Raw genomic sequence first — 57,671 nt, forward strand, 5'->3', positions numbered from 1 at the left:
CAAAGGCCTCAGCTGTATGGTTTAGTTTTTGTTGTTTCATCTTTCTTTTATTTAATTTAACCATTTAGTTAGTCTTGCTAATTAAATGGTTAGCTTTGCTAACTACTGGTGACAGTCATGCAAAACTCAATTTATAGACAGTTTTGGAAATATACGATTCCAACCGTCGCAGCAATGCTCGTAAACGGTTTGTATCAAATAGTTGATGGCATTTTTATTGGCCGTTATGTTGGCGCTGACGGATTAGCTGGGATCAATGTTGCGTGGCCTATTATCGGTTCGATCCTCGGTATAGGAATGATGATTGGGGTGGGGACTGGCGCGCTGACTTCGATCAAGCAAGGAGAGAACGATCATGAAGGCGCTAAGCGTATCCTAACGACCGGATTGACGTTGTTAGCGGCATTGATGCCGATCGTTGCTACAATATTGTTCTTGTTTTCGGATGAATTTATTCGCTGGCAAGGTGCGGAAGGGCGAGTGTTTGAACTTGCGCTGCAATATTTACATATTCTGATTGTCGCGTGCGTATTCACGTTGGGTTCTATCGCAGTTCCGTTTTTATTACGCAATGACGACAGCCCGAACTTAGCAACGATTTTGATGGTTATCGGTGCCGTTATTAACATTGTATTAGACTACGTATTTATTGCTTGGTTGGAGTGGGAGTTAACCGGAGCCGCTATTGCCACTGCACTTGCACAATTAGTGGTCACTGTGCTCGGTATTGGTTACTTCTTTACTTCAAAAGCAACATTACGCCTTCGTATCCGCGACTTCAAAGTTCAGGTTGATGCTGCACCAAAGATTATCATGATAGGTACATCAAGTTTCTTTATGTACGCCTACGGCTCTGTGATGGTGGCACTGCACAACGCGTTATTTGCTCAATACGGAAGTGCAATGTTGATCGGAGCGTACGCCATTTTGGGGTACATCGTGACGGTTTACTATCTGATAGCAGAAGGAATTGCGAATGGTATGCAGCCTTTAGTGAGCTTCAACCACGGTGCACGTAATCAGGAGAACATCAGAAAGTTATTAAAGGTCGCGATGGGGACATCTGTGCTTGGTGGGGTGGCGTTCGTTGTTTTGATGAACCTTTTCCCGTACGAACTGGTTGCGGTGTTTAATAATGCTGACCAACAGTTGATTGATAGCACCGTGATCGGGATTCGTTTACACATGTTTGCGTTGTTCTTAGATGGTTTTTTAGTTGTGGCGGCCGCGTACTATCAATCAGTAAACAAAGGCAGCAAAGCTATGTTTGTAACACTAGGCAACATGCTGGTCCAGTTGCCATTCTTATTCATTATGCCGAAACTTTTCGGCGTGACAGGTATTTGGTTAGCTTTCCCATTGTCTAACATTGCATTGAGTTTGGTCGTGATCAGTATGTTGTGGCGAGATGTGAAAAAGCTGCTTAATGAGGGTTCTGTCGAACCAAGGGTGCAAGCCTGCTAACAAAAGCTAACAGATAAAAGCGAGGCTAGGCCTCGCTTTTATCTTTAAGGATTAAATGGTTTTTACTTCTAAGCCCGCTAGTTGATGCCAATAGCCATTGCATTGGCGGCTTTCGAGCTTTTCAGGATTATCGCCGTATTCGTTTGAGCGAAAACGCTCTAACTCTGAAAAAGTGTCGATACCAAGAGGGCTTAACCGGACCACATCAACCAGCCCTTTCATACTTGGTAAGTCATTGATGAGGTTGTAGCAATCCCCTGACTGTGTTTGAATGCCGTTAAGGTTAAAGACTTCTTGCCCTTCTTGGCTGCTGACCTGGATACCCGTAGGGTATTTGATACAGCAGGTTTCGCAATCGTCTTTCGCTCGGTTTTCAGCTCGGGCTGTGAAACAGCGAGCGGAATACGCTAAAGGCAAATAACCGTGGCTAAATACCTCAACTTCAAACTTGTTACGAATACCAAGCTCGTCACACTGAACTAAAGTATCGTTTAACCATTCGCGAGATAGTTCGACAGGCATGCACCAACGCATCATACCTTGCTTCAAAAATAAGTTGAGCGTGTGTGCGTTATAAGTATTGATTGCAGGGCCAACGACGAAAGGCACTTTATGCTCTGATGCCAATTGAACAGCAGATACGTCATTTGCTTCAATCGCGAAGTCACCGTTGTCGATGTACTTCTTCATTATGTTTACTTCACTCGGAGCTTCTAGCAGTGCCATTGTTGATAGCACCACTTGCTTGCCAGATGCAGACAGCTCTTTTGCGATTTCAAGCCAATGCGAAGGCTTCATTTCTCGACGTTTTGAACATACGGTTTCCCCAAGATAGATGATGTCCGCGGAGCTTGATTTCGCTTGTTCATAAAACGCTTCGATGTCTTGTTTTGGCCAGAAGTACAACAGCGGGCCAAGCGCGTATTTCATTGAATTATCCATCTTAACCTCTACTGCCATTTGCGGTGATAAGCACCAAGTGTGGTCTGCGTACCTTCAGACACGTTTGCCAATGCGGCATCCCAAGCTGCTTCGACTTGATAAGCTTCTGGGTTTGCTTGGTAACGGTCAATCGCGGCTCGCCATGTTCGAGTGACTTGTTCTACGTAAGCTGGGCTACGTTGGCGACCTTCAATTTTTACAGACGCCACATTTGCAGCAAATAGTTCTGGCAGCATAGAGAGGGTGTTCAAACTGGTTGGTTCTTCCAGTGCGTGGTAGCGTTTTTTCTCGCCTTCGATTTCTGCTTCGAAACGACCTTTACACAAGGTAGGGTAGCCCGCATTTTCACCGGCGTTGTAGCGATCGATCAAAATGTCGTTAAGGCGGGATTCCAGACCATTTTCTGTTTCTTGCCAGCGAACGTACTTAGCTGGAGAGCATGCTCCCACAGTGTTTGGAGACTCACCTGTCATGTAAGACGATAGGTAGCAGCGACCTTCAGACATGATGCAAAGGCTACCAAAAGCAAAGACTTCTAACTCGACATCGTTAGTGATGTTGCGCGAAAGCTGTTTGACCTGATGAATCGATAAAACGCGAGGTAGTACTACCCGTTTTACGTTGAAGTTTTGTTTGTAAAAATCAATGGCTGCGACGTTGGTCGCTGATGCTTGCACTGAAAGGTGTAGTTCCAGATCGGGATATTTGCGAGCCGCGTACTCCAGCACTGCAATGTCTGCAACAATCAGCGCGTCTACACCCAGTGCCGCTGCATTGTCTACTGCGTTCGTCCAGCGCTCGAAGCCATTGGGATGAGCGAAGGTATTCAACGCGACATGAATTTTTTTATTGCGGTCATGAACGTATTGCACCGCTTTTTCTAACTTTTTGCCGTTAAAGTTGAGGCCAGCAAAGTGACGGGCGTTGGTATCATCTTTGAAACCAATGTAAACGGCATCGGCACCGCAATCAATCGCAGTTTTTAACGCAGGCAGGTTACCCGCGGGACACAAGAGTTCCATATGCTCACAATCATTGAGAATAAAAAGGTGTCCGCATTTTATGAAGAATTATGAATAGCGAAATTGACCTAAGTTAGGTTTAGCTCAATAAAGTCGATATTTACCCCTTGCGAGTAAGGGGATCGGGTCGGGGTTAGTTCTTGTGACGACGATTCTGTACAAACAGCTCTTCAATTTCATGTTTTGGCTGCGGGCGATAAAAATGGAATCCTTGAATCGCATTACATTGAAGGTTAGAGAGCAAAGTAGCTTGCTGGTGGGTTTCCACCCCCTCGGCAACGACAGTTAAGTCGAGCGACTTACCCAGATTAATGATGTTTTCAATCACAGTGACTTGTTTCGGTAGTGTGTCGATATCATTAATAAAAGCGCGGTCGATTTTTAGCTCGTCAATAGGGAAACGCGCTAAGTAGGAAAGAGAAGAGTAGCCGGTACCAAAGTCATCGATAGAGAGAGCGAAGCCAAGCTTTTTAATCGCATTCAACATTTGCAGTGTATGTTCGCTATCACTCATCACGGCACTTTCGGTTAGCTCGAAGGTAATGCAGCTTGGATCAAGCTCGGTAGTGCGAAGCAGCTTTTCCATAAAGTCGATCAGCTGTGGGTTGCCAAATTGCTCGGGAGAGAGGTTGATGGCGACACGGCCTGGCAGTATGCCTTGTTGCTTCCAACGTTTTACCGTATTGAAAACATCACGCATCACGACACGTCCAAGGTGTTCGATTAACCCAGCGCGCTCGGCGACAGGAATGAATGAGCCAGGACTAATGTACCCTTCGACTGGATGCTTCCAACGAACGAGCGCTTCTGCGCCGTTGATACTGAAGTCTCGCGCGTTAACCTTAGGTTGATACCACACTTCCAAACCGTTCTGCTGCAGTGCTTTTTGCAGTTCGATTTCGAGCCACAAACGCATACGCGCTTCTTTGTTCATTTGATCGTTAAATTTGATCAGACGATTTCTACCACGATCTTTGGCTTCATACATCGCAGTATCGGCATTTTGGAGTAGGATTCGCGCATCTTGTCCGTCTTCAGGGTATCGAACGCTACCAATTGAACAGGCAAGGCGTTTACTGAAGTGGTGCAAGTCGAAAGGTTGGTTGATCAACGAGATAATGCGATCGGACAAAATTTCAGCCATGCGGGTATTTTCTGGCTCCGGCAGAATGACGCCAAACTCATCGCCACCCAAATGACCAATAATCGCTTGGTTTGGTAGTAACCGTTTAAGACGGGCCGATACCTCTTGAATCACTTTATCGCCAATATGGTGACCAAGTGAGTCATTAATGTTTTTGAAGTTATCGATATCCAAATAGAACACCAGAAGCGGTGTTTGCTTTTTGATCAGCTGTTCCAAACGTTTGGTGAAGCCAAAGCGGTTGTAGAGTTTGGTGAGCGAGTCAATGTGTATGTCTTCATTCGATGCAGAAGACAGGTTTTTGGGCGCATCATCAGCATCTTGGATTAGGATAATTTGAGATTCGCTACCTAATATCGCCGTGGAATCCGCGTGTAGCTGAACTTTCCGTTCAAAGCCGCATCTTGCGCTGGTTAAGCAGACAAAAGGTTTGTCAGAAATTAATGTACTCAATCGATGACTAAATACCTTTTTACTGTTTTCATCGATGAATAAACGACTTAGCTCTTCGCCCAACAATTCATGAGGAGAGTTAAGTCCGAGAAGGCGCGCTGATGCGGGGTTCGCAGAGATGACAATATCATCTTCGATAAGCAGTAAGCCGTCTGGTAGCAGTTGTGTTAACTTCGCAAACTTACTTTCGGACTCTTCTAAGGAGCGAACGAGTATCTGCTTTTCTGAAGTATCGACAGCGTGAAAAACAACAAAGCGAATGTCGTTACCTTCAAAAACTGGCGAAAGACTAAAGTGAAGACTGGTTTCAAGGTCGGTTTCATCGAGCGTGATTTCGGCTTCGACATGTGCCCCTTTGAACGCGCGCTGATAGTATGGTGCAAGCTTCTTATAAAACTGTTCACCCAGCACTTGGCAATCGTTTAAGCCGACGATTTCCTCATGACTTAAACCTGCGATATCGCAGTAACGGTCACTTACCATTCGATAATTGTGTTTTTTATCAAGAATGGCAAAGAAGAAAGGGCTATTTGAGGTTAGCGTGGCAAACCAATGTTTTAATTGCTGGGAAGGCATTAGGGTATTACCGATCTCCAATGAGCCAGATTATTCGTCCGTGTATAAAAAGCGACACCCTGATAAGCCTGCGGCGATCTACCACCAAGCCAAAGTGTTACTTGCCATTAAAGGGCTCGCGGTTTTAGCTGTGCAGTCGACAATCACATGGATACGCTCAGATAACTATAACTTTGAAAATACGGTTGTAAAAGTGTTTATCCACCTGTTCGCATCAATAATACACGTAAGTTCAAAAAAAGAAGCGTTAGTGAGCAATAAACCACCAATCTAAAATAAGCACTTTATTGATACATAACAGTAATCTCATCGCCACGATTGCTTAATATAAGCAACCTAATGACAAAGTAACGGATAATGAACGTGTTAAACAAGATTCGCAGTCAACTAGTAAAGAACGCAGCTAATATTTTGCGTTCTCCAGTCCAGTTATTACCACAGCCAATTCAGCAAAAAGCGTTGCTGGAAGGGCTAAAAATGGTGTTTAAAGAAGCCTTGGAAGATGGTGACTTTGAGTTCCTTGAAGACAAGTGGTTAAAAGTTGCGATTAAAGACTTGAACTTAGCATGGTACATCAGCTATCAAGACGAAAAATTGGTGGTAGCTGAAAAACCAGTTCAGGAAGATGTGAGTTTTAGTGGTAATCTAAACGACCTAGTACTGATTGCTGGTCGTAAAGAAGACCCTGACACACTGTTCTTCCAACGTCGCCTTTCAATTGAAGGTGATACTGAGCTTGGCTTAGAAGTGAAAAACTTAATGGACAGTGTCGACTTAGAGCAGTTACCGAAAGCAATGCAAGTCGCTTTGAATCAATTGGCTGATTTTGTTCAGAAAGGAGTTCAAGCGCCTGCACAACCAACCGGAGTAGCGAATGCTTATTCGAACTGAAGCCCCAGCGGACATTCTTACCATTGACCGCTTATTGAAACACGCCTTCCCGACGGAAGCTGAAGCTGAGCTTGTGATGCGTTTGCGCGAAAACAGCAAATTCACGCTTTCCTTAGTCGCGTGTACAGATGAGGGAGAGGTGATAGGCCATGCTTTATTTAGCCCTGTGACCTTAAATGGCGAAGATTTGTCATGGCAAGGGCTAGCGCCATTAGCTGTTCATGAAGATTACCGTCGCCAAGGCATCGCTGCAGAGTTGATCAAAGAAGGTTTTGATTCACTGCGTGATTTTGGCTACCCAGTGTGTGTGGTGTTGGGCGATCCTGATTATTACGCGCGCCAGGGTTTTCAATCATGCGACGAGATGGGCTTTGAATGTGCTTGGGATGTCCCTAAAGGTGCATTTCGAGTCGCAGAGTTGGTCGAAGGTCAATGTGCTGGACGCTCCGGACGCATAGACTATGCGCCAGAGTTCTCTGAACTGTAAATGAAAGAAGCCCACGACTAAGTGGGCTTCTTTCTTATTCACTGAAAACTGAGATAGGGAGGTTAGGATGACTGGTTACTTTTCTTTTTGCCCCAGACCTCTATTTTCGCTTTTTTACTTACCCCTAGCAGGCTGAGTTTTGTGCTTCCCCAGCTACTGTAAGTCATTTCAATCTGTTTTAGCTTGGCTTCTTTTGTACCTGGAAGGCTCCAGGCACGAGTCGACAATCCGCTTGTTAGTACGCCCATAGAGGAAAGTTTTTTCTCACTACCATCTGTCATGACGACTTTTAAACCATTAATGTCTACCGTTCCTTGCACACATTTTAGTTTTATTTTACTGAAGCTTCGGTTTCGGAATAGGCTATTTGGTGTCACGGTATCTGTTTCTGTATGAAAGTTAACGGTTTTCGTTGCAATCAGCTCCCACTCATCGCTGTTATTAGCAAAAACACTCATGCTGGTGGCGGCTACCAGTGTGCAAAGTAGTAGCGTATTTAAGAATTTCATAATGTACCTCATATGTCATACCCAATGTGTGGCTGTTGGCAAAACGCTATGTTCAGGAATATCCAAATCATCTCATTGTGTTCAGGTGTTCCTTGAAGTCCTTTAGGTATAATCGCGATAATTTGATAGGATTGCCCTCGTTCAAATAGGTGACGGAAAATGTCAATTAACGAGAAACAGTATTTACGTGAAATGGGGATCAGCACATGGGAGCTGGTGCACCCTGAAAGACTGGAAGGCTATCAATCGCCATTATTGGATTTGCAAAGTTCATGTAAACTCCTATTGGTATCGCCAATATGTCCAGAAAACGAGACGGCATTGATGTTTGAGCGCGTATTAAAAAGCATTAAGCTCACGCTTGATGATGCGCTACACCTAGAGCCTGAGCGCTTATCCATGCTGGGTGAACATCAGCTAGAGTGGGTGTGGTTTGCAGGCTGTGAGGCTGATCAAAGCATCAAGGCAAAGCACCTGACCTCGCCACTATTACAAGATATTGATGGTAATAACGAACAGCGCCGCGCATTGTGGCAACAAATCTGTTCGTACTCTTCTTAACGGAGCTAATGCGTGACAATTGAAATTACGCCGATGCGTGCAGAGCACCTCGACCAAGTTTGGCAAATCGAGCAGCAAGCACATTCTCACCCTTGGGCCGAATCTTTGGTTCGTGACTTATCCAGTCGCGGTGCTTGCCATCATGTGATGCTGGAAGGCTCTCAAGTGGTTGGTTACTTCTATGGACAGAATATTGTTGGAGAAGTGACACTATTAAATATTGCAGTAGCGCCTTCTCAACAGGGCAGAGGGCTAGGGCAAAAATTGCTGGACGCGTTTATTGAATACTGTGAACAAGCCAAAGCAGAGAGTGCTTGGTTAGAAGTGCGTGAAAGTAATCACCCAGCTATCCATATTTATGAGCAAGCAGGTTTTAATGAAGTGGACCGTCGTTACAACTATTACCCAGCTAAATCGGGAAATGGTAAGGAAGACGCCATTATCATGAGTTACTTATTTTTGAGTTAGTTTTAGGCCGTTACTAATTACCTCATCAACACTTATGCTTTAAATGCGTATCCGGATTCGAGGCTTTTGAATATGTAATAATAATTTTTTGAATTTTTACATCTCTTTGTGTGGAGCTGGCTTTCCCTTGTTAGTTGCAGGTAAAGGCTGGTGAGCCGAGTAAATTCAGTTCATGTCTTTCCAGTTTGCTAGCACAGCGATAATAAGCGAGAATACCGCACAATATCGAATAGTAGATATGCTTGCCTATTTTGTGAGCATGAAAGTAATTTAGAAGATTAACTAATGTCAAATCCCCTTTTTTTAGGCGAAGTGTCTAAGCGCAGAACGTTCGCTATTATTTCTCACCCGGATGCGGGTAAAACCACCATTACTGAAAAAGTACTGTTATTCGGAAACGCGATCCAAAAAGCAGGTACGGTTAAAGGTCGTGGTAACGCACAGCACGCAAAATCAGACTGGATGGAAATGGAAAAGGAACGTGGTATCTCGGTTACTACTTCTGTAATGCAGTTCCCTTACAACGATTGTCTGGTAAACCTACTTGATACGCCTGGACACGAAGACTTCTCGGAAGATACTTACCGTACTCTAACGGCAGTTGACTCATGTCTGATGGTTATCGATGCAGCGAAAGGTGTTGAGGACCGTACTCGTAAACTAATGGAAGTTACACGTCTACGTGACACGCCAATCGTAACCTTCATGAACAAACTTGACCGTGACGTTCGTGATCCAATGGAAGTATTGGATGAAGTAGAAAACGAATTGGGCATGATGTGTGCGCCAATCACATGGCCAATCGGCTGTGGTAAAGAGTTTAAAGGTGTTTACCACATTCACCGTGATGAAACGATTTTATACGAATCAGGTCACGGTCATGAGATTCAAGAAGTTCGAATCATCAAAGGTCTCGATAACCCAGAGCTTGATGAAAAAGTTGGTGCAGGCCTTGCGGAAAGTGTTCGAGAAGAGCTTGAGCTTGTCATGGGTGCTTGCCCTGAGTTTGATTTGGAAATGTTCTTAACCGGTGATCTTACGCCAGTTTACTTCGGTACTGCATTAGGTAACTTTGGTGTGGATCATATGCTAGACGGTCTAACTGAATGGGCTCCAGCGCCGAAAACTCGTCAAGCGGTTGAACGTGAAGTTGAAGCGACTGAAGAGAAGTTCTCTGGTTTCGTATTTAAGATCCAAGCGAACATGGACCCAAAACACCGCGACCGTATCGCATTCATGCGTATTGTATCGGGCACTTACACGCAAGGTATGAAGATGAACCACGTTCGTCTTGGCAAGCAAGTGAGTATCTCTGATGCAGTAACCTTTATGGCTGGTGACCGTGCACGTGCAGAACACGCTTACGCCGGTGACATCATTGGTCTACACAACCACGGTACTATTCAGATTGGTGATACCTTTACGCAAGGTGAATCATTGAAGTTCTCTGGTATTCCGAACTTCGCTCCGGAACTATTCCGTCGTATTCGCCTGAAAGATCCACTAAAGCAGAAGCAGCTTCTCAAAGGCTTGGTTCAGCTATCAGAAGAAGGTGCGGTACAGGTATTCCGTCCTCTACAGAACAACGATCTGATCGTTGGTGCCGTTGGTGTACTTCAGTTCGATGTTGTTGTGGCTCGTTTGAAATCTGAGTATAACGTTGAAGCGATTTATGAAGGCATTAACGTTGCAACTGCTCGTTGGGTTGAGTGTGGTGATGCGAAGAAACTGGATGAGTTCCAACGCAAGAATCAAGCGAACTTAGCATTGGATGGTGGTGATAACCTAACGTATATCGCCCCAACAATGGTTAACTTAAACTTGGCGAAAGAGCGTTTCCCTGACGTTGATTTCCGTGCGACGCGTGAGCACTAATTTGCGCGGTTAGGGTAAGCCTTAACGCAAACTAGATTTTAAAACGCCCTTGGCTATAAACTTAGCCAAGGGCGTTTTTATATAAGGATAAGATATGAATTGGTTTAAACGTGGGCTAAAGCGTTACGACAACTGGTGTAAAGAGATGGGGTTAACTCCCGATCAGAAACGTAGTTGTGTCCCATATCGAAAAGACCCAGCCCATCAAACTGAAGAGAAGAGTGAAGCCCAACCATCCTCTGATTTTCTGCCCGCAGATACAGATAAAAAGCGTCAAGATGAAGCTCTTTGATACGCACTGCCACTTTGATTTTGATGTGTTTCAAGATGACTTTGCACATCAACTTGAGCTTGCTCAAACGCAAGGCGTCGCAAGAATTTTGATTCCTTCCGTCGGTCCGCAAAACTGGGCTCGTATTCAAACTTTGGCAGAGCAACATGCCAATTTGTATTATGCGCTCGGCTTTCATCCGTATTTTCTTGAAGATAACGTTGAGCAGCACCTTACAGAGCTAGAAGGCTATCTAAATCAAAAAGGGCAGCAGTGCGTGGCAATAGGAGAGTGTGGTTTAGATTTTGCCATTGATGTTGATCCACAGTTGCAAGAAAAGATACTTGAAGTTCAATTTGAGCTGGCTAGACGCTTCGAACTCCCAGTTATTTTACATAGCCGAAAAGCGCACAATCGCCTCATTCAAATGGTGAAAGCGGCGAATCTCCCTAGAGGTGGTGTGCTACACGCTTTTTCTGGGAGTTATCAGCAAGCCATGGAGTGGGTCAAATTAGGTTTTTTTATCGGTGTAGGAGGAACGATTACCTACCCAAGAGCCAAGAAAACACGCGACGCAATTCAAAAATTACCACTCGAAAACCTAGTAATCGAAACAGACGCACCAGATATGCCTATACTTGGATATCAAGGGGAGTCAAATCACCCAGCCAAACTCATTCACGTCTTTAATGAGCTCGTAGAGTTGCATAACGGCCGAAAGCAATCGATTGCCTCTCAACTGTGGAAAAATAGCAATTTTGCTTTCTCGATATGTGAATAAAATCTAAAAATGTGGTTTGAAATCGAAAACGTTTTCCTGCTTATTGTGAATTAACTCACAAAGCTGGTTGAATCAATCATGAATCTTATAGGAAAGTGTGAGGCTGGCATTACTTTAATTGATTCTGCATGAGTATAATTGCCCCCGCTTTATAGCTCCATTTTGTAACACGCCAATAAATAACTTATAAGGAAGTCATAAACTATGAGCCTGTTTATGAGCCTAATCGGTATGGTAGTGCTTCTTGCGATTGCAGTGGCATTTTCTAACAACCGAAAAGCTATCAACTTTAGAACTGTGGGTGGCGCATTCGCTATCCAATTCGCATTAGGTGCATTTGTTCTGTATGTACCTTGGGGCCGTGATCTACTAAACGGTTTCTCTTCAGGTGTTTCTAACGTTATCAACTACGGTAACGATGGTTCATCATTCCTGTTCGGTGGTCTTGTTTCTGACAAGATGTTCGAAGTATTCGGCGGCGGCGGTTTCATCTTCGCATTCCGTGTTCTTCCTACACTGATCTTCTTCTCTGCACTGATTTCAGTTCTTTACTACATTGGCGTTATGCAATGGGTTATCAAGATTCTTGGTGGCGCACTACAAAAAGCGCTAGGCACTTCGCGTGCGGAATCAATGTCAGCAGCAGCTAACATTTTCGTAGGTCAAACTGAGGCACCTCTAGTTGTTCGTCCATTCGTTCCAAAAATGACTCAATCAGAGCTATTCGCGGTAATGTGTGGTGGTCTAGCTTCTGTTGCTGGTGGTGTACTAGCTGGTTACGCATCTATGGGTGTTCCACTAGAGTACCTAGTTGCGGCATCATTCATGGCAGCACCAGGTGGTCTACTGTTCGCTAAAATCCTTCACCCTGAGACTGACCAGCCTCACGAAAGTATCGAAGAAGCGATGGACGGCGGTGACGACAAACCAGTTAACGTAATCGACGCAGCTGCGGGCGGTGCGGCTTCTGGTCTACAACTTGCACTTAACGTAGGTGCAATGCTAATCGCATTCGTTGGTCTAATCGCGCTAATCAACGGTATGCTAGGTGGCATCGGTGGTTGGTTCGGCATGCCAGAACTAACACTAGAGCTAATCCTAGGTTACGCGTTCTCTCCACTAGCATTCCTAATCGGTGTTCCATGGGCAGAAGCTGTAACAGCTGGTTCATTCATCGGTCAGAAAATCGTAGTGAACGAATTCGTTGCTTACTTGAACTTCACACCATATCTAGGTGAAAACGCTCAAGTAATCGCGGCAACTGGTGAAGTAATGTCTGAGAAGACAACAGCTATCATCTCATTCGCACTATGTGGTTTCGCGAACCTTTCTTCTATCGCGATTCTACTTGGTGGTCTAGGTAGCCTTGCACCAAACCGTCGTAGTGACATCGCTCGCATGGGTGTTAAAGCAGTTCTTGCAGGTACGTTGTCTAACCTTATGGCAGCGACAATTGCAGGCTTCTGCTTAAGCCTTGCAGCACTATAATTAGAATCGGTTCTTAATATATAGACGCCGTTTTACATCATGCCCTGTAGCAATCATGCCCTGTAGCAAGAGATTGCTGCGGGGCATTTTTCGTTTTTCGGGCTCCAAAATTTCATCGGGTGTTTGCCTTAGTCGAGGTATTACGCAGTCAATGGAATAGGGGCTAGGAAATTTTGAGATACAAACCGTTTGCGCTCTATTTGGTGCTACAGTTTTGCGGTGAAACTCTATAATGTATTAATCACAGGATAGTGGTTAAGCTTGATTCTTAATCACGTAATGAATATTACATAATCGATGGGCAAATGAATTGCCCTGCAATATTAGATCTAATAGGCGTTTTGCTTTGTGATGTGATATTAAAGACACCGCAATCATAGATTGTTGTGCCATAGGCCAAACTGGTACTGTGCGGTGACAAGGATAGCAATTGGCATATGATAAATTTTCGCTGTATATGCCGAGTCTTCAGGGAACCAAGTCCGTTCATTAATAGACTGTTTAGCCATTTACTCACATTGTCTCGACTTGTTGATTATAGTTAAAGACGTGATGTAAGGCTGAGTAGTGAATTTTTTGAATATTGATCGGAGATAGAAATGAGCGATTTAAAAGCAGCAGCGCTACGTGCACTTAAACTTATGGACCTAACTACGTTGAATGACGATGACACTGATGCAAAAGTGATCTCACTATGTCATGACGCGAAAACAGCAGTAGGCAACACAGCTGCAATTTGTATTTACCCTCGCTTTATTCCTATTGCTAAGAAGACACTTCGTGAGCAAGGTACGCCAGAGGTTCGTATTGCAACAGTAACGAACTTCCCACATGGTAACGACGACATTGAAATCGCAGTTGCTGAAACAAAAGCGGCGGTTGCTTACGGTGCAGACGAAGTTGACGTAGTTTTTCCTTACCGCGCGCTAATGGCGGGTGATGAGAAAGTAGGCTTCGAACTAGTTAAGCAATGTAAAGAAGCTTGTGGTGACATTCTTCTTAAAGTGATCATCGAAACAGGTGAACTAAAAGAAGAAGCACTAATCAAGAAAGCATCTCAAATCTGTATTGAAGCAGGTGCTGACTTCATTAAAACTTCAACTGGTAAAGTGCCAGTAAACGCAACACCAGAATACGCTCGCATGATGCTTGAAGTTATTCGCGACATGGGTGTTGCAGAAACTGTTGGTTTCAAACCAGCAGGTGGTGTGCGCACTGCTGAAGACGCAGCTGCATACCTAGCAATGGCTGACGAAATCCTAGGTGACAACTGGGTTGATGCTCGTCACTACCGTTTTGGTGCGTCTAGCCTGCTAACCAACCTACTAAATACATTAGAAGTATCGGACGACGTCGCTGATCCAACAGCGTACTAATTCCAATAATACGTCTGAACGGTAGCACCTAAACGGGTGCTACCAAACCTCTTCTATCCTACTACAACCATGGCTCAAAAGAGCTTGGGAGGCACTAATGTATTTACCACAAGAAATCATTCGTAAAAAACGTGACGGCGAAGTCCTAACCGCCGATGAAATCAACTTCTTTATTCAAGGCGTAGCGAACAACACGGTATCTGAAGGTCAGATTGCGGCGTTTGCTATGACGATTTTCTTTAATGAAATGACCATGGATGAGCGCATCGCCTTAACGTGTGCAATGCGTGATTCGGGCATGGTTATCGACTGGAGCCACATGAACTTCGGTGGTCCAATTGTCGACAAACACTCAACCGGTGGTGTGGGTGACGTAACTTCTTTAATGCTTGGCCCAATGGTGGCAGCGTGTGGCGGTTTCGTACCTATGATCTCTGGCCGCGGTCTTGGTCATACAGGCGGTACGCTGGATAAACTTGAATCTATCCCTGGTTACAACATTACGCCGAGCAACGATGTTTTTGGTCAAGTAACCAAAGACGCTGGTGTGGCGATCATCGGTCAAACTGGTGACCTTGCTCCTGCGGATAAGCGTGTTTACGCGACTCGTGATATTACCGCAACGGTAGACAATATCTCCCTGATTACGGCGTCGATCCTTTCTAAGAAACTGGCGGCGGGTCTGGAATCGCTAGTGATGGACGTAAAAGTGGGTTCAGGTGCATTTATGCCAACTTACGAAGCGTCTGAAGAGCTAGCAAAATCAATCGTTGCGGTAGCAAACGGTGCTGGCACTAAGACTACGGCAATTCTTACGGACATGAACCAAGTATTGGCGTCTTCAGCGGGTAACGCAGTGGAAGTTCGTGAAGCGGTTCGTTTCTTAACGGGTGAATACCGTAACCCTCGTCTACTTGAAGTGACCATGGCTTCATGTGCTGAAATGTTAGTACTTGGCAAGCTTGCTGAGAACACAGAAGACGCACGCGCAAAACTGATGGAAGTGCTGGATAACGGCAAAGCGGCTGAGTGCTTCGGCAAGATGGTTGCCGGCTTAGGCGGCCCAGCAGACTTCGTAGAAAACTACGACAACTACTTAGAAAAAGCAGAAATCATCAAGCCAGTTTACGCAACAGAAACGGGCATTGTCTCTGCAATGGATACACGTGCTATCGGCATGGCTGTGGTTGCTATGGGTGGTGGTCGTCGAGTTGCTACTGATGAAATCGACTACGCAGTTGGTTTCGACGAGTTCATCCGCCTAGGTGAGGTCGCAGACAGTGATAAACCTCTTGCGGTCATCCACGCTCGCACTGAAGAGCAATGGGAAGAAGCGGCAAAAGCACTGCGCAGTGCAATCAAAGTAGGTGGTGAATACACACCAACTCCAGAGGTTTACCGCCAAATTCGTGCAGAAGATATCTAATAGAACAAGTAATTACACAAGGCCTACTCAACCATAATAAAAAGCCGAGTGGGCCTAAGGAACGAGCAATGAAAAGAGCATTTATTTTAGTACTAGACTCATTCGGTATCGGTGCAACTGCCGATGCTAAAGAATTTGGTGATGTAGGTTCAGACACACTAGGTCACATCGCTGACCAATGTGAAAAAGGCTTAGCAGATAACGACAATCGCCAAGGTGCACTTCGCCTTCCAAATCTATCGAAACTTGGTTTGGCAATGGCGCATAAAGAATCGACAGGTCGCTTCGCACCTGGACTAGACGCAGACGCTGAAATTATTGGTGCATACGGTCATGCAGCAGAGCTTTCTTCAGGTAAAGACACGCCGTCTGGTCACTGGGAAATCGCAGGTGTTCCTGTTCTGTTTGACTGGGGTTACTTCACTGACAAAGCAAACAGCTTCCCGAAAGAATTGACTGACCGCATTCTTGAGCGTGCAGGTCTTGACGGTTTCCTGGGTAACTGCCACGCATCTGGTACTCAAGTTCTTGACGATCTTGGTGAAGAGCACATGAAGACTGGCAAACCAATCTTCTACACTTCTGCTGACTCTGTATTCCAAATCGCATGTCACGAAGAGACTTTCGGTCTAGACCGTCTACTAGAGCTTTGCCAAATCGCACGTGAAGAGCTAGAAGATTACAACATTGGTCGTGTTATCGCGCGTCCATTTGTTGGTGCTGGTAAAGGTCAATTTGAGCGTACCGGTAACCGTCGTGACCTTTCTGTTGAGCCACCATCAGCAACGGTTCTACAGAAACTTGTTGAAGAGAAGCAAGGCAACGTGGTTTCTATTGGTAAGATTGCTGATATCTACGCAAACTGCGGTATCACTAAGAAAGTGAAAGCGACAGGTATCCCTGCATTGTTCGAAGCAACGCTAGAGCAAATCAAAGAAGCGGGCGACAACACGATCGTATTCACTAACTTTGTAGACTTCGACTCAGCTTACGGTCACCGTCGTGACGTAGCGGGTTACGCAGCGGCACTTGAGTACTTCGATGGTCGTATCAACGAAGTGCTAGAGATTATGGAAGAAGACGATGTGCTTATCCTAACAGCAGACCACGGCTGTGACCCAACATGGCCAGGCACTGACCATACTCGTGAGCACATCCCAGTATTGGTTTATGGTCAAAAAGTACCAGCTGGTTCTCTTGGCCGCCGCGAAACATTCGCAGATATCGGTCAAACATTGGCAAGTTACTTCGGTACTTCTCCAATGGATTACGGTAAGAACTTCCTATAATTAGTTAGGTTTTTGAAAACTAGGAGCTTGATTGCTCCTAGTTTTATGTTTGCAGTATGTAAATGCTGCTTGTCGGAAATGATAATACTCTGGCTTATATCGCCTTAAGCGCGGAGCGCTAGAGAAAGGTTAAGGAAAAGAAAATGGCAACTCCACATATCAATGCTGAAATGGGTGCATTTGCAGACGTCGTACTGATGCCTGGCGATCCACTACGTGCCAAATACATCGCAGAGACTTTCCTTGAAGATGTCGTTCAAGTGTGTGACGTTCGTAATATGTTTGGTTACACAGGCACATACAAAGGCCGTAAGATCTCGGTAATGGGCCACGGTATGGGTATCCCATCATGCTCGATTTACGCAACTGAACTAATCAAAGACTTCGGCGTGAAGAAAATCATCCGTGTTGGCAGCTGTGGCGCAGTGAATGAAGACATCAAAGTGCGTGATGTTGTGATCGGCATGGGTGCATGTACTGACTCTAAAGTGAACCGTATCCGCTTTAAAGGTCATGACTTCGCGGCAATCGCAGACTACAACATGGTTCGTGCGGCAGAAGACGCTGCAAAAGCTCGCGGTATTGACGTTAAAGTTGGTAACCTATTCTCAGCAGAGCTTTTCTACACGCCAGATCCAGAAATGTTCGATGTAATGGACAAGTACGGCATTGTTGGTGTTGAAATGGAAGCGGCTGGTATTTACGGTGTTGCGGCAGAATACGGTGCAAAAGCTCTGACAATCTGTACGGTTTCTGATCATATCAAGACTGGCGAACAGACTACATCTGACGAGCGTCAAACGACATTCAACGACATGATGCTAATCGCACTAGATTCAGTATTGCTTGGTGACGAAGAGTAAGCGACGAAGAGTCATTCTATTTTTCTCTCTCAAGAGCTAAAAAAACAGCCCGCACATTGCGGGCTGTTTTTATATGAGTTGTTAGCGCTACCTAGTTACTTGGTTAGCAGCAGGTTTGGCGCTTTTTTACGACGTATCGGTTGTCGACGTAAAATCAAGATGAACAACATGCCACAGACAAAGCTCATTAAGACCATCATGTACATATAACGATCGCTCTTGCGATAGTGGTGGTCAGAAATAGCCGTCACCCGGCCCGTCTCAAAAGTCACGCGAACAAAACCGATAAGCGCACCATCTGCAAAAACTGGTTCAACCAACTGCTGGCGACCAATGGAAGCTGTTGCCAAAGGCGTATCCAGGCCAAGAACTTCGCGTACCGATAATGCCTCTTCACTAGACGCTAAACGTACACCCTGTGCATCGTAGATTGTTGCATCAAACACTAAACGGTCTTGTGCTAGTTGGTTTGTTAGCTGAAGTAATCGTTCTTGATCTTTAGTTAAAATCATCTCACTGGCAGAAAGAGACGCCTGTGAAATCAAAACTTTGGTGAGTGTTTCAAGCTGTTGTGCTTGAATTTTCTCATTACCCTTACTGATCACAACACTGTTTTTTATTGTGATAAACAACATCACACACAGTAGGATTAGTGCCAGAATTCTTAGGGCATTCCTTACTGAGAACAAAGATTCACTCATGCTCTTTACTCATCCATTTAAAATAAAACAAAGACTTGCCTTTTTAGTTTGTTGAGGTAACGTTTTAGCAAAGTCATAAGGGATTATATACATGGACGCGTCAAAAAGCTTGCCTATCAGAAAACATACGACACTTTTAAAACGATTACCCGAGACTCGATTTGCCTCCCAATTAGATAAAGCAAAAGCAAACTGGATCGTATTTGCTGAGTACCTTTCGCCAAGTCACTTCGAAGACATTGATTTCTTCACCGGCTTTTACAACCCGATACTAGAAACTTGGAAAGTTGGCCAATATGAAGTAGCCCTGATGGCCGGAGAGTTGACTCCTCAACATGAAACGATCTTACAAAGTCTCAACCTAGATTACGCCTCGCTTAATGAAGTGCCCGATCTATCAACCCAAGGGTTGATTGTATTTGATATGGATTCAACGGCGATCCAGATAGAGTGTATTGATGAAATCGCGAAACTGGCAGGAGTAGGGGATGAGGTCGCTGAAGTCACTGAACGTGCCATGCAAGGTGAGCTGGATTTTGAGCAAAGTTTACGTCAGCGAGTTGGTAAGCTCAAAGGTGCCGATGAATCAATTCTTGAACAAGTTCGTTCCCAGTTACCATTCATGCCGGACTTTGAAGCGCTAATTGCGACGTTGAAAGCCTTGGGCTGGAAAACAGCGATTGCCTCCGGTGGTTTTACTTACTTCTCTGATTACATCAAAGATAAAGTCGACTTAGACTTTGCTCGCTCCAATCAATTAGAAATTATTGACGGCAAACTCACGGGTAACGTACTTGGCGATGTGGTAACGGCGCAGATGAAGTCTGACATTCTAGTGGAACTGGCGGATGAATATGAAATTGAGCAGCACAACACGGTTGCTGTCGGTGATGGCGCTAATGATCTTGTGATGATGTCGGTGGCAGGATTAGGGATTGCGTATCACGCAAAACCAAAAGTGGAAGCTCAAGCGCAATCAGCGATTCGCTTTGCAGGGTTGGGCGGTGTGCTCTGTATTTTATCTGGCGCATTGGTGAAGCAGCAAAAGGTCAGCTGGAAAGCTAAACCTTAACCATCCATTCAAAAACACCGCTAGAAAGGCGGTGTTTTTTTTCAATTTGGTATGACTTTGAATTTACTCGGTTAACTCCAATCTAATTACAACCTCTTCAGTAATGTCTTCAAATTCACTGTAACCAACGAGCGCTGTTAACTCTTTTTCTAACTTGCTCGCTTGATGTACGCCAAATTGGGTTAAGTCACTTAAATCTTGTTGCAGTAATGATGTCATCGGATCGAAAATTGGCGCAGTAGAAAGGCGAATCACGTAAAAGTCACCCATCATTCGCGCTTTCTTTATAAATTGAATCCGCTCTTTTACGCTGTTGAACTCTTGATGAAGCTTTGACTCAATACCTGTAATTTTATTGCCTACTTTTGCGGCGCTTATGTAGATATCCTGATGTCTGGCTTGAGCACCTTCTACACGTTTTATTGGCTCTGCGATTAATGTGCTTGTCCGGCCTTTAAAGATAGGTTCAAGTGACAACAGTTGGTCATGCCCAAGACGGGCAAAAAGCTCAATGTGTTTAGGTAGCGGCAAGTTCACCCCGATAACGGGGGTTTTGATTGAAGATGACGTACTCTTACTGATAAAAATGGGCGTGCTCAGCGTACGCGAGAGCAACATGCAGTGCAGCCTTTCAAGTAGAGCATTACTTGGTAGCGTCTCTTTTTGCGGGATTAGCTTGTCTTGATTGTGCTCGATAATGCTGTTGAAAAAAGCGATTACCTTCATGGTTTGGCTGCTTTCATCAATAACTAGCTGCACGCTACAACCATCTGGGCTTACACGAATTACTCGATATGGCACCGACATTAACGGCAATTTTTTATCGTAGAGTTGTAATTCTCGAAAGTTGATTCTTACCTCTTGCCCAGAACGTAACATCGTGGGCTCACTTAGCCTAATTCCGAGTCCTCGTTTGGAAAGGTCAACAGTACAGCCGCCTGTTTTAGTTTGTCCTGAGTACAACTCTAAAGGTGTTTTAAAACGATAACGAGGCTCTTTACGACGAGACTTTGCATCAAAATAAATGCCCTTTGGATTGCCGATAACTCTTCTCGGATGACGAAACGCGTTTAACGTATTAGCGGGTAAGCGCGGCTTTTCAGTTAGCAGGTAATCCTGCCCTGATTTTTCGTCAGCAATTTCTTGCAAAATACCAATATGAGTCAGTGATTGAGACGTTTCTGCCAACTCTGGAGAGAAAGCTGCTAGGTCTTCCTGCTCTTGCTCTGATAGTTCAAAGATTGAAATTCTAAAGGCGCGCCAACTCTCTCGTTTGCCACCTAAATGCCAAAATAGCTGGCGCTGTTCGCGAGTTGCTTCTGGGCGAAACATCGAATAGAAATAGGTTCGATTCTCGTGCTCGTGAGTAAATGAATAAAGGACATTGGTTGTTCCTTTAACACCAGGCTTAATGAGTGACGCGATGCGTTGCTCGTTGAATAAGGAACCAAACATTTGCTGGTTTCTCTCATCGTGCCAGTATTGCCAAAGCTTTTGATTGTTTGGCGTTAACATTGCTAATTTTAGGTCACTACCATCAAAGAATAGAGGCAAGCTGCTGGTGTGCTTTAGTGCGATGTGCTCATAACCGCGAGTTCGAGCTCGAATAATCTTGTCTTGATTGTCGTGACGAGCCCTTTTAACAGCACTGTTGAGCGCTTCATCTATCACTCTGGTGACGACATTGGTATCAGTTAAGCGTATGGTTCTGAGGTATCGAACTGAGTCATTTTCGTAACAGTCATCAACCGCGAGTATGCGGTATGCAAGCGGTTTCTCTATACCTGCAACGTTAGATTTGCTGGCAAATTCAGTAAACGTGACCTGAATAATTTCCCCAAGGTTATATTTAAATGCGCTAGGGACTTTAAACTTTGCGCCAGAGCTAGATAAATCAATGCTTAATCCATGAAGAAGCTGTCCTTTAGAACGGCAAATTTCAACTTGAGATTGGACTTTCAAGCGTTTTTCTTGGCGCTTTAAATCGTAGCCTAGGTGAACGGGTTCTGCTAAGAACGGGCTTTTAGGATCCGTTAACGATTGCGTTTTTTGCTGAGTAAGGCGCTTGCTCATTACGCGAAAGTTATTTCGCGTGTTGACCAATGCTTCCCACATTCCTTCCGTGTAGCAGCCAAACTTTTTGATGTTTTTATGGTAAGCGTTGAAAGCAACATCATCCAACCAATGTGGAATGCCATCCAAAATATACTCGCGACATTCGCCTTGAACGCGACCTCGCAAATCAATGCTTTTTTTGCATGGAGCCATTAAGCGGTTAAGTTCCATTTTAACCAAAATTTTGGCCGAAGGCGGCTCTTCCTCGGTCAGTTGGCCAAGGACAAAGTCAAAGTCATTCGTACCGTAAACGGGAATGAGTCGTTCTGCGAGCGAGAGAATTTCAGATTGCTGCATTATTTCTGTTAGAGTATGTCGTTACTTTAAATTGTATCGGCTAAGCGAAGTAATACTTAAGTATATCAATAGTTCATTTCAGTTCAGGTCTGACTTGGCTGTGCTTAGTCACATTTGTAGAAAAAATTGAGGCATCATGGCGAAAGCAAAACGAGCGTATGTTTGTAATGATTGTGGCGCGGACTTTCCCCGTTGGCAGGGGCAGTGTAACGCATGTGGTGCATGGAATACGATAACAGAAGTACGTATCGCAGCATCGCCAACCGTTGCTCGCAATGAACGCTTAAGCGGCTACGCTGGTTCCGCAACAGAAGCTACGGTTCAAACGCTATCCGAAATTGATCTGCAAGAAGTACCTCGCTTCACCAGTGGGTTTAAAGAGCTTGACCGCGTGTTGGGTGGTGGTGTTGTACCAGGTGCCGCAATTTTGATTGGTGGTAACCCTGGCGCTGGTAAATCAACCCTTCTGTTGCAAACCATGTGTAGTTTATCTGCGCAAATGCCAACGCTTTACGTAACCGGTGAAGAGTCATTACAGCAGGTGGCAATGCGTGCTTCCCGATTGGGCTTGCCGAAAGATCATTTAAAAATGCTATCGGAAACGAACGTCGACAAAATTTGCCAAATCGCCGAAAAAGAGCAGCCTCGTATAATGGTAATAGACTCGATTCAGGTGATGCACGTTTCTGATGTTCAATCGTCGCCTGGCAGTGTTGCTCAGGTACGTGAATCTGCGACGGCTCTGACACGATACGCAAAACAGAATAATGTTGCGGTATTTATTGTTGGTCACGTAACAAAAGATGGTACCCTTGCGGGCCCCAAAGTTCTTGAACACATTATCGACTGTTCGGTACTACTCGATGGTGGAACGGATAGCCGATTCCGCACTTTGCGTAGTCATAAAAACCGTTTTGGCGCTGTGAATGAGCTTGGTGTCTTTGCAATGACAGGCCAAGGATTGAAAGAAGTGAGTAACCCATCAGCGATCTTCCTTTCTCGTGGTGAAGAAGAAACATCAGGCTCTTCCGTCATGGTGGTTTGGGAAGGCACGCGCCCTCTGCTAGTAGAGATTCAAGCGCTGGTGGATTACTCGCAGTTAGCCAACCCTCGTCGTGTTGCGGTCGGCTTGGAGCAGAACCGCCTATCACTTTTGCTCGCTGTGTTGCATAAGCATGGTGGCTTACAAATGGCAGACCAAGATGTCTTTGTTAATGTGGTTGGCGGTGTTAAGGTGACGGAGACGAGCGCTGATCTTGCTTTAGTTATGGCGCTTTTATCGAGTTTTCGTGACCGTCCACTCCCTAAAGATGTGGTGATTTTTGGTGAGGTAGGGCTTGCGGGCGAAATCCGTCCAGTGCCAAGTGGGCAAGAGCGTTTGAATGAAGCGTTCAAACATGGTTTCAAGAAAGCCATCGTGCCAGCAGCCAACATGCCGAAAGGTGGCATCCCTGGCATGCAAATTCACGGCGTTAAGAAATTGTCGGAAGCTATAGAGGCTTTTGACGAGCTGTAATGCTCATAAGAATGGTATTTGTGCAATCACAAACTGTTCTATTCGTCCTCAATAAAATACGAATAAAGTACATAAATTGCTGTGTTTGACTATGCTTTGGGGACGGAAATTTCACGTTAAAATTTTTTTTCTTCCATCCGCACGCAAGGGTATCAGTATTGACAGAATGTGATATACTCTGCGCGCACTTTATACCTTATTAACAGAGTAAGACAATGACTGATTTATCAAAATACAGAAACATTGGTATTTTTGCTCACGTAGACGCGGGTAAAACTACCTCTACAGAGCGTATCCTAAAGCTAACTGGTAAGATCCATAAGATCGGTGACACTCACGACGGTTCAACTACTACTGACTTCATGGAGCAGGAAGCTGAGCGTGGTATCACAATCCAGTCTGCAGCAACAACTTGTTTCTGGAACGATCACCGTCTAAACATCATCGATACTCCTGGACACGTTGACTTCACTATCGAAGTTTACCGTTCTCTAAAAGTACTTGACGGTGGTATCGGTGTATTCTGTGGTTCTGGTGGTGTTGAGCCTCAGTCAGAAACTAACTGGCGTTACGCTGACGAATCACACGTATCACGTCTGATCTTCGTTAACAAACTAGACCGTATGGGCGCAGATTTCTACAAAGTTGTAGATCAAGTACAGAACGTACTAGGTGCTACACCTCTAGTTATGACTCTACCTATCGGTATCGAAGAAGATTTCGTAGGTGTTGTAGACGTACTAAGCCAACAAGCTTACGTATGGGATGAGTCTGGCCAACCAGAGAACTACGAAGTTCAAGATATTCCAGCAGACATGGTAGAGAAAGCTGCTGAATACCGTGAAATGCTAATCGAAACTGCTCTAGAGCAAGACGAAGATCTAATGATGGCTTACCTAGAAGAAGGCGAAGAGCCATCTCTAGAAGACATCAAACGTTGTATCCGTAAAGGTACTCGTGATCTAGCATTCTTCCCAACTTACTGTGGTTCAGCGTACAAGAACAAAGGTATCCAACTTATTCTTGACGCGGTAATTGATTACCTACCATCTCCAACAGAAGTTGATCCACAGCCTCTAACTGATTCAGAGACTGGTGAGCCAACTGGTGAAGTTGCGACTGTATCTGCAGACGAGCCACTACGTGCTCTTGCATTTAAGATCATGGATGACCGCTTCGGTGCTCTAACCTTTATCCGCATCTACTCTGGTAAGATGAAGAAAGGTGACACAATCCTTAACTCTGCAACTGGTAAAACAGAGCGTATCGGCCGTATGGTTGAGATGCACGCGGACGAGCGTAACGAGATCGATTCAGCACAAGCTGGTGACATCATCGCTGTAGTTGGTATGAAGAACGTTCAAACTGGTCACACTCTATGTGATCCTAAGCACGAATGTACTCTTGAGCCAATGATCTTCCCAGATCCAGTAATCTCTATCGCAGTTAAGCCTAAAGATAAAGGCGGTTCTGAGAAGATGGGTATCGCGATCGGTAAAATGGTTGCAGAAGATCCATCATTCCAAGTTGAGACTGATGAAGATTCAGGCGAAACTATCCTGAAAGGTATGGGTGAACTTCACCTAGACATCAAGGTAGATATCCTTAAGCGTACTTACGGCGTTGAGCTAGAAGTTGGTGCTCCACAGGTTGCTTACCGTGAAACTATCACTCAAGCAATCGAAGATAGCTACACGCACAAGAAACAGTCTGGTGGTTCTGGTCAGTTCGGTAAGATCGACTACCGCATCAAACCAGGTGAGCCAAACTCTGGCTTCACGTTCAAATCAACAGTTGTTGGTGGTAACGTACCTAAAGAATTCTGGCCTGCAGTTGAGAAAGGCTTTGCGTCAATGATGGAGCACGGTGTTCTAGCTGGCTTCCCTACTCTAGACGTTGAAGTTGAACTATTCGACGGTGGTTTCCACGCAGTTGACTCTTCAGCTATCGCTTACGAAATCGCAGCGAAAGGTGCATTCCGTCAGTCTATGCCTAAAGCTGGCGCGCAACTTCTTGAGCCAATCATGAAAGTTGACGTGTTCACTCCAGAAGATCACGTTGGTGACGTAATCGGTGACCTTAACCGTCGTCGTGGTATGATCAAAGACCAACAAGCAGCGTCTACTGGCGTACGTATCAAGGGTGATGTACCTCTATCAGAAATGTTTGGTTACATCGGTACTCTACGTACTATGACTTCTGGTCGTGGTCAGTTCTCTATGGAGTTCTCACACTACGCACCATGTCCAACAAACGTTGCAGAGCAAGTAATTGCTGACGTTAAAGAGCGTAACGCTAAGAAGTAATTCTTAAGTTAACTCTATAACTTGAAAGCCCCGCTTAGTGCGGGGCTTTTTGTATTTAGCAGTCTTATACGCAGAGCGTGTTTGTTTTATTCCTATTTAGCGTTTGTTTTGACGATTGTTATGATGCCGTTCTAGTACTGTTGCCTTTTAGGTCAATGGTCTTAAAGTCTGGTACCACTGACTTTTCAAATATTTCTATTTCTTCCTTCAACCATTGCGCAAACAATTGAGCTTTAGGTCTTTTTAAGTAGCCTTTTGGCGCACACAAGTAATACGCAAAGTTGGGCTTGATAGCGATATCTCCAATTCGGACCAATTTGCCAGAACGAAAATATTGATGGGCTAAACTGTGTTTTACTAATGCCACGCCTTGAAGTGATAGTGCAGCCTCAAGCACGAGATGTGATCCACTGTATTTTAAGGTAGGCTTTGCTGCGCAGTGACCCAAGGTTGCTAACCACATATTCCAATCAAGATCAGGCCAAACATCTTCAATCAGCTCAGCTTTGCTTAAATCCTCGATGTTATAGATCCCGTGCTCTTTCTGGTACACCGGATGACAAGCAGGATAAAAAGCTTCGTCCATCAGCCATTGTGATTCTAAATTGGGATATTTTCCTAAACCGTAACGAACACATAAATCTATCTGACTATCTTGAAAAGACACCAAATCATTGGTTGGTTCTAATAGCAAGGCGATATCAGGGTGACGCTGGCGAAAAGCCGTAATTTTCGGGACTAACCAATGATGAGCGAAAGAGGGGAGTGTTGATATCGAAAGGTGGTTCGGGTTTGGATCTTGATTGACTAATCTAACCCCTTGCTGCAAATGAGCAAACCCTCTTTCTGCCTGACTAAACAGTAGCTCTCCCTCAGGTGTGAGCACGATTTTTCTGTGCTGACGAACAAATAGGTCCGTGCCTAAGAACTCTTCTAAATGACGAATTTGCTGACTAATGGCCGCTGGCGTAACAAACAGTTCTTTTGCTGCCGTTTTAAAGCTTCCTTCCTTTGCTGCAACGAAAAAGTAATACAAGCCCTGTAAGGGAGGCATTCGATCTTTCACATTAGTTTTCCTTAACTCTATGGCAGATTCTATCGTTTGAGGATATCAGCGTAGTCGCTGATTATTAAGTGGTCAACATTGTATAGGGAACTTTGAAATGGAAAACATGACACACACTTGTGAGCGTACTATACCTACTGCCCATCAGAGCGGGTTACAGTTAATTTATTCTAAACTGGCGGCTTGGAGAAGGAACTATAAGACACGTCGTCACTTGAGAGAGTTACCAAAGCACCTTTGGGACGATATTGGATTAGGTGAAAGGGAGATTAGTTGTGAAGTGAGTAAGCCATTCTGGAGAGAGTAGTCTATGAGTTTGATTCAAGCTCAAAGTTAAGTTGCACTCCCCAATGGTGTTGAGGAGTGCAAGCAAAATTACAAGTCTTCTTCCCACACGACCAATTCATCTTTTGGCCAATTGTGGCCTATCTCATGATACTTTTGTTCGAGCACATGACGTTTAATTTTAAGCGTTGGCGTCAGTACGCCATTTTCTATACTCCAAGGTTCTTTAATCATTAACACACCTTTGATTTGCTCATGAGAGGCGAGTTCTTGATTCATCCTGGCAATAACTTTACGTGTGGTACGTGCGTATCGCTCTCGATCAAAGTTAGGGAAGTCATGTGGCACAACCAAAAGAATTGGAGCGGGTAGCCCTAAACCGATGAGACACATCATCTCTACGCGACTGTACTCGAAAAGCTTTTTCTCGATAGGAACCGGAGAGACAAATTTACCTTTGGCGGTTTTGAAGTTATCTTTTTTACGGCCTTGAATCGTTAGATAACCATCTGAGTCGATAGCGCCGATATCGCCTGTGTGTAGCCAGCCCTCTGAATCAAAAGACTCTTGGGTGGCAATATCATTTTTGTAGTAGCCAGAAAATAGCCCTTTGCCACGCACCATGATTTCATCATCGGCTGCGATTTTTAACTCAATGCCTGGCCCTGCATTACCGACACTACCAATTTTGTCAGCTCTAAATGGGTAGTTGAGCGTGCTGTAGGCAAATGATTCCGTCATCCCCCAAGCCTCTGTGATATCAAGGCCCACTGAGTGGTACCATTCCAACAACGCTGGCGAGACAGGTGCAGAGCCACAGCCTAATACTCGAGCCTGATCTAAACCTAGACCATCTGCTAGCTTTTTCTTGATCAAAGAATTGACGAATGGGATTTTCAACAGAATATTGAGCTTCTTCTGTGGAAGTTTGTCTTGAATACGTTGCTGGAATAGCGTCCATAATCGTGGGACGGAGATAAACAGAGTTGGTCGGTGCATCTTCACATCTTCGATAAAAGTGTCCAGTGACTCTGGAAATGCTGTTGGCACGCCACCCATAATCGATGAACCGAAGATATAAACACGCTCTGTAATATGAGCGAGCGGTAAATAAGAGAACAATCGGTCGTTTTCTTGGATACCAATATGATTGATCAGTTGCTGAACAGACCAACTGAATGCGCCGTAAGTTAGCATCGCGCCTTTCGGTAACCCTGATGTGCCTGAGGTATACACCAACGACATTAGCTTGTCATCGTAATGCTGCGGACGCTCTTCACTTGGCACTGCATCAGCAATGAGCGCTTGGTATTCGTGCTTACACTTAGGTGCCGTGTCATAAGGTAGAGCGATGCTAATGAGTTCAGGCATAGCATCAATGACTTGCTGAGTTGCTTTGGGATCATCGAGTTTTCCGCCAATGATCGCTTTACTTTCACTATGAGTCACACAGTATTCGATGGTGTCTGCACCGGCGGTAGGAAAGATTGGCACACTGACATAGTCACCAAGCATCATAGCAAGATCGCAAATAAACCATTCTGCACAGTTTTTAGATACTAACGCGACTTTGTCGCCAGGCTTTACACCAAGCGTGCGTAATGCGCTGACAAGTTTTAAGGCTTGATCTGCAACATCAGAGAATGTGTACTCAACAAACTGTCGGTTAATAATTTGTTTTAGGTAGACCTCATTTGGACGCTCTTGAGCCCATTTGAGGATCATTTCATTTGGTGGTGGGAGAGCGCAACCAGCAGCGCTATTTAGATTCGGCTGATTCATTTTAAGTGACTCCATGTCTTCTCATTGTATTTATAATTGTTAACGCATTGTTAACTTTAGCATGTTAAATCGCGACACGGGAATGCATTTTGATGAAATATGTGGGGAAGATAGCGTTAGTTGTTCTGACAGTTGCTACAAATAAAGCCTAAAACTGCTGTCGATAATTTGCTGGAGACAGACCTGTTTTTTTCTTAAAAATTCGAGAAAAGTAAGAAACGTCTCGATACCCGCACTGATAAGCAATGTAAGCAATTTTCATCGATTCATTTTCAATTAGCATTTTCTTAGCTAATGAAATGCGTTTCGCCGTGACATAATCACGAAAGCACATACCCACTTTACGGTGGAAAACTTTGGAAAAGTAGTTCGGCGAGTAATGACAAAGAGCGGCTGCTTCCTCTTCTCTTAGGTCCTTATGAACGTTATTGGCGATGTAATGGACTACGTCTGAAAAGTTTGACTTGCCGCTTCGAGAGAAAAGTTTATCTACCGAGATTTGTTCTTCGTCTACTTTACTATGCAAAAAGTATTTCAATTTTATTTGTGAAAGCCAGATAGGAAGAGTGAGCTCGTTCAACTTATAATATTCCGCACAAATATGCTTGGGCGGCAAGTGAGGAGCCGTATCTTTTGGAGATACGACGATCAGTTTTTTGTCGAGGTTTTTACAGAGCGTTATAACACCTTTCAAGTGCTCTTGATGATCACAGGTTATGTAGTAAAAGAAGTAGCTATGTTCTTTATCACTGAGGACTGAGATATCTTTACTGCAGTCCATAATGTCAAAGCACCCATCAAACTCACAACGAAATTGTTCCGGCAGCGAGCAAAGGGTCTCTCCTATCCAGTAAGCTTTGGTCTGTTTATCCATATGAATCCTGCTCAGTACGTACTACACCAATGTTAGTATGCATTGAGGTCAGTCGAGCCTCATTCCTTGAGCTTCAGACCTCACCCTTTCGTTTATTAAGCTTAGGCTTATATAGTCATACTGCAAGTGTGAAATGTGTCACATAGCTTACAGTGATGTGTCTTATTTATGATACATTTTGCCTCTGAAGCGCAGACAGGCAAGAAAGTACTAACCTTTGGCAAAAAAGTCCTAACCCCCCTAATTCTTGATGACTAATGTTTAAGCATGATTCGGGTGTATATGATACCTGCGTCATGGACAAGCGAGATTTGGTTAAATAAAGGGGATAATCTTATGGATAACTTTCGCAATCTAATCAAGGACTTCATGGAAGACGAAGAGGGGCTAACACTTTTGGAGTATATCCTAGGTGCGGCACTAATTGTTACTGCATTCTTGACTTCAGGCTTCTGGACAACCTTGTCTAACAAGTTCACTTCAGTAGCTGGTCGTATTAGCACTTCGTAATGGTTAGCGAGTTAATTATTTGGTCATTACTTATTGCGATTGGAGTTTCAGACGCACAGAAACACAGAATACCGAATAAAGCAGTGCTTATGCTTTTGGTTGCAGTAACTGCAAACGTAATTTACAACCCAGCCACAACTGGTTTGGATCATTTATATGGTGGGTTGGTTGCGTTTGCGGTGTGTTTCGCGCTGTATCTTTTCAAAGTAATGGCTGGAGGAGACGTTAAGTTACTCGCCGTCATAGGGGCATGGTTGGGATTGAGTAACCTTGGGGAAGCGTCTACCGGGATAATACTCGCTGGAGGCATTGTCGGCATTTTTTATCTAATGCTACATGTGTCATCGACTAGTGTTGCTCTATCACATCAGATTAAAGGGTATTGCTTAGAAAAAGTAACACCAGGTTTTAGGTCCAGTAAGCCGTTAGTCATTCCATTCGCGCCGATAATCGTAATTGGATTAGCTTATTTTTCCTATACCCACTAAATAAAAATAATAAATGGCATGCAGCATCAGTTGGCTAAGCAACTTCAAGGAGGGGAAGTGTGATGGGCTCTGTGTATTGGGAAAAACTCGTGCCACAAATAAATCCACCAAAAGTACCTTCATCGGTAGAAGGTCTTGGCATACCGGCTTCAGTCGTTGAAAACTTAGTGTTGAAACACCTGTCAGCTTATCCGAAATGTGATTTGATCGAGTTAACACAGCGGTTATGTGTGGTTTCAAATATTGTTGAACTTGCTTTGGCGCAGTTGAGGAAACGAAGCTGGGTTGAGGTATATCAGCCTACATCTGAGAAGCTAAACCATTCGTACTCGAACATTCGTTATAGTCTAACGGAGTTAGGACTTGCGGAAGCAGACATTGCATATAGAAAAGATCCGTATATCGGTCCTGTTCCAGTTTCTTTGGAAGAGTATTGGACCGTTGTTGAAGGACAAGATCTACGCAAAAACCCTGTTACCCGTATCGATGTAGAGCGTGCATTATCTGATGTTTTTGGCTCGGATCACTTAGTTCCTGTTCTCGGACCTGCTATCAACTCTGGACGAGCTTTGTTGCTTTACGGCCACGCGGGTACTGGTAAAAGTTACGTTGCATCAAGAGTGCTCAATGCAATGAACACTTCGGTGTTTATTCCTTACGCCGTATATGCCGATGGCAACATCATCAAAGTGTTCTCAGAGCATCATCACCGTCGTTTAGACAACTCCCATTCTCAGGTTTTCGTTAAGTTGGAAACCCATTACGACAAACGCTGGGTTCTTTGTGAAAGACCAAACATTCAAGTGGGCGGTGAGCTGACATTGGAGATGCTTGAGGTAAACCACAGCGAGCATAATCGCGTATGGATTGCGCCACTTCAAATGATGGCTAACAACGGAATCTTAGTGATTGATGATCTCGGTCGTCAGTCAATGCCTGTTGACGCCTTGCTAAATAGATGGATCGTTCCAATGGAATACTTATTTGACCATCTGGCGCTGCCAAATGGTCAACAAGTAACGGTGCCATTTATGCTTACTTTGGCATTCTCATCCAATTTTGCACCAAGCAAAATTGCTGACCCTGCTTTTTTACGCCGTCTGGGGTACAAAATTGAGTTTAAGCCACTTGGTGATGATGACTATAAAGCGCTTTGGTTATCGCTGTCCAAAGACTTGCAACTCGCGTTGTCGCCTGAATTCTTTGACACATTAAATCAATTGCACCGTGAAAATAGAATGCCTAATTATCCATGCTTACCTAAAGATCTTTTGGGCATTAGCAGAGACGTTCTCGTTTTTGAAGGAAAACGAAAAGTCGTCTCATCAGACATTTTAACTCGTGCCTGGGGACTGTATTTCACAGTGGATGAATAGGGAGATCTAAATTATGAGTCGGACTCAAGTCATCATGCTATTGCTACTCTCCATTGTTTTCGGCCTTGCTGCCGTGTTGATAGCTAAACAATGGATGGATGGCAGAAACCAACCAACAGTCGAGTTAGAAGAGGTCGAAAGGCATCCCGTTTTAGTTGCCGCCATGGAGCTAGAACCAGGAACTATTCTCTCTGAGAAACATTTGTCTACTAAGCTCATGGAAGTGGACTGGATAGATGATGAAACATTGAAAGTAAAAGAACAGGCATTGGGAAGAATCGTTGCCAATACTATTTACGCGGGTGAACTTGTTAACCCTCATCGCCTTGCCCTACCTGGTGAAGGCGCAACACTTGCTGCATTAATTCCAGAAAACAAGCGAGCAATCACTATTCGCGTAAATGACGTTATCGGTGTGGCAGGTTTTTTGTTACCAGGCAACAAGGTCGATGTCCTGAATACAGTGAGTTATGGACAAGGTAAAAACGCCACAACAAAAACAGTGCTTAAAAATATCAATGTTCTTGCGGTGGACCAAACAGCCAAAACGAATGATAACAAACCCGTGATTGTACGCGCTGTGACTTTAGAAGTAACACCGAAAGAGGCAGAAAAGCTCTTATCGGCGAACAGCAAAGGCGATATACAACTTGCTCTGCGCAACCCTCATGAAGTGGATAAACCTGTTGTAGCAAGAAAATACACGCCACGACCTAGTGTGACCATTATTAAGGGATCTCAGGCATCCAGTGTCCGAGTCAGCAATTAGGTGAATTATGAAAACAATAATATTACTTGTTAGCCAGTTACTTTTCGTCAGCTTGTCTGTTAACGCAGCTACGGCGCAGTCAGGAAAAGTCGTAACCGTTGCACATCACCAATCAACTCAATTGATGATATCAGGCCAAGCAAAGAAAGTGACGTTAGGGGATCCAGAAGTCTTGGATATTTTAGTGCTCAGATCGAACGAGCTGTTTCTTATTGGTAAGAAGTTAGGTACTACGAATGTGTCGGTGTGGGATCGCCGAGGCCGGTTAATTGAGCAGTTTAACGTGGAAGTCACGCATGATCTAAATACGCTTAAGTCGAAGCTTTATCAGTTCTTGCCGGATGAAAATATCGAAGTGCACAGTGCGCAAGAAAAAGTGGTACTTAGAGGCTTGGTCAGCAGTCAGCAAAACATGGACACTGCGGTCAAAATTGCTGAAACCTTTGCTTTGGGTGAAGCGGCAGATGAAGAAGATGATAGCTCTAAAGATGATGAAAGTATGGTCATCAATCTACTTTCTATTGGTGGTGCTCAACAGGTAACGCTAGAAGTTACCGTTGCCGAAGTACAGCGCACACTTGTAAGACGCTTCGACTCAAACTTCCACTTTTTCCAAAGAAGTGGGGACTTTACTTGGGGTGGTACGACTGCTGGTGGCGGTATTGATGGCATTGGACCGATTTTGAACGTCCCAACAGTCGAAGATTTCGGTTTTCTCGGATCGTTTATTGACAGTAATACCTTGTTTACCTTTGCGCTTGATGTGGCGAAGCAAAATGGCGTAGCGAAAGTGCTGGCAGAGCCTAGCCTTACCGCATTAAGTGGTACGCAAGCCGAGTTTGTCGCTGGTGGTGAATTCCCAATTCCAGTACCAAATGAAGATGGTATTACCATCGACTACAAAGAGTACGGTGTTCAACTCGACTTTGTTCCGTTTATTTTGAGCGATAAGAGAATCAATCTAAAACTGAACGTCAATGTGAGTGAAATTTCCAATTCTGGTGTGTTGACGTTTAATCCAAACGAAGTGAATGCCACTTTCTTTATTCCACCAATCACAAAACGAAGTGCTGGTACCACGATTGAGCTAGCAGATGGTCAAACCATTGGTATTGCGGGGCTATTGAGTGAAAACGCGCGTAACGTTGCGAATGGTATACCTGGTGCGAGTGATCTACCTGTGTTAGGCCGCTTGTTTAAGAGTGAAGAATTTACCTCTGGGGAAACAGAACTAGTCATTCTGGTTACTCCTCGATTAGCAACCCCAATTGATCGACGTCGAATTACGCTACCAACAGATGGTTTTGTTGCTCCAAACGATGTGGAGTTCTATTTGCTTGGTAAAGGTGCTGAGTTGGATTTCGATAGGTACCAGCTAAACGACATTAGTGAAGAAGATACTAACAACAATTTTATTCAATACGGTTCGTCAGAAGGTGGCTCTGAGGGCAAGTTTGGGCACAGTCTATAAGTGGGAGAACAAGATGAAAAGCATAATGATAATGACCATTTGTTTCACATCATTCGGCTTGTTTGGCTGTGCGAATGACCCCGAGCTTGGTATCTCGGTTAGCCAGCTGCGCGCTGAACAAACTCTGAATCCAGAAGCCTGGTATGAGAATTTGGGCTACTTACCGGAAGGTAGTGGCGAGCGCACACAAGTTAGCTTAGAGGTATATAACAACAATGGGGTAGCCAAAGATGATTAAGTGATACGTTCACTTAGGAGGGGCTATGCGAAGGAATATGCATATAGCGCCAAGGAGAGCTCAGAAAGGGATTACCTTGGTATTAATTAGTTTAGTTTTATTATTTTTACTTGGTGTTGCAGCCTTTGGTATTGATTTGAATCACCAAGTACTCAATAAAACAAGACTACAAAACGCGGTCGACTCCGCTGCATTAGCGGCTGCGGTTGTCGTCGATGAAAGGACCGACGCGGCAGATTTGGCTGAGCGGCTTAGTTTAGCGACGCAGGCGGCGAATGATGCTCTGACTCATTCTGCTGCGTCTGATGGTAACCAAGAATTAGTTTACACGGGGGAAAACATAGATGTAACTTTCTCAAATTCGAACGCTAAAGGCTCATTTGTTGAAGCTGGAGAGTTCTCTTTGGGCAGTGACAGCGACATCTATGTTCGTGTTGCCGTTAGTAATGTTCTGTTGACACAGTATTTAAGTGGCATGTTTGGGCTCGACAAAGGGGTGTCAGCGAGTGCTGTTGCAGGACCAAGTGCGCCAAGCATTACTACATGTAACGTGTCGCCTATTGCTATGTGTGGCGATGTAGGCTCAGCTGATCTGGCGTGGGGATACATTCCTTCTTCAAACCCAAACTACAATGGTGCACAAGATCGAGATGCTGACACTATTCATGTATTGAAACCATCAGGGCACACGGATGGTGGCATTGGTTCGGGTAACTATCACCTTTTAGACTTTGGTTCCGGTAAAAATACAGTAAGAGAAATGCTGGCAGGGGATACTGAGGAGTGCATAACAGTCGGTGATTTAGTCACAACAGAGACTGGTAAAGGTACGGGACCAGTAGCTCAAGGTCTAAATACGAGATTTGATGGGGGTAAGCCAGATGAAGGCATTACTTCAGATAAGTACATCGAAGAGTCCAACGTAACATACGACAATTACCAACAACAATATCAGGATGCGGAAGATCCGGCCGTTGATAACGATGCGTTTTATTATGCCGATTATGTCGAAGGGTTAGCCGCTTGTACGGGGGGGCCTGGCGCGTGCAAGTCGCAATATTACCGAGCGGATGGGAAAACCGATAGAAGGGTATTACGAGTGCCGATCGTTCGTTGTGATGAAGCTCCAAAAAAAGGCGGCAAGATGGATTTAGAAGTACTGGGCCTAGGATGCTTTTTTGTTACTCAGGAAGTGCAAAACAAGGGGAATGAATCGGAAATATTCGGTCAGTTTCTAGAGGATTGTACGGTAAAAAATGCGTCGTCTGGGGTAGATCCGGATGAAGATGGAGTTGGGCCATACAAAATCGTTCTATACAAAGACCCGTCAAGTGGAGGGTCTTAATATGATGTACTCCAATAGAAAGCATCAGATGAAAAAGATGCTCAATCAGAAAGGACTGGCAATTATAGAGTTTATTCTTGCATTGCCAGTGCTACTGATGCTGACCGTATTAGTTATCGACGTGAGCCGAGCTTTTATTCAATACACAGAGGTCAACAAAGCGTTGCAAAATGGCGCACGGTATGCCGTGGTTGATACTTATGGCACGTTAGATTTTGAAGGTATAGCTGAAGAATCTGATATTAAAAATGTGGTGATCTATGGCACGCCGAGTGGCGTTGGTACGCCGGTAATCGACTATATTGAAGCTGCTGACATTATTGTGACTCAACCAACGGACACCAATAAGGTTGTCACCATATCGGCTACTTATAATTATGAGCCTATTTTCTCAACCTTACCTTTTACCGGAACCTCTTTGGCTTTCAGTATTGGCTCTTCTGCGTCAATGAGGACTAGCCCATGAAACAATGGATAAGGAAACAGAAAGGACTGACCCAAGTTGAGTTTTCGTTAATTGCACTTGCGGTAATGTTAGTACTGTTCATGATTATTGAGTTTGCAATCTACTTTTATTCAGTGCAAATGGTCAACGAAATTACCAGGCGAGCGGCACGACTTGCCACGGTTTGTTTTATTTCTGAACGTGATGAAATACCTAATCATCAAGCTTTGGAGAGTCTATATCCTTCAGGTTTTACCGCTAATAATTTACAAATCGAATATTTAGACGATACAGGTGCAACTGTTGATGTGTCGGATTTTTTGAGTACTCCACCTGCAGCATCTACAGTGTTAGATGCTCAGTTTTCAAAAATAAAATATGTTCAAGCAAGAGCAGTTGATTATGAATTTAAGTTTTTTGTGTTAGCTGCGCTTATTAGTGCAGTAGGAAAAACGCCTGCTTTTGAAACTGTATTGCCGGCAGAAAGCTTAGGTGTATTAAAGCCTGAAGCTGATAACCCTGCTGTTTATTCGGATTGTTCCGCGGAGTAGCTTTATGTTGAAACCAGTCAAAATGGATAATGAAACACATAAAAGTTTAAAAACTAACTTGATTATTTGGATAGTTTATTCTACATCAAATTTTAAAATTCACATTGCTGATGAACTATCAAGGTGTGTAAATCTAAATATTGATTGGATAGAGCTAGATACCTTTAACTTGGACTTTGTGAAAAATAAGCAAGTTCCTGATCTCATTTATATTGAAACCGGTGAAAGCTGGGCTCAGAAAGTGGCTCATGTTTATTCTAGTGACAGCAGTTTACAGCATAATCATACCGCTTTGATTGTATTTGGCGACGAGAACGATACTGCATCCCTTAAAATGGCATTAAGGCTTGGGGCAACAGATTATTTGTCTCGTTCGGTTGATTTTGGCGAGCTATATCCTTTATTAAAATCTACCGCGGATGAAAAGATTGCCAATAAGAAAATGGGCGATCTAACATTGTTTATTAATACAAAAGGTGGCTCTGGAGCAACCACTTTGGCTATTAATACAGCAATAGAATTATCAAGCTATGCTAAGAGTAAAGTGTTGCTCGTTGACTTGGATATGCAGTTTAGTGATGCCGCTGATTATTTAAACTGTAAGCCTAAATACAATATTAATGATGTGATTGATTCTGTTAATGATTTAGATGAATTATCACTAGAAGGACTAGTCTACCAGCATCCTTCAGGTTTGAATTATTTGTGTTTTAACCAAAATGATCCTAAAGGTAATTACAAGCATGCGGTTCAAGTTAGTAAATTATTACCTATTTTGAGGCAGTTTTACTCACATATTATTGTGGATTTATCTCATGGCGTTGAGCACGTTTATCAACAAATTGTTTCTCCGGCAACACATGTTTTTTTGATTCTGCAACAGAATGTTACCTCGGTGAAGCATGCTGTTAGTTATATACGTTCTTTAGAATTAGACTATGGTTTAAGTAGTCATCAGGTTGAACTAATTGTTAATCGTTTTGAAAAGAAATCGACAATATCGTTGAAAGACATTGAAAATGCAGTTAGTGGACATGCAATACACTTAGTACCTAATAACTTTGCTATTGCTATCGAGAGCGCTAATTTGGGCAACCCAATTGTTCAATCTAAGAAAAATAGTGCGCTGAAAGCGTCTTTGGCTGAAATATCGCACTTATTAGAAAGTCCGACCAAAGAGAATCAAAGTTGGATAAAAAAACTATTTTCTTAGTAAGGGGGAGTTATGTTTTTCAAACGGAAAGGCGTCGGGAGTTCTTTCAATTCCGTAGATGAAACAAAAGAATCCAAGGTTGTGAATGTCGAGTTGGCAAAATCTGATGAAGACACGTCAGATGAGCAAAAGTCTTTGTCGCCGGTAGAAGCCAAGATGAAAGCGATCGAGGAGCAGAAAAAGCAATTAGAACAAGATCTCTCGATAAAACACTACTACCACAAGAAACTACTGGATACCTTGGATCTCGGGCTTCTATCGCATTTGCAAGAAGATCGCGCGAAAGAGGAGTTGCGCGAAGCGGTTGTTCAGCTCATTGCGGAAGATCAAACACACCCATTGAGTTCAGAAGCGCGAAACCGCGTAATACATCAAATTGAAGATGAAGTGTTCGGCCTGGGGCCTCTTGAGCCACTTCTTGAAGATCAAACAATCTCAGATATCTTAGTAAATGGCCCGAAAAATATTTTCGTCGAACGTTTTGGTAAGTTGGAGAAAACACCGCACACCTTTTTAGACGAACGCCATTTGCGCAACATTATCGACCGTATTGTAAGCCAAGTGGGTCGAAGGATCGATGAGGCTTCACCCATGGTGGATGCTCGACTCAAAGATGGCTCACGTTTTAATGCGATTATACCTCCTCTTGCTATTGATGGGCCTTCAGTTTCTATTCGACGTTTTGCGGTTGAACGTTTGAATATGGATAACCTATTAGAACTTGGATCGTTGTCTCCTGAAATGGCGAAGTTTCTTAATGCGGCGGTTGTGGGGGAAATGAATATCCTGATTTCTGGTGGTACAGGTTCTGGTAAAACAACCACGCTAAATATTTTGTCGAGCTTTATTCCTAGCGACCAACGCATTGTAACCATTGAGGACTCGGCAGAGTTACAACTCCAACAGCCACATATTATCCGTTTGGAAACACGTCCTTCCAATATCGAGGGTAAGGGTGAAATTTCTCAGCGTGATTTAGTAAAAAACTCACTACGTATGCGTCCCGATCGGATAGTTGTTGGTGAGGTTCGTGGCTCAGAAGCGGTGGATATGCTATCCGCAATGAACACGGGTCATGATGGGTCTTTGGCTACTATCCACGCGAATACACCAAGAGATGCGCTGAGCCGGATTGAGAATATGTTCTCGATGGCAGGGTGGAATGTGTCGACAAAAAACTTGAGAGCGCAGATCGCGTCGGCCATCAATATTGTTGTGCAAATGGATCGTCAGGAAGACGGTAAACGTCGCATGGTTAGCGTACAAGAAATCAATGGCATGGAAGGTGACGTTATTACCATGTCGGAGATCTTCACCTTCCAAAGAAGAGGGGTCGATCAAGAAGGCAATGTGTTAGGTGATTACATGGCTACAGGGATTGTACCAAGCTGCCATGACCAATTAGTAAAACGAGGCTTAGACGTACCATTTGAAATATTCAATGAAAAAGCCCGTTAGGAGATTGCTATGGATAGTCAATTCCCCCTTTTTCTTGTACTGCTGTTTTTGTCCGTATTCTTTATTAGCCAAGCGTTAATTCTGCCTTCTGCGGGTAAAAAGGTTAAGCATAAGCAATTAATCAAGCGGATACACGAAAGCCATAAACATATTGATCAAGAGAGTATTTCTTTATTAAGGGAAAACTCGCTCAAGAATCTATCGCCATTAGAGCGATGGCTTGTGAGGTTTAGCCTGTTCGATAGCTTTAAGAAGAAGTTGGAACTGGCTGGGATACACATGGGGTTCAGTCGGTTTATTTTCCTCACATTCCTCGGAGGGACTGCGGTTGGTCTATTTCTGTTCTTGTTCGGGCAAGTTTGGTACCTCTGTGCTGGCGTTGCGTTTGCTTGCTGGGTGTCTGTTTACTTCTACATACAGAAAAGGATTGCTGATCGTTTAATGAAATTTGAAGAGCAACTGCCAGAGGCTCTCGATATCATCAAGCGAGTTTTGCAGGCAGGGCAGCCAATTACGCAGGGGTTTGGAGAAGTAGGCAGAGAGGTTAGTGCACCGCTTGGTCCTGAGTTCATGAATACCTTTAACTTACTCAACTATGGTTATGACCTCCGCTTGGCGATTATGCAAATGTCGGAGAGAACTCCTACCGTATCTATGCTTGCTTTCTCCAGTGCTGTGTTACTGCAAAAGGAAACGGGTGGTAACTTAGTCGAAAACATTGAGAAGCTCTCCCATATCCTACGTGCTCGTTTCAAACTCGCTCGAAAAATAAAAACCATTTCGGCGGAATCTCGAATGTCGGCATGGGTATTAGTATTAGCGCCTTTTGGTTTGTACGTCATCATTTCCCTTGTTCGACCTGAGTATATTGAGTTACTCCACACGCATCCAATGGGGATCAAAATGGTCATTGGTGGGATGGTAGCGTTGTTTATCGGCACGCTTTGGATTCGTAAAATCGTCAATATTGAGGTGTAGCCATGGAAAGTATTCAAGGATGGTTAAACGATTTTGCTGTCGGCCAAGAAACACTGCTTATGGGGTTGATCCTCATCACTACAGTGTTGGTTGTGATGACGTTAGGCTCGATAATTATCGGGGTTAACTCGCCAATTAAACGAAAGTTAGCCGAATTGTCTGGTGATAAGAAAGAAGTCTCTCATCACAACAAGAAAATGTCAGACACCTTGGAGTCGTTAGCGCCTTTAACTTCCCCAACCAGTGAAAAAGAGCGTCAAACGACACGCAATAAACTGATGCATGCTGGGTTTCATGAAAGCAATGCATTATCGATGTTTTATGCCATTAAATCGGTCACGACAATCTTAGGTGTGATGGTGGCGGCACTGGTGTATTTCTCGGTTCCGGAATCTAAATACCTGTACACGTATATGGCGTTATCCGTATTTATTGGGCTTTTATTTCCTGATTTTATTTTGCGTCGAATGGTGAACAAGCGTCAGCAAGCGATTCGTGCAGGTGTGCCCGACATGCTTGATTTGCTGGTGGTTTGTACCGAATCAGGGCTTGGCTTTAATGCAGCGTTGCGTCGGGTTGCTGATGAACTGGTTATCTCTCACCCAGAGCTTGCTGATGAAATCGATACGGTGTGCAACAAAATTAAAGCGGGCAAACCAATGCCAGAAGCGCTGAGGGAGCTAGTATTAAGGACAGGGTTAGAAGAATTAATGGGGCTGGTAAGTATGCTTAGCCATGCCTCTCGAATAGGGGGGAGTTTAGTCAACTCCTTGCGTGAATATACCGAAGACTACAGGGATAAGCGTCAACAAGCAGCAGAAGAAATTGCTGCAAAAATCCCAGTCAAAATGATGTTTCCAATGGTGCTATTTATTTGGCCTTGCTTTTTTATAGTGGCTATCGGACCTGCGTTAATTTCATTGGCTGAGGCATTTTCTAATTAAAAAGCAAAATAGGGATCGTTATGTGGATTAAGAAATACGTCATCATCTCGTTGTTGGTGCTTACCGCATGTTCAACAACTGAACAGTCATCAGATTTCGATTCAACGCTGTACTCAGGTAAGCCCGTTGAGTCTCTCACTAATGATGAACCACCCAAAACAGAGGAAGAGGCAATCTCACGAGGGGATATTGCATTAAGCAACAAAAATGTCGACTTAGCCTTGTATGAATATATTCGCTCGCTCTCTTTCCCGAATGCGGTCCATAAAGATAAAACCTTGTACACCGTGGGGCGCATCCATTTAGCTAGGGAGAATTCAGAACTCGCCGATAAATCATTTCGAGCATCTTTGGCTGAGAACCCCGATCATATTGGCTCCCTGACTGAGCTTGGTACTTTATACACGAAGCGTGGAGAAAAGGACGTTGGGAAAAGCTACTACATACGCGCTTTGAATGCTGACCAAATTCGCATGGATGGCGATCCTACCATCACTAAAGACAACATTACTGCAGAGAGCGTTGCAACATATCGCTATGATGATAAATCACCAGTCTCTGCTTACTCCGGTCTAGGTGTGCTTTACGACATTCGTGGCGACCACGATATTGCGCAGGCGTTAATTCGAAAAGCGTTGGATATTGACTCAAGAAACGTAAACGCTTTGGTCAGCCTTGGCTACTCCTACTACATGGAAAAAGCTTACTCAAAAGCGGCGCACTTTACTCAAGCCGCACTAAGTATCAAGCCAGGAGATGAGAGAGGAATCAATAATTTAGGTCTCATTGCTTTAGCTAAAGATCAGCCACGACAAGCTCTGAGTATTTTTAGTCGACACATGACAGAGCCGGAAGCACTCAATAATGTTGGTTACTTCTTGATCCTTCAAGGCAAACCAGGCGAGGCGATTCCTTATCTACAACAGGCTATTGATAAGAACCCTGCCTACTATGAACTGGCAAATAAAAACCTAGAACGAGCATTGGCAATGGTGAGAGAGCGAGGGGATACCTCTACCGCGCTTCTCCAATAAATTTGAAGACCCTTTTAAAAGAAAGCCACTCTGCAAGATAGAGTGGCTTTTTCATTTACCGGGAGTAGTCCGTTGCAAAGGTGTTTGTTCAATTAGCCGTTCATTCTCTTCTTTCAGGGTAAGAAGCATAGCGCCGTAAAGCCCAACCAACTATCTTCCATAACATCACCGTCAAGAGTGTTGCGAGGTAGCCATCAATCGCATAATGCCAAGCTAAATGTACCGAACCGATTTGAATGATGACTGCGAAAGCGTAGGCAAAGTAGCCGATGGTTTTGTTGAGTCTATAAATTGATAGCGCCATCAAAACCGCAATGGAAACGTGCAAACTAGGCATTGCCGAAATGCCAGAGCCAATACCATTGGCATTCGCGATGTACTCATCCCAAAGATATTGCTGTGTAGGCAATGCCCACAATTGCCCAGCGTCCACATTGGTAAGATATTGGCTTTGGGCTTCGAGCGTTTTCATCAGAGGAACAAACTGTTCATCTCCAGTGATAAGCTCCACATAGCAAGGGCCTGCTGAAGAAAGCAGCGTGGCGAAGAAGACACCAAGAATCATCCAAGACAATGCGAACGTGAGTAAAAACTGTTGCCTTACCAACGGGTATTTTTTGTAGATAAGGAAAAAGATGAGTATACCCCACATACAAAAAAACCATGCGTTGTAGGCTACATTTAGCCCTAATGAGGCCCAAGCATTGGAGAATAATGCATGGGTCAACTCCCACGGAGCAACGCCGAAGTGTAGCAACGAATCAATATTCGCAAAGGTCAGATCCCACTTGAACGGATTGATGATTGGGATCAGCGATTTCAAAAACGTGTGGTTAGAGAAAATCAGGTTGAGTGCCATCATCGAAACAAACACTGATACAGGTCGGTACAGCGGAAAAATAAGATGCTTCAGTTTTTGTATGAATCTTTTTGCCGGCTGCTTTTCTTTGCGCAGTATGAGATAGAAATAATAGTAGATACACCAGCTTAAACCTGTGACATACAAAGCTTGTATGAGCGTTTCAAGGTAAGTGGTAAAAGAGTAATCGATAGGGAAATCGAGATACAAAGAACAAAGATAAATGACAGCAGTCGAGATAAAGCAATAGGTGTAGAAAATCTTATCGTTCAATAACTCATTCTTTACTGATGTGAGTAAAGTCGACGCTTTTTGCTGCCAGCTAAGGTTGAGCTCGTAATTGTTGTCTTGTTCCATTGATGATCCGTCATCTCTATCCTTCCAATATCATTAAGCTTAGTTGAGAAAACGGGCACTCGTATTTGAGTGCCCGTGGTTTATCTGGATTCAATAGTTGGCGTATCAGCAGGCTAAATCATGCCCGTGACAAGGCCTGCCGCCACAAAAAACACGATCATCCACAGAACCGATAGGTTGAGCTTTTTGTGTAGATAAAAACCTGCAACCACTAACGCCATGTCGATGGGAGCAACAACTGCGCTGCTAAATACTGGCTGGTAAAGTGCCGCGAGTAGTAACCCTACTACCGAGGCATTTACACCGTTGATGGCGCCGGAGACCAGCGGTTTGCCTGCCAGTGCTTGCCAGTTTTTAAGAACGCCAAGCAGTAAAAGAAAACCTGGGAGGAATACGCCAAGCGTTGCGATCAGAGCGCCTAAAATTGGCGTATCCGAAAGCTCATAACCGATAAAAGTCGCAAAGGTGAACATTGGCCCTGGTACAGCTTGTGCAGCGGCGTAGCCTGTTAAAAATGCATCTTGGCTGAGCTGGTCGCCAACAATGTTTTGCAGAAGCGGCAGAACCACATGACCGCCACCAAACACTAAGCTACCAGCTTGGAAAAAATCACTAAACAGCCCAAGCAAAGGTAACGCATGAGCCACTAATGGTAAGCCGAGTAAAAGCACCGCAAATAGAGCCAATGGCACGATAGATGGTTTAAACGGCTCTGCTGATGGCGCGGAGTCTTTCTTCAGATATCGCGTACCGACAAAACCTGCTGCGATCAACACGAACATTTGCGTCATGATGCTTGGTGCCACCAGCAACGCAATCGCAGTCGCAACGCACAAACCCGCGGTCAGTTTACTTTGGCAGAAGTTTTTGTACATGCCCCAAGTCGCATCCGCCACGACGACGACTGCGAGCAGTTTTAGGCCGTGAACGATGTTTTGGAACACTGCGGTGCCGGTGATTTGGCTGCTCACCATCGCCAGCGCCAACATGATGACCACTGAAGGAAGCGTGAATCCGACAAATGCTGCGCATGCGCCACCTAAACCGCCACGTTTATAACCCAATGCAAAGCCAACTTGGCTTGAGCCCGGTCCCGGCAAAAACTGACTGAGCGCGACAATTTGCGCGTACTCGCTGTCATCAAGCCATTTCAGTTTCTCAACAAATGTTTGGCGAAAATAACCAATATGAGCCGCAGGGCCGCCGAAGCTGAACCAACCCAGCCAGAAAAAAGTTTTGAATATGGTGAACATGTCGAGCCTGTTTATCTAAAAAGCATTGTTGCTAATTTATCGAATGCTCTAAAATGACTCAAATTGATGATTTTAATTTCATCTATGAATGAAATGAAATGGGATGAGGATGTTGGAGTGAAAGAGGACATTCAGTGGCGCAACATTGACTTGAACTTATTGGTGACGTTTTCCTACTTGTATCGCTATCGAAGCGTTAGCGTCGCGGCAGAGAAAAGTTACGTTAGTCAGTCGGCGATGAGTCATAGTTTGTCTCGTTTAAGGTTGTTGTTTGACGACCCGCTTTTTGAGCGAAAAGGGCACAAGATGGAGCCCACCGAGCACGCTCACCACATCGCGCCAACTGTGCATCACTTGTTGGATTCTATCGCCAAAGACTTGCTCACTAAGTCTGCCTTCCAACCTAAAAATTATGCGGGTGTATGTCGCATTGGATTAACGGATTATGCCGAGTTTATTTTTGCTCCTCGGCTTTATGACGAAATACGCCAGCGCGCACCAGAGGCCCAGATCAGTTTTATTAACGTCAATCGTAGCAACTACGTGGCATTAACTGAGCACGAAAAGATCGATGTCATTATTGGCAGCATGCCAGTGTTGGATGACAACTTTGAGAGCTTGTACTTGTACACGGAAAAACACGTGTGTATGTGTGATAAACAGGCATTGAAAGGGGAAACACAGCTGTCTCTGGAAGCGTTCGCGAACATAGAGCAAGCTCTGGTAAGTCCCGATGGGAGCTTAAAGACACAAGTAGACCAAAAGCTTGCAGAACATGGCTTGAGCCGCAAAGTCACCGTGGCGTCGCGCAACTTTCTCACTATTCGGCATCTATTGAAAAAACGCGATCTCATTGCCATCGTGCCAGAAAAAATGGCATTGGCGGAGGGCTTTTCGGACGATCTCGTTACCGTTAAGCCGCCGATCGCCGTTGCGGATTTTGATATTGCTATGCTGTGGCATTCCAGCCGAAACAATGAAGACAAAGGCATTTGGCTACGCGAGTTGGTTTCTTCGACCATCACCTCTAAATGATAAACATTTGGGGCACTCATGGTGCTTAGAGTGATTTGTTGTTGAACTTCTTACTACCCGCTGAGTTATCGGCGTTATACCGAAACAGTACTGATTGAGCAAAATGAATGTCTTTGGTTGGGGGGGATGTTCCAGATTTAATTCATAAAAGAGATTAATGGAAAAGGTATCATTGAGTTGTACCACGTAGTTTAAGCTCTGTTTGCACGTATACATGAAGAGGTCGTAAGCGTCCATCTCGGTATTTTTCCACCAGTAAGTTCACTCCCTGAGTTCCCATCAACTCAGAGTGAATACGAATTGTAGACAACGGCGGAAAGGTAAAGCGAGCAGTAGGAATATCATTCATACTAATCAACGTAATATCCTCTGGTATCTTTAAGCCAAATTCATGGATTGCACGTACTATGCCAATCGCGATGGAGTCAGAATCAATGAATACTGCTTTCGGGAAGTCACCTTTGGCTAGCATCTCTTTCGCTAAGTTATAACCGGACAAACTAGAGCAGGCACAATAGTGTATATCTTGTTCTGCAACCACGCCTTTTAGATAGCCATAGTCCAAAAACACATTTTCACGAGTGTCAGCTGCGTCGTGCTTGTCTTGACCGCCAATATAACCGATGCGGCGGTAGCCTCGTTGCACAAAGAAATCAACTACTTGCCTACTGATTCGAATAAGGTCGACATCAACGCAATCATAAGGGCAGGTTGGATCTGAAAAGTTTATGTAGCAGATGCTATCGGCTAGACGTTTAGGTAATTTATCTACTACCTTTTGGTCGACATTACCGACTAAAAGGACACCTGTTATCTTTTTCGTTTCAACATCAATTTCACTGTTATAGCAATTGGTTAGCGTAATACCTAATTTGTCGCATTGCGTTTCAATCCCATGACGAATTGATAAGTAGTAAGGGTCATTTACCTCTGTTTCTTGTTTGTAGTTATATAAGGCTAAAAAGTGATGTTTTTGCTTAGCTTCTTTGATGCCTTTCTTTGAGCTGCTGGTGCGGTACTCCAGTTTTTCTGCAATTTCCAAAATGCGGTATTTGGTTTCTTCTTTAACGCTCAACGTTGGGTCGTTGTTCAAAACCCGCGATACGGTTGCAAGTGAGACGCCCGCTTCAATGGCGATATCTTTTAGCTTTGCCATGTAAATTTCCCGTTGGCACTGCTCACTGCCCAAGTGTGAGCTCAATAATCTGACTATTTTAAACAGCTACTTAGAGATGCACAAACCTTTAGTAAGACAGTCCTAAACACTTTAAATCATCATATCAAGCCAACTTGTTTTCATGAAATAGACTCTATTGAGTAATAAATAAAGCCGTAAACATAAGGATTATATTGCTGTAAAAATACTGAAAAACGTGACTGGTTTGGAAACTTGTTACTTGTGGTAACTCTAGTACTTAATAGGACTCGAGCTGTTTAGAGTTTAACCAAGCAAACGTTTTATTGTTCATGTTTATGTTTTGTGTCTCATTTTATAGATAAATCAATAGGAAAGTATTCAACTCTATTTATAATCTCCGCGCTTTTAAAAGCTGTCTAACAGTATGAAAAATTAGGAAATTATAATGAAAAAAGTATTGCCATTATTGGCTTTAGGTGCAGTGGTTGCTTCAGCGTCAGTTCAAGCAAAAGGTAACTGGTATGTTGGTGCTGATTTGGTAAATTCAGATCTTAAAGTTAAAAGCTTGTCAAAAGATTTTTCTGCGACAGGTCTTAGCCTTGCTGTAGGTAAAGAGCTGCAATATTCAGAAAACTTCAAACTAGCTTTTGAAGGTGAGTACATATACTTTGGCGACTTTGAAGAAACATTTTCTTACATGGGGTGGCCGGTTAAATTTAGTGTTGATGCTTCTGCGTTCAATTTCAATGCGAAGCCTAAATACCAATTTGCAGGTACAGGCTTCTATGTTGGTGCGATTGCTGGCCTTGGTGTAATGAGTGTTTCTTATGAAGTGAAATCATCTAGCACTGTTACCGATGATGGTCGTGATGTAGGCTTTAACTACGGTGTTGAGGCTGGTTATGAGTTTGCTTCAGGTTTGGTTGTATCTGGTGGCTACCGTGCTTCTTCGGTAAGTATTGATGCCGAAAACGGTGGCAGCGAAGATTTTGATTTTGACAGCCTGTACGTTGGTGTTGATTACAAGTTTTAAGCTCGCGTAAGCAAAAATATAGATACTAAAAAGGAGCCGTCAGGCTCCTTTTTTGATCAGATTATCAATCAACTCATAGTGGTGATCTTGTACGCCTGCAAGGTTGCCATATTTGGGTTGATGGCGGTCATTTTCTTTCGCGTGTTGCCAGCCAATGGTGTGACGCACAAAATGCTCTGCAAACGCGTGGGAAACTTCCAAGCAACCTGCCAGCACGGTATCAACATAACTTTGCATGATTGGGCTCTTTGCGCATGGTGGTAGTGGCTCGTCCTTTACGTAAACCCAAATGTCATGTTCTTGGTTAAAACTCGCATCTGTTTCGATTTGATCTGGCTGAAGTTGAATACGATGATAACCTCGCTCACGGCGGTCGAATTCTGCGAGCGCTTCTTCATTTACTTCGAGTAAAACGCCGTTGACCTGCCCATCGCCTTGGTTCACAACCAGAGGAGACAGAGTATAGCTGTCATCAATCTTCCCCCAGTAGCGAACCAACCCATGTGCTATGACGGGAATGGCTTCTCCCGTTTGTCCGGTTAACTTACGCGACGCAGAATTAATCAAACTGCCATAGCCAAATATGTACATTGTCGTTGCATCCCTTAACTGATAGTTGTGCCTCTCATGTTTATACCTAACCCGTATCTGAAGCACAACTTTACCTCTTAAGTATAATCTTAATTATAAACATGTATTTTTTATACATGTTTATGGTAGCATCAATATGTAGTTGAGTTAACCAGCATCGAGAGACGCTTGAGGGCAAGATAATGCTGAATATCACCGATAAAAAAGTAGAAGAAAAAATCCCCGCATGGCTGCGATTAGGCTTTCGGCCGTTTTTTCTGTTTGGGTCGATTTACGCCATTGTTGCGATTGCGTTGTGGGTGTGGATGTTCCAAGGCGGACAGCCAAACGCATTAGCCGTGCCTGCATTGTGGTGGCACGTACATGAAATGTTGTTCGGTTTTTCGATGGCCATTGTAGTTGGCTTTGTACTGACCGCGGTACAAAACTGGACTGGCATTAATGGTACCAAGCATTACATGCTTCTGGCTTTATTTGGCTTGTGGTTAGTGCCCCGCATATTGCTTTGGACACCAGCACCGTTATGGTTAACCAGCAGTATCGAAGCGGTATTTTTACTGTTTGTCGCCTATGAGGTGGGCATTCGTGTGTATCGAGCCAAAGGTTGGCGTAATTTGTTTTTCGTTCCACTGTTTCTTTTAGCCATCTTTGCGAACTTTGCAAGCTACGCAACGATAAAAGGTATGCCGCCCTTTAGCTCTTCAGCGGTGTGGCAAGCAATGCTGTGGTGGTTTACCTTGCTGTTGTCAGTGATGGGCGGACGTGTGATTCCATTTTTTACTGCGCGTCGATTTAATTTCGAAAAAGCGCAACCATTGGCTTGGTTAGAGTGGTTCGCGAACTTGCCATTGGTAATGCTATTTGTGCTGAGCTTTTTCCCTGTGACGTTTGCAGAACTAGGTAGTCCTTTGATGCTATTTGCAGGTGTTGCTCAGTTGGTGCGTTTTGTTCGCTGGAAACCTTGGTTAACCCTGAGCGAGCCTTTAGTGTGGTCGCTGCATGCTGCGTATTTGTGTTTACCACTAAGCTTAATTTTGCGAGGCGTCTGGGGAGATGCATTTGCCAGCCATAACCTCATTCACCTGTTTGCGATAGGTGCGTTAGGCGGTTTGATTTTAGCGATGATTGCACGGGTGACGATGGGACATACTGGTCGCATGATCTACAAAGGGCCAAACATGAGCCTTGCGTTTGCAGCGATTACCGCGGCAGCTTTGGTTCGCAGTTTCGCCGTGATCTTTGACCCAGCGAACATGATACTGTGGATTGATATCAGCGGCGGATTGTGGATTGTGGCATTTGGGCTATTTGTGTGGCGTTTTGGTGTGATGCTTGTGACCCCTCGTGTGGATGGTCACCCCGGATAAGATTCTAATGTGAGTAGAGAAAAGAGGAGCCGCGTGCTCCTCTTTTGGTTTTTGTTCTTTATAGGTTTAGTGTTTACTCGTCTTCGTCGTCCGCTTTATTCGTGAGCCCCAAGCGTTTAAATAGCCACCACTCTAGACCAAAAATGACAATTAAGGCGATACAGAACCAGGTGAATGCCATGGTGGATTCCACACCTGGCATTCCACCAACATTGATGCCGAGTAAACCTGTTAAGAAGCTGGTTGGTAGAAAAATCGTTGCTACCAAAGTAAACAGGTAACTGTTTTTATTGGTTTTCTCATCACGATGATGTTTGATCTCTTCTTGGAAAAGCGCCACTTCTCCAAGATAAAACTCAAGTGTTTCATTTATGCGCGTAATATTATTGTGTGCGAAGCGATATTGATGAGGTCTCAAAGCAATCAATTCTGATTCTGACTCCACAAGATCACGGATAGCGTACTGCTGAGGGCGAATAAAACGCTTGATAGAAATCAGCGCTTTTTGAGTCGCCATATGTTTGTACGTCGATTCATCATTCACGTCGAACTGGTTTAGTGTTTCTTCAATTGTATCAAGGTAAATGTCTATTTTACTGTTTAATCCTTCAATGATCTGATGAAGTAAACTGGCAAGGCTTTTTGGGCCTTTGTGTTCCGCTAATGCTTGGCGAATCTCCATGATCGCGCGTGATGGAATTTTACGAGTTGAAATGAGTGCGCCTTGAAAGTAGAGAATTCGAATACTAAGCATATCTTCTGGTGATGCATTGCCGTTCATATTGACGCCTCGTAAAATCAACATGAAGTTCTCGTCATCTAAAGGATGGAAAGATGGTCGGCTTTCGTCGGCTAATAGATGATCAACCGTTGCACGAGGCACTTGGTTCTGCTCCAGCCAACCACGAATATCAGGATGCAGCCGTTCGCAATGGTACCAATGCTTAGCTTGAATTTGCTCTGCCGTGGTGGATTGTTGAGTTGCTTCTGGGGTTGAGAAGTCCCAATGTTCAATCATAAAACCCATTTTCTTTTCCTTGTTTGAGCCGATACCAAAATAACCTCAAGATACTTCTTTCGCGAGAATTGCATTGCCATACAGAGGCAATACTCTAAGTACGGTACTCTGAAGTCATTGATGCATTATTTTTCAAATGAGTATGATTGTATTTAACGCCAAATGTCTATGAATAGTTGTTCTTATTTGCAATCGAGTGGAGCGCACCAAGGTGTTGTGCTTAAACAACAAAACAAAAAGCCTGCAACTAAGCAGGCTTTATTGTGGGGGAGGGAGGGAGGGGAGCTGTTAGCCAACTTGAGAAAGATTAACCACTTTCTGTTGTAGCTTTTTCTTTAAATAGTCCGTTAAGGCCTGTTTTTCTTCCTCGTTCATGTAAAGACCAAGCTTAGTACGGCGCCATAAAATGTCTTCATCGGTCATTGCCATTTCATGGTTCATTAAGTAATCGATCTCACGTTGGTAAACACCACCTGCTTGTGCCGAGAACGTTTGTCCTAAGTCAGCTTCACTTGTTGTGCCTTCCATTAAGTTCCAGGTTTGGGTACCAAACTGTGTGACATAACGAAGAATCAATGCTTCTGGCGCCCAAGTGTATTTAGCGTGAATTTGTTTCGCTAATTGTTCACGACTACAGCTGAAGTTACCACCAGGAAGGGTTTGGTTGGCCGTCCAGTCTTTACCCATTTCAGGTAGGAACGGAGCAAGTTTCTTCATTGCTGCTTCACCTAACTTACGGTAGGTCGTTAACTTACCACCAAAAACAGAAAGCAGAGGTGCATGGTCGTATTCCGCATCGAGCTCTAGCGTGTAGTCTCGTGTGATTGCTTGCGGAGAGTCAGATTCATCGTCACATAAAGGACGAACACCGCTGTATGTCCAAACTACATCTTCGCGAGTCAACTGGTGGACAAAGTGTTGGTTTACGATATCAATGAGGTAATCGACTTCGTCATCTGAGATCGACACTTCACGTGGGTCACCTTTGTATTCCACATCTGTTGTACCAATGATTGAGAACTTATCTAAGTAAGGAATCATAAATACGATGCGATTGTCTTTGTTTTGAAGGATGTAGGCTTGCGGTTCGTTGTGGATACGAGGAACAACGATGTGCGAGCCTTTGATTAAGCGAATGTTACGAGGAGAGGCTTGCTCTAATCCATCATCAAAGAACTGTTTTACCCAAGGCCCCGCAGCATTGACTAACGCTTTCGCTTTACGTTCGAAACGTTGGTCTGTCATCACATCGTGAATAGTAACGTGCCAGATACCACCTTCACGGTGTGCTTTTTCCACGCGGCAGTAGTTACGTACTTCAGCATGGTTTTCGCGAGCCGCAAGAACGTTCAGTAATACTAAACGTGCATCATCAACCCAACAGTCAGAGTATTCGAAACCCGTTTTCATTTCTGGTTTTAGCAAGCCAGATTTCGCAAGGTTGACGGTTTTACTGCCTTGCAGCGTCGTACGTTTACCCAAGTTATCGTAAAGGAAAAGGCCACAACGAATCATCCAAGCTGGGCGTAGGAATGGGCGATGCGGTAAACGGAAACGCATTGGTAGTGCGACGTGTGGTGCTTTACGAAGAATAACCTCACGCTCTGCGAGCGCTTCCGAAACTAAACGAAACTCGTAGTGTTCAAGGTAGCGTAAACCGCCGTGTATCAGTTTAGAACTTGCTGAAGAAGTCGCAGATGCGAAGTCATTTGCTTCATATAAGCCAACACTCAAACCTCGGCCAGCTGCGTCTGCCGCAATACCAGCTCCGTTAATGCCGCCACCGATTACGATCAAGTCTAAGGTAGTGGATGAGCTAGTAGTGGAAGCATTATTTTGTATACTCATAAATTTGACCTCTTGGTGAGCGAACGAGCATTTTAGAACATAATGTAATCCTAGCTCAGGTTTCGTTTGTGATCATCTATTATTTTCGTTTGTGAGCGTTTTGTGTGATTTAGACACAAAAAAACCTCTGTCTAATTAAGGCAGAGGTCATTTGAGGGGGGAATTATACGATTGACGTTACTCGTTTTCGGAGTTTGATTCGTTAGCTTCAACCACTTCTAGTGGGATAGAAGCTTCCTTCAAAATTGACAAGATTTCTTCTGGTGGCTGCTTATTGGTAAAGATCATGTTGAGCTGTGCAATATTGCCTAGTTTCACCATAGCATTGCGCCCGAACTTGGTGTGGTCTACGGCAAGAAATACACTACGGCTATTGTCAATGATCGCTTGTTTTACCCGGACTTCGTGGTAATCAAAGTCTAATAGCGAGCCATCGAAGTCGATACCGCTAATGCCGAGAATACCAAAGTCGAGACGGAACTGTTTAACGAAATCGAGGGTAGCCTCGCCAACAATACCGCCGTCTCTGCTGCGGACTTCTCCACCCGCTAAGATGACTTTGATTTCAGGGTTAGGGAAAAGAATGGTCGCAACATTGATGTTGTTGGTGACAACACGCAACTGTTTATGGTTTTTATTGAGCGCTCGCGCAACTGCTTCTGGTGTGGTGCCGATATCGATGAATAGTGTGGCACCATCTGGAATGTGTTTGACTACCTCGTCTGCAATGACATCTTTTTCATTGAAGTTGAGCGCTTTACGCGTGTTGTAAGATGTGTTTTCAGAACTGAGAGGAATAGTGGCTCCACCGTGATAACGACGAATTTTGTTGTCATCGGCGAGTTCATTGAGATCGCGTCGGATGGTTTGTGGGCTGACATTGAATCTTTCTACTAACTCATCCGTGCTGACATAGCCTTGTTTTTTCACCAGCTCAACAATCTGCTGGTGTCGAGGTATTTGCTTCACTTACCACTCCCTTGTGCATTGGTAACGGCCAATGCTTCAAATTCGAAGCTCTATTGTGCTCGAATTTGCTCGTTGTGAGAAGTAAGCGAGTTCAGGAATCGGGGATAAAGCGCAAAAAGAGCGCACAAATGGCGCTCTTTTTTTCTTATGGAGATGAGATTAATCTTCTTCGTCGTGAAGTTCAGACCAGGTTTGTGCACATTTCACTGCACGTTTCCAACCCTTGTAACGACGATTGCGTTTTTCTTCATCATCGTGTGGCTCAAAGGTGCGATCAAGTACCGCTTTATTCTGCAACTCATCAATGCTATCCCAGTAACCAACTGCAAGGCCGGCAAGGTAGGCTGCACCAAGAGCGGTAACCTCAGTTACTTGAGGGCGGTGTACTTCTGTGTTCAATACATCGGATTGGAATTGCATTAGGAAGTTGTTCGCTACTGCACCACCATCGACGCGAAGGTTCGCAAGCTTAATACCTGAGTCAGCTTGCATCGCATCCAGTACGTCACGAGTTTGATAAGCGATGCCTTCCAATGTTGCACGGATGATATGGTTTGAATTCACACCGCGAGTAAGGCCGACAATCGTGCCACGTGCGTAGGCATCCCAGTATGGTGCGCCTAAACCAGTAAATGCAGGCACGACATAAACGCCGTTTGATGTATCCACTTTTGTCGCGAAGTATTCAGAGTCTTCTGCACCGTTTAGGATTTTCAATTCATCGCGTAGCCATTGGATTGAAGCTCCTCCCATGAATACGGCACCTTCAAGTGCATAAGCTGGTTCGCCTGCAGGACCACAAGCCAAAGTTGTTAGAAGACCATGTGTCGAAGTGACTTTTTCTTGGCCCGTATTCATTAGCAAGAAACAACCCGTACCGTAAGTGTTTTTCGCTTGACCCGCTTCAACACACATTTGGCCGTAAAGCGCCGCTTGTTGGTCACCTGCGATTCCAGAAATAGGAATACGAGTACCGCCTTTACCACCGATGTTGGTTTTACCGTAAATTTCCGATGAGCGCTTCACTTCTGGCATCATAGATGCTGGGATGCCAAGCTCATCTAACATTTTTTGATCCCAACATAGATCGTTGATGTTAAACAGCATGGTACGCGATGCGTTAGTGTAGTCGGTTACGTGAACGCGACCTTGAGTCATCTTCCAAACTAACCAAGTATCGACAGTACCAAACAACAGCTTACCTGCTTCTGCGTCTTCTCGTGCGCCTTCAACATTGTCCAGAATCCATTTAACTTTGGTACCGGAGAAGTAAGGGTCAAGCACCAAACCAGTGTTGTCACGTACATAGTTTTCGAGACCGCGTGCTTTTAAATCTTCACAGATATCAGCAGTACGGCGACATTGCCATACGATCGCATTGTAAACGGGTTTACCGGTTTCTTTGTTCCAGACGATGGTCGTTTCACGCTGGTTAGTAATACCGATAGCCGCTAATTGGTCGCTACGGATGCCAGACTTAGCTAGAGCTTCTACTAAGGTAGAGCTTTGTGTTGCCCAGATCTCCATTGGATCATGTTCAACCCAACCAGCTTCTGGATAAATCTGAGTAAATTCGCGTTGCGCGACGCTTACGATGTTCGCATCATGATCAAGAATCACAGCGCGAGAGCTTGTTGTACCTTGGTCTAGGGCAACAATGTATTTTTGCTCAGTCATGGTAAGAATCCTTTTGTTTCGTTATTTATATTTTAGTAAATGTTCGAGTTACGTCAGTTTTAAGCTCTAGCTTCTTCTGTTTCTTCTTCCGTCTCACATTGGTTTGGAATCGTACAACCGTGGCCTTGTTGTGGAAGGTAAGCTGCAATCGCTTTTGGATACAACCAACCACCAAAACACGCACCTGCAATCGGAGCAAGTAAAGGCACGATAAAGTAAGGAATGTCTTTAGCACCTGTCAGAGCGTAATCCCAACCTGCGAAGTAAGCGAACAGCTTCGGTCCAAAGTCACGAGCAGGGTTCATAGCAAAGCCTGTTAGTGGGCCAAGTGAACCACCGATGACGGCAATCAAAATACCGATCAATAGAGGGTTCATTGCGCCACGTGCCGCGCCGTTATTTTCATCGCCCAGAGCCAGAATCGCAAACATCAGTACAGCAGTGATAACGAATTCCACAGCAAAAGCACCAAAGAAAGAGAGAGAGGCATGCGGATAAGTCGAGAAGATACCAGCAGTTGCTAGTGCATCTTGGCTGCTGCGAACGAAGTTATGAGCGATTTCGTAGTCGGTGAAAAGGTTGCTGTATAAGCTGTATACCAATGCAGCAGAACAGAATGCCCCAAGCATTTGAGCGATAATGTATGGCACCACTTTCGCCTTATCAAAACCATGGAACATAGCAAGTGCGATGGTAACGGCAGGGTTGATGTGTGCACCAGAGACGCCAGCCGTACAGTAAATAGCGATGGCGACACCGAAGCCCCATACAATACTGATTTCCCATTGTCCAAATGATGCGCCTGTTAGAACTAAGGCTGCAACACAGCCTACGCCGAAGAAAATAAGTAGTCCTGTACCGATAAACTCGGCCAAACATTCTCCGAGCAGAGAGGGGTGTTTGTTCGTTGTCATGTTAAAAGTCCTTTGATCATTTTTGCCTGTCTAGCACGATACTATTGTGCATATATAAACGTTTGCGAAAACAAACGAGCGTTAAAAATGAGCGTTTGAGCATAAATTTGTTAATCAAAGTCTTCGTTTTTGTTAAATGGCGCATCTTTTAACCGGAAAAGAACACAACGAAAATAATTTATTTGTCACGAGGTCAGTGTTGAGAGCGCTCAAATTACCGATGTGAAAAAGAATGCACAACTGGTAAGAGGAGTTTTGTGAAGCTGCTACGTGCTTGGAGATTTATTACACAGAACTTGTGTAGCAGTTAACCCTAAAGGAGTAGGAGAATGTCAAATGTATCAAGGGCTAGCAGTGATATAAAAAAATACGCTGTCATGTTTGGACTTTTAGAAAAAATCGTCATCCCATTGATACCAATAGGATGAGTTGAGAAGAGAATAAACGCTGTTAATGTCTTGTGTTTGTGAATCATTGCTTCGGCTTGTATTCAAATAAAAATTGTTTTTTTTATTTCGTTTGATGCTAAACGTGATCGTTTTTCAGCTTTTTAGTTATTAGTTGGTTCGGAGCGAGTAGGGCAGGCGTAAATCGCCCTTTTTACGGTTAGTTTATGTTCTAATTCGAGCCTTTGTTTCAAAGGTTTCGAATTGGAATGCTCAAGTGAGAGGTTTGAATATCAGTTTCATATTAACGAATCTTGAGTAAAGTTGAACGATGATCTAATTAATGCTCATATAATTTACTGTATTTACTTATATTTAATCCATGTGCAACATTTGTCACAGAAATAAAATCCTAACTCCATACAATTCATGAACTTTCGAACGAAGATTTATTTTGTTTCGTTCGCTCCTTTTGTGTTTTTACCATCGCATACAAAATAATGAGG

53 protein-coding genes are annotated in these 57,671 nt (G+C 44.1%); 34 read left to right on the top strand and 19 right to left on the bottom strand.

Translation table 11 applies throughout. The features are described 5' to 3' along the window. Window positions 1-117: 117 nt before the first annotated feature. Window positions 118-1,464 carry an MATE family efflux transporter gene (locus tag R7Q48_RS13295; protein WP_318132327.1) on the top strand — a complete coding sequence of 449 codons (1,347 nt, stop codon included), beginning with the start codon at window positions 118-120 and terminating at the stop codon, window positions 1,462-1,464. 51 nt (window positions 1,465-1,515) lie between these two features. Here the strand turns inward: R7Q48_RS13295 and R7Q48_RS13300 are convergent, their stop codons facing one another. The 3 genes from R7Q48_RS13300 to R7Q48_RS13310 all read right to left on the bottom strand — a co-directional run bounded on the left by R7Q48_RS13300 (window position 1,516) and on the right by R7Q48_RS13310 (window position 5,601). Further along, window positions 1,516-2,394 carry a U32 family peptidase gene (locus tag R7Q48_RS13300; RefSeq protein WP_256903042.1) on the bottom strand — a complete coding sequence of 293 codons (879 nt, stop codon included), beginning with the start codon at window positions 2,392-2,394 and terminating at the stop codon, window positions 1,516-1,518. 20 nt (window positions 2,395-2,414) lie between these two features. Further along, window positions 2,415-3,428 carry a peptidase U32 family protein gene (locus R7Q48_RS13305; RefSeq protein ID WP_213970932.1) on the bottom strand — a complete coding sequence of 338 codons (1,014 nt, stop codon included), beginning with the start codon at window positions 3,426-3,428 and terminating at the stop codon, window positions 2,415-2,417. A gap of 133 nt (window positions 3,429-3,561) precedes the next feature. After that, window positions 3,562-5,601, bottom strand: coding sequence for a bifunctional diguanylate cyclase/phosphodiesterase (locus R7Q48_RS13310; RefSeq protein ID WP_005380112.1), 2,040 nt, complete (start codon window positions 5,599-5,601; stop codon window positions 3,562-3,564). Between the two features lie 363 nt (window positions 5,602-5,964). Here R7Q48_RS13310 and R7Q48_RS13315 point away from each other — a divergent pair, with 363 nt between their 5' ends. Continuing rightward, complete coding sequence (locus tag R7Q48_RS13315) at window positions 5,965-6,492, top strand: ubiquinone anaerobic biosynthesis accessory factor UbiT (protein WP_005394645.1); 528 nt, start codon at window positions 5,965-5,967, stop codon at window positions 6,490-6,492. Continuing rightward, complete coding sequence (locus R7Q48_RS13320; RefSeq protein ID WP_005380119.1) at window positions 6,476-6,979, top strand: GNAT family N-acetyltransferase; 504 nt, start codon at window positions 6,476-6,478, stop codon at window positions 6,977-6,979. The genes R7Q48_RS13315 and R7Q48_RS13320 overlap by 17 nt, the downstream gene beginning before the upstream one ends. Before the next feature lie 62 nt (window positions 6,980-7,041). On the opposite strand, the gene R7Q48_RS13325 is transcribed toward R7Q48_RS13320, so the two are convergent. Further along, window positions 7,042-7,488: a hypothetical protein gene (locus tag R7Q48_RS13325; RefSeq protein ID WP_031781040.1), complete on the bottom strand. Its 447-nt coding sequence runs from the start codon at window positions 7,486-7,488 to the stop codon at window positions 7,042-7,044. A 159-nt stretch (window positions 7,489-7,647) separates the two neighbouring features. On the opposite strand from R7Q48_RS13325, the gene R7Q48_RS13330 reads away from it, so the two are divergent. The 6 genes from R7Q48_RS13330 (at window position 7,648) to R7Q48_RS13355 (ending at window position 12,932) form a co-directional block, all read left to right on the top strand. Next, entirely contained in the window at window positions 7,648-8,049 is a 402-nt protein-coding gene (locus R7Q48_RS13330; RefSeq protein WP_005380121.1) for a DNA polymerase III subunit psi, read from the top strand. Between the two features lie 12 nt (window positions 8,050-8,061). Further along, complete coding sequence (rimI, locus tag R7Q48_RS13335; protein ID WP_005380122.1) at window positions 8,062-8,517, top strand: ribosomal protein S18-alanine N-acetyltransferase; 456 nt, start codon at window positions 8,062-8,064, stop codon at window positions 8,515-8,517. Between the two features lie 285 nt (window positions 8,518-8,802). Next, a complete protein-coding gene (prfC, locus tag R7Q48_RS13340) occupies window positions 8,803-10,392 on the top strand; it encodes a peptide chain release factor 3 (protein WP_005380123.1) in 1,590 nt (529 codons plus the stop codon). A gap of 94 nt (window positions 10,393-10,486) precedes the next feature. After that, window positions 10,487-10,684, top strand: coding sequence for a DUF5363 family protein (locus R7Q48_RS13345; protein ID WP_005380125.1), 198 nt, complete (start codon window positions 10,487-10,489; stop codon window positions 10,682-10,684). Beyond that, window positions 10,671-11,444: a TatD family hydrolase gene (locus tag R7Q48_RS13350; RefSeq protein ID WP_005380129.1), complete on the top strand. Its 774-nt coding sequence runs from the start codon at window positions 10,671-10,673 to the stop codon at window positions 11,442-11,444. The genes R7Q48_RS13345 and R7Q48_RS13350 overlap by 14 nt, the downstream gene beginning before the upstream one ends. A gap of 204 nt (window positions 11,445-11,648) precedes the next feature. Beyond that, window positions 11,649-12,932, top strand: a complete 1,284-nt coding sequence (locus R7Q48_RS13355; RefSeq protein WP_005380131.1) for a NupC/NupG family nucleoside CNT transporter — start codon at window positions 11,649-11,651, stop codon at window positions 12,930-12,932. Window positions 12,933-13,306: 374 nt separating this feature from the next. Here R7Q48_RS13355 and R7Q48_RS13360 read toward each other — a convergent pair whose 3' ends face one another. After that, a complete protein-coding gene (locus R7Q48_RS13360; protein ID WP_005391675.1) occupies window positions 13,307-13,441 on the bottom strand; it encodes a hypothetical protein in 135 nt (44 codons plus the stop codon). A 90-nt stretch (window positions 13,442-13,531) separates the two neighbouring features. Between R7Q48_RS13360 and deoC the strand changes: the two genes are divergently transcribed. The 4 genes from deoC (at window position 13,532) to deoD (ending at window position 17,886) form a co-directional block, all read left to right on the top strand. After that, on the top strand, window positions 13,532-14,308 hold the full coding sequence (gene deoC / locus R7Q48_RS13365; protein ID WP_005380133.1) for a deoxyribose-phosphate aldolase: 777 nt from the start codon (window positions 13,532-13,534) through the stop codon (window positions 14,306-14,308). A gap of 97 nt (window positions 14,309-14,405) precedes the next feature. Further along, a complete protein-coding gene (deoA, locus tag R7Q48_RS13370; protein ID WP_005380134.1) occupies window positions 14,406-15,734 on the top strand; it encodes a thymidine phosphorylase in 1,329 nt (442 codons plus the stop codon). Between the two features lie 68 nt (window positions 15,735-15,802). After that, complete coding sequence (locus tag R7Q48_RS13375) at window positions 15,803-17,023, top strand: phosphopentomutase (protein ID WP_005386434.1); 1,221 nt, start codon at window positions 15,803-15,805, stop codon at window positions 17,021-17,023. 143 nt (window positions 17,024-17,166) lie between these two features. Beyond that, window positions 17,167-17,886 carry a purine-nucleoside phosphorylase gene (deoD, locus tag R7Q48_RS13380; RefSeq protein WP_005380140.1) on the top strand — a complete coding sequence of 240 codons (720 nt, stop codon included), beginning with the start codon at window positions 17,167-17,169 and terminating at the stop codon, window positions 17,884-17,886. 95 nt (window positions 17,887-17,981) lie between these two features. Here the strand turns inward: deoD and R7Q48_RS13385 are convergent, their stop codons facing one another. Then, window positions 17,982-18,587 (bottom strand): YtjB family periplasmic protein, encoded by a 606-nt coding sequence (locus R7Q48_RS13385; RefSeq protein WP_005391677.1) that lies wholly within the window; start codon window positions 18,585-18,587, stop codon window positions 17,982-17,984. A gap of 91 nt (window positions 18,588-18,678) precedes the next feature. Here R7Q48_RS13385 and serB point away from each other — a divergent pair, with 91 nt between their 5' ends. Then, entirely contained in the window at window positions 18,679-19,659 is a 981-nt protein-coding gene (serB, locus tag R7Q48_RS13390; RefSeq protein WP_005386439.1) for a phosphoserine phosphatase, read from the top strand. Window positions 19,660-19,722: 63 nt separating this feature from the next. Here the strand turns inward: serB and R7Q48_RS13395 are convergent, their stop codons facing one another. Continuing rightward, entirely contained in the window at window positions 19,723-22,071 is a 2,349-nt protein-coding gene (locus tag R7Q48_RS13395) for a PilZ domain-containing protein (protein WP_206953300.1), read from the bottom strand. Between the two features lie 136 nt (window positions 22,072-22,207). Between R7Q48_RS13395 and radA the strand changes: the two genes are divergently transcribed. Both radA and fusA read left to right on the top strand, forming a co-directional pair. Beyond that, a complete protein-coding gene (radA, locus tag R7Q48_RS13400) occupies window positions 22,208-23,587 on the top strand; it encodes a DNA repair protein RadA (RefSeq protein ID WP_005386443.1) in 1,380 nt (459 codons plus the stop codon). Between the two features lie 215 nt (window positions 23,588-23,802). Next, a complete protein-coding gene (gene fusA, locus R7Q48_RS13405) occupies window positions 23,803-25,893 on the top strand; it encodes an elongation factor G (RefSeq protein ID WP_005386444.1) in 2,091 nt (696 codons plus the stop codon). Window positions 25,894-26,011: 118 nt separating this feature from the next. Here fusA and R7Q48_RS13410 read toward each other — a convergent pair whose 3' ends face one another. After that, window positions 26,012-26,959: a LysR substrate-binding domain-containing protein gene (locus tag R7Q48_RS13410; RefSeq protein WP_017820432.1), complete on the bottom strand. Its 948-nt coding sequence runs from the start codon at window positions 26,957-26,959 to the stop codon at window positions 26,012-26,014. A gap of 106 nt (window positions 26,960-27,065) precedes the next feature. Between R7Q48_RS13410 and R7Q48_RS13415 the strand changes: the two genes are divergently transcribed. Then, complete coding sequence (locus tag R7Q48_RS13415; protein ID WP_224721253.1) at window positions 27,066-27,266, top strand: DUF1127 domain-containing protein; 201 nt, start codon at window positions 27,066-27,068, stop codon at window positions 27,264-27,266. Window positions 27,267-27,334: 68 nt separating this feature from the next. Here R7Q48_RS13415 and R7Q48_RS13420 read toward each other — a convergent pair whose 3' ends face one another. Then, a complete protein-coding gene (locus R7Q48_RS13420; protein WP_206953302.1) occupies window positions 27,335-29,026 on the bottom strand; it encodes an AMP-binding protein in 1,692 nt (563 codons plus the stop codon). 148 nt (window positions 29,027-29,174) lie between these two features. Then, window positions 29,175-29,900: a helix-turn-helix domain-containing protein gene (locus tag R7Q48_RS13425; RefSeq protein WP_130545037.1), complete on the bottom strand. Its 726-nt coding sequence runs from the start codon at window positions 29,898-29,900 to the stop codon at window positions 29,175-29,177. A gap of 336 nt (window positions 29,901-30,236) precedes the next feature. Here R7Q48_RS13425 and R7Q48_RS13430 point away from each other — a divergent pair, with 336 nt between their 5' ends. The 14 genes from R7Q48_RS13430 (at window position 30,237) to R7Q48_RS13495 (ending at window position 42,720) form a co-directional block, all read left to right on the top strand. Continuing rightward, window positions 30,237-30,410 (top strand): Flp family type IVb pilin, encoded by a 174-nt coding sequence (locus R7Q48_RS13430; RefSeq protein ID WP_145473528.1) that lies wholly within the window; start codon window positions 30,237-30,239, stop codon window positions 30,408-30,410. Beyond that, complete coding sequence (locus R7Q48_RS13435) at window positions 30,410-30,898, top strand: prepilin peptidase (protein WP_031781044.1); 489 nt, start codon at window positions 30,410-30,412, stop codon at window positions 30,896-30,898. The genes R7Q48_RS13430 and R7Q48_RS13435 overlap by 1 nt, the downstream gene beginning before the upstream one ends. Window positions 30,899-30,960: 62 nt before the next feature. After that, window positions 30,961-32,274 carry a hypothetical protein gene (locus tag R7Q48_RS13440; protein WP_005386447.1) on the top strand — a complete coding sequence of 438 codons (1,314 nt, stop codon included), beginning with the start codon at window positions 30,961-30,963 and terminating at the stop codon, window positions 32,272-32,274. A gap of 13 nt (window positions 32,275-32,287) precedes the next feature. Then, window positions 32,288-33,043 carry a Flp pilus assembly protein CpaB gene (gene cpaB, locus R7Q48_RS13445; protein ID WP_005386448.1) on the top strand — a complete coding sequence of 252 codons (756 nt, stop codon included), beginning with the start codon at window positions 32,288-32,290 and terminating at the stop codon, window positions 33,041-33,043. A 7-nt stretch (window positions 33,044-33,050) separates the two neighbouring features. Then, window positions 33,051-34,514, top strand: coding sequence for a type II and III secretion system protein family protein (locus R7Q48_RS13450; protein WP_005386449.1), 1,464 nt, complete (start codon window positions 33,051-33,053; stop codon window positions 34,512-34,514). Between the two features lie 13 nt (window positions 34,515-34,527). After that, a complete protein-coding gene (locus R7Q48_RS13455; protein WP_031781045.1) occupies window positions 34,528-34,752 on the top strand; it encodes a hypothetical protein in 225 nt (74 codons plus the stop codon). Window positions 34,753-34,777: 25 nt separating this feature from the next. Next, window positions 34,778-36,097 (top strand): pilus assembly protein TadG-related protein, encoded by a 1,320-nt coding sequence (locus tag R7Q48_RS13460; RefSeq protein WP_137282334.1) that lies wholly within the window; start codon window positions 34,778-34,780, stop codon window positions 36,095-36,097. A gap of 37 nt (window positions 36,098-36,134) precedes the next feature. Next, complete coding sequence (locus R7Q48_RS13465) at window positions 36,135-36,563, top strand: TadE/TadG family type IV pilus assembly protein (protein ID WP_239931999.1); 429 nt, start codon at window positions 36,135-36,137, stop codon at window positions 36,561-36,563. Further along, entirely contained in the window at window positions 36,560-37,093 is a 534-nt protein-coding gene (locus tag R7Q48_RS13470) for a TadE/TadG family type IV pilus assembly protein (protein WP_005386454.1), read from the top strand. Before R7Q48_RS13465 ends, R7Q48_RS13470 begins: the two co-directional genes overlap by 4 nt. Window positions 37,094-37,097: 4 nt before the next feature. Then, entirely contained in the window at window positions 37,098-38,306 is a 1,209-nt protein-coding gene (locus tag R7Q48_RS13475; RefSeq protein WP_005386455.1) for an AAA family ATPase, read from the top strand. A gap of 12 nt (window positions 38,307-38,318) precedes the next feature. Then, window positions 38,319-39,764, top strand: a complete 1,446-nt coding sequence (locus R7Q48_RS13480) for a CpaF family protein (protein ID WP_046875025.1) — start codon at window positions 38,319-38,321, stop codon at window positions 39,762-39,764. Between the two features lie 9 nt (window positions 39,765-39,773). Beyond that, entirely contained in the window at window positions 39,774-40,742 is a 969-nt protein-coding gene (locus R7Q48_RS13485) for a type II secretion system F family protein (protein WP_005386459.1), read from the top strand. Between the two features lie 2 nt (window positions 40,743-40,744). After that, window positions 40,745-41,686: a type II secretion system F family protein gene (locus tag R7Q48_RS13490; protein WP_005386462.1), complete on the top strand. Its 942-nt coding sequence runs from the start codon at window positions 40,745-40,747 to the stop codon at window positions 41,684-41,686. A gap of 20 nt (window positions 41,687-41,706) precedes the next feature. After that, the gene (locus tag R7Q48_RS13495; RefSeq protein ID WP_005386465.1) at window positions 41,707-42,720 is read left to right on the top strand and encodes a tetratricopeptide repeat protein; all 1,014 of its coding nucleotides are present in this window, start codon (window positions 41,707-41,709) and stop codon (window positions 42,718-42,720) included. A 100-nt stretch (window positions 42,721-42,820) separates the two neighbouring features. On the opposite strand, the gene R7Q48_RS13500 is transcribed toward R7Q48_RS13495, so the two are convergent. Further along, window positions 42,821-43,936, bottom strand: coding sequence for a phosphatase PAP2 family protein (locus tag R7Q48_RS13500; protein ID WP_256903022.1), 1,116 nt, complete (start codon window positions 43,934-43,936; stop codon window positions 42,821-42,823). A gap of 113 nt (window positions 43,937-44,049) precedes the next feature. Then, window positions 44,050-45,189: a chromate efflux transporter gene (chrA, locus tag R7Q48_RS13505; protein ID WP_256903023.1), complete on the bottom strand. Its 1,140-nt coding sequence runs from the start codon at window positions 45,187-45,189 to the stop codon at window positions 44,050-44,052. 117 nt (window positions 45,190-45,306) lie between these two features. Here chrA and R7Q48_RS13510 point away from each other — a divergent pair, with 117 nt between their 5' ends. Further along, on the top strand, window positions 45,307-46,224 hold the full coding sequence (locus R7Q48_RS13510) for a LysR family transcriptional regulator (RefSeq protein WP_155486743.1): 918 nt from the start codon (window positions 45,307-45,309) through the stop codon (window positions 46,222-46,224). A gap of 169 nt (window positions 46,225-46,393) precedes the next feature. Here the strand turns inward: R7Q48_RS13510 and ebgR are convergent, their stop codons facing one another. Continuing rightward, window positions 46,394-47,380: a transcriptional regulator EbgR gene (gene ebgR, locus R7Q48_RS13515; RefSeq protein ID WP_256903024.1), complete on the bottom strand. Its 987-nt coding sequence runs from the start codon at window positions 47,378-47,380 to the stop codon at window positions 46,394-46,396. Between the two features lie 427 nt (window positions 47,381-47,807). Here ebgR and R7Q48_RS13520 point away from each other — a divergent pair, with 427 nt between their 5' ends. Continuing rightward, window positions 47,808-48,395, top strand: coding sequence for an outer membrane beta-barrel protein (locus tag R7Q48_RS13520; protein ID WP_017636001.1), 588 nt, complete (start codon window positions 47,808-47,810; stop codon window positions 48,393-48,395). Window positions 48,396-48,434: 39 nt separating this feature from the next. Here R7Q48_RS13520 and R7Q48_RS13525 read toward each other — a convergent pair whose 3' ends face one another. After that, window positions 48,435-48,986 carry a gamma-glutamylcyclotransferase family protein gene (locus tag R7Q48_RS13525; RefSeq protein ID WP_104975553.1) on the bottom strand — a complete coding sequence of 184 codons (552 nt, stop codon included), beginning with the start codon at window positions 48,984-48,986 and terminating at the stop codon, window positions 48,435-48,437. A 182-nt stretch (window positions 48,987-49,168) separates the two neighbouring features. On the opposite strand from R7Q48_RS13525, the gene R7Q48_RS13530 reads away from it, so the two are divergent. Then, window positions 49,169-50,353, top strand: a complete 1,185-nt coding sequence (locus R7Q48_RS13530; protein ID WP_256901295.1) for an NnrS family protein — start codon at window positions 49,169-49,171, stop codon at window positions 50,351-50,353. 73 nt (window positions 50,354-50,426) lie between these two features. On the opposite strand, the gene R7Q48_RS13535 is transcribed toward R7Q48_RS13530, so the two are convergent. The 5 genes from R7Q48_RS13535 to R7Q48_RS13555 form a co-directional block, all read right to left on the bottom strand. Continuing rightward, entirely contained in the window at window positions 50,427-51,380 is a 954-nt protein-coding gene (locus tag R7Q48_RS13535) for a CorA family divalent cation transporter (RefSeq protein ID WP_005391702.1), read from the bottom strand. Window positions 51,381-51,659: 279 nt separating this feature from the next. Next, on the bottom strand, window positions 51,660-53,219 hold the full coding sequence (glpD, locus tag R7Q48_RS13540) for a glycerol-3-phosphate dehydrogenase (RefSeq protein WP_017636005.1): 1,560 nt from the start codon (window positions 53,217-53,219) through the stop codon (window positions 51,660-51,662). Between the two features lie 177 nt (window positions 53,220-53,396). Further along, window positions 53,397-54,188 (bottom strand): DeoR/GlpR family transcriptional regulator, encoded by a 792-nt coding sequence (locus R7Q48_RS13545; RefSeq protein ID WP_005380192.1) that lies wholly within the window; start codon window positions 54,186-54,188, stop codon window positions 53,397-53,399. A gap of 159 nt (window positions 54,189-54,347) precedes the next feature. After that, the gene (gene glpK, locus R7Q48_RS13550; protein WP_005380193.1) at window positions 54,348-55,865 is read right to left on the bottom strand and encodes a glycerol kinase GlpK; all 1,518 of its coding nucleotides are present in this window, start codon (window positions 55,863-55,865) and stop codon (window positions 54,348-54,350) included. A gap of 59 nt (window positions 55,866-55,924) precedes the next feature. After that, window positions 55,925-56,779: an MIP/aquaporin family protein gene (locus R7Q48_RS13555; protein ID WP_005380195.1), complete on the bottom strand. Its 855-nt coding sequence runs from the start codon at window positions 56,777-56,779 to the stop codon at window positions 55,925-55,927. Between the last annotated feature and the right edge of the window lie 892 nt (window positions 56,780-57,671).

The organism is Vibrio sp. 378, assembly GCF_033339435.1.

Coding starts and splice junctions, on each gene's coding strand:
- R7Q48_RS13360 (WP_005391675.1), bottom strand. CDS start 13,441: ATGGCTAAACAGTCTATTAATGAACGGACTTGGTTCCCTGAAGACTCG.
- R7Q48_RS13530 (WP_256901295.1), top strand. CDS start 49,169: ATGCTGAATATCACCGATAAAAAAGTAGAAGAAAAAATCCCCGCATGG.
- R7Q48_RS13310 (WP_005380112.1), bottom strand. CDS start 5,601: ATGCCTTCCCAGCAATTAAAACATTGGTTTGCCACGCTAACCTCAAAT.
- R7Q48_RS13330 (WP_005380121.1), top strand. CDS start 7,648: ATGTCAATTAACGAGAAACAGTATTTACGTGAAATGGGGATCAGCACA.
- R7Q48_RS13495 (WP_005386465.1), top strand. CDS start 41,707: ATGTGGATTAAGAAATACGTCATCATCTCGTTGTTGGTGCTTACCGCA.
- R7Q48_RS13555 (WP_005380195.1), bottom strand. CDS start 56,779: ATGACAACGAACAAACACCCCTCTCTGCTCGGAGAATGTTTGGCCGAG.
- R7Q48_RS13295 (WP_318132327.1), top strand. CDS start 118: ATGCAAAACTCAATTTATAGACAGTTTTGGAAATATACGATTCCAACC.
- R7Q48_RS13355 (WP_005380131.1), top strand. CDS start 11,649: ATGAGCCTGTTTATGAGCCTAATCGGTATGGTAGTGCTTCTTGCGATT.
- fusA (WP_005386444.1), top strand. CDS start 23,803: ATGACTGATTTATCAAAATACAGAAACATTGGTATTTTTGCTCACGTA.
- R7Q48_RS13455 (WP_031781045.1), top strand. CDS start 34,528: ATGAAAAGCATAATGATAATGACCATTTGTTTCACATCATTCGGCTTG.
- R7Q48_RS13490 (WP_005386462.1), top strand. CDS start 40,745: ATGGAAAGTATTCAAGGATGGTTAAACGATTTTGCTGTCGGCCAAGAA.
- R7Q48_RS13485 (WP_005386459.1), top strand. CDS start 39,774: ATGGATAGTCAATTCCCCCTTTTTCTTGTACTGCTGTTTTTGTCCGTA.
- R7Q48_RS13320 (WP_005380119.1), top strand. CDS start 6,476: ATGCTTATTCGAACTGAAGCCCCAGCGGACATTCTTACCATTGACCGC.
- R7Q48_RS13460 (WP_137282334.1), top strand. CDS start 34,778: ATGCGAAGGAATATGCATATAGCGCCAAGGAGAGCTCAGAAAGGGATT.
- glpD (WP_017636005.1), bottom strand. CDS start 53,219: ATGAGTATACAAAATAATGCTTCCACTACTAGCTCATCCACTACCTTA.
- R7Q48_RS13300 (WP_256903042.1), bottom strand. CDS start 2,394: ATGAAATACGCGCTTGGCCCGCTGTTGTACTTCTGGCCAAAACAAGAC.
- R7Q48_RS13480 (WP_046875025.1), top strand. CDS start 38,319: ATGTTTTTCAAACGGAAAGGCGTCGGGAGTTCTTTCAATTCCGTAGAT.
- R7Q48_RS13305 (WP_213970932.1), bottom strand. CDS start 3,428: ATGGAACTCTTGTGTCCCGCGGGTAACCTGCCTGCGTTAAAAACTGCG.
- R7Q48_RS13525 (WP_104975553.1), bottom strand. CDS start 48,986: ATGTACATATTTGGCTATGGCAGTTTGATTAATTCTGCGTCGCGTAAG.
- R7Q48_RS13415 (WP_224721253.1), top strand. CDS start 27,066: ATGACACACACTTGTGAGCGTACTATACCTACTGCCCATCAGAGCGGG.
- R7Q48_RS13395 (WP_206953300.1), bottom strand. CDS start 22,071: ATGCAGCAATCTGAAATTCTCTCGCTCGCAGAACGACTCATTCCCGTT.
- radA (WP_005386443.1), top strand. CDS start 22,208: ATGGCGAAAGCAAAACGAGCGTATGTTTGTAATGATTGTGGCGCGGAC.
- R7Q48_RS13470 (WP_005386454.1), top strand. CDS start 36,560: ATGAAACAATGGATAAGGAAACAGAAAGGACTGACCCAAGTTGAGTTT.
- deoD (WP_005380140.1), top strand. CDS start 17,167: ATGGCAACTCCACATATCAATGCTGAAATGGGTGCATTTGCAGACGTC.
- R7Q48_RS13420 (WP_206953302.1), bottom strand. CDS start 29,026: ATGAATCAGCCGAATCTAAATAGCGCTGCTGGTTGCGCTCTCCCACCA.
- R7Q48_RS13350 (WP_005380129.1), top strand. CDS start 10,671: ATGAAGCTCTTTGATACGCACTGCCACTTTGATTTTGATGTGTTTCAA.
- deoA (WP_005380134.1), top strand. CDS start 14,406: ATGTATTTACCACAAGAAATCATTCGTAAAAAACGTGACGGCGAAGTC.
- R7Q48_RS13475 (WP_005386455.1), top strand. CDS start 37,098: ATGTTGAAACCAGTCAAAATGGATAATGAAACACATAAAAGTTTAAAA.
- R7Q48_RS13535 (WP_005391702.1), bottom strand. CDS start 51,380: ATGGGTTTTATGATTGAACATTGGGACTTCTCAACCCCAGAAGCAACT.
- ebgR (WP_256903024.1), bottom strand. CDS start 47,380: ATGGCAAAGCTAAAAGATATCGCCATTGAAGCGGGCGTCTCACTTGCA.
- R7Q48_RS13500 (WP_256903022.1), bottom strand. CDS start 43,936: ATGGAACAAGACAACAATTACGAGCTCAACCTTAGCTGGCAGCAAAAA.
- prfC (WP_005380123.1), top strand. CDS start 8,803: ATGTCAAATCCCCTTTTTTTAGGCGAAGTGTCTAAGCGCAGAACGTTC.
- R7Q48_RS13385 (WP_005391677.1), bottom strand. CDS start 18,587: ATGAGTGAATCTTTGTTCTCAGTAAGGAATGCCCTAAGAATTCTGGCA.
- R7Q48_RS13345 (WP_005380125.1), top strand. CDS start 10,487: ATGAATTGGTTTAAACGTGGGCTAAAGCGTTACGACAACTGGTGTAAA.
- serB (WP_005386439.1), top strand. CDS start 18,679: ATGGACGCGTCAAAAAGCTTGCCTATCAGAAAACATACGACACTTTTA.
- R7Q48_RS13430 (WP_145473528.1), top strand. CDS start 30,237: ATGGATAACTTTCGCAATCTAATCAAGGACTTCATGGAAGACGAAGAG.
- R7Q48_RS13375 (WP_005386434.1), top strand. CDS start 15,803: ATGAAAAGAGCATTTATTTTAGTACTAGACTCATTCGGTATCGGTGCA.
- R7Q48_RS13520 (WP_017636001.1), top strand. CDS start 47,808: ATGAAAAAAGTATTGCCATTATTGGCTTTAGGTGCAGTGGTTGCTTCA.
- glpK (WP_005380193.1), bottom strand. CDS start 55,865: ATGACTGAGCAAAAATACATTGTTGCCCTAGACCAAGGTACAACAAGC.
- cpaB (WP_005386448.1), top strand. CDS start 32,288: ATGAGTCGGACTCAAGTCATCATGCTATTGCTACTCTCCATTGTTTTC.
- R7Q48_RS13450 (WP_005386449.1), top strand. CDS start 33,051: ATGAAAACAATAATATTACTTGTTAGCCAGTTACTTTTCGTCAGCTTG.
- deoC (WP_005380133.1), top strand. CDS start 13,532: ATGAGCGATTTAAAAGCAGCAGCGCTACGTGCACTTAAACTTATGGAC.
- R7Q48_RS13465 (WP_239931999.1), top strand. CDS start 36,135: ATGCTCAATCAGAAAGGACTGGCAATTATAGAGTTTATTCTTGCATTG.
- R7Q48_RS13325 (WP_031781040.1), bottom strand. CDS start 7,488: ATGAAATTCTTAAATACGCTACTACTTTGCACACTGGTAGCCGCCACC.
- R7Q48_RS13435 (WP_031781044.1), top strand. CDS start 30,410: ATGGTTAGCGAGTTAATTATTTGGTCATTACTTATTGCGATTGGAGTT.
- chrA (WP_256903023.1), bottom strand. CDS start 45,189: ATGTTCACCATATTCAAAACTTTTTTCTGGCTGGGTTGGTTCAGCTTC.
- R7Q48_RS13440 (WP_005386447.1), top strand. CDS start 30,961: ATGGGCTCTGTGTATTGGGAAAAACTCGTGCCACAAATAAATCCACCA.
- R7Q48_RS13425 (WP_130545037.1), bottom strand. CDS start 29,900: ATGGATAAACAGACCAAAGCTTACTGGATAGGAGAGACCCTTTGCTCG.